This window comes from Pseudomonas sp. P4_C8, assembly GCF_056401975.1.
Genome location: NZ_JBFUIH010000021.1, coordinates 56,725 through 105,623, shown reverse-complemented (window position 1 = coordinate 105,623; position 48,899 = coordinate 56,725). Strand labels below are relative to the sequence as shown.

At 58.2% G+C, this 48,899-nt stretch carries 45 protein-coding genes (1 of these 45 running past the window's edge); 29 read left to right on the top strand and 16 right to left on the bottom strand.

Going from position 1 to position 48,899, the window contains the following annotated elements; translation table 11 throughout:
- Nucleotides 1-255: 255 nt before the first annotated feature.
- The 3 genes from AC1DWM_RS15215 to aspA form a co-directional block, all read right to left on the bottom strand.
- The gene (locus AC1DWM_RS15215) at nt 256-1,260 is read right to left on the bottom strand and encodes an asparaginase (protein WP_223521258.1); all 1,005 of its coding nucleotides are present in this window, start codon (nt 1,258-1,260) and stop codon (nt 256-258) included.
- A 142-nt stretch (nt 1,261-1,402) separates the two neighbouring features.
- A complete protein-coding gene (locus AC1DWM_RS15210; protein WP_477795544.1) occupies nt 1,403-2,854 on the bottom strand; it encodes an alanine/glycine:cation symporter family protein in 1,452 nt (483 codons plus the stop codon).
- Nucleotides 2,855-3,330: 476 nt separating this feature from the next.
- Nucleotides 3,331-4,755, bottom strand: a complete 1,425-nt coding sequence (gene aspA, locus AC1DWM_RS15205) for an aspartate ammonia-lyase (RefSeq protein ID WP_027926288.1) — start codon at nt 4,753-4,755, stop codon at nt 3,331-3,333.
- 180 nt (nt 4,756-4,935) lie between these two features.
- Between aspA and AC1DWM_RS15200 the strand changes: the two genes are divergently transcribed.
- From AC1DWM_RS15200 to AC1DWM_RS15180, 5 genes are all read left to right on the top strand, one after another.
- Nucleotides 4,936-5,850 (top strand): LysR substrate-binding domain-containing protein, encoded by a 915-nt coding sequence (locus AC1DWM_RS15200; RefSeq protein ID WP_223521254.1) that lies wholly within the window; start codon nt 4,936-4,938, stop codon nt 5,848-5,850.
- A gap of 307 nt (nt 5,851-6,157) precedes the next feature.
- A complete protein-coding gene (gene purE, locus AC1DWM_RS15195) occupies nt 6,158-6,649 on the top strand; it encodes a 5-(carboxyamino)imidazole ribonucleotide mutase (RefSeq protein ID WP_175375591.1) in 492 nt (163 codons plus the stop codon).
- A gap of 11 nt (nt 6,650-6,660) precedes the next feature.
- A complete protein-coding gene (locus tag AC1DWM_RS15190) occupies nt 6,661-7,743 on the top strand; it encodes a 5-(carboxyamino)imidazole ribonucleotide synthase (protein WP_452628709.1) in 1,083 nt (360 codons plus the stop codon).
- A gap of 111 nt (nt 7,744-7,854) precedes the next feature.
- Nucleotides 7,855-8,100, top strand: coding sequence for a GlsB/YeaQ/YmgE family stress response membrane protein (locus AC1DWM_RS15185; RefSeq protein WP_008030708.1), 246 nt, complete (start codon nt 7,855-7,857; stop codon nt 8,098-8,100).
- A gap of 88 nt (nt 8,101-8,188) precedes the next feature.
- Complete coding sequence (locus AC1DWM_RS15180) at nt 8,189-8,725, top strand: DUF3299 domain-containing protein (protein ID WP_223521250.1); 537 nt, start codon at nt 8,189-8,191, stop codon at nt 8,723-8,725.
- Nucleotides 8,726-8,842: 117 nt separating this feature from the next.
- Here the strand turns inward: AC1DWM_RS15180 and AC1DWM_RS15175 are convergent, their stop codons facing one another.
- Together AC1DWM_RS15175 and AC1DWM_RS15170 are read right to left on the bottom strand one after the other, a co-directional pair.
- Nucleotides 8,843-9,742 carry a D-hexose-6-phosphate mutarotase gene (locus tag AC1DWM_RS15175; RefSeq protein WP_223521248.1) on the bottom strand — a complete coding sequence of 300 codons (900 nt, stop codon included), beginning with the start codon at nt 9,740-9,742 and terminating at the stop codon, nt 8,843-8,845.
- Between the two features lie 57 nt (nt 9,743-9,799).
- Complete coding sequence (locus AC1DWM_RS15170) at nt 9,800-10,204, bottom strand: acyl-CoA thioesterase (RefSeq protein ID WP_007942704.1); 405 nt, start codon at nt 10,202-10,204, stop codon at nt 9,800-9,802.
- Nucleotides 10,205-10,568: 364 nt separating this feature from the next.
- On the opposite strand from AC1DWM_RS15170, the gene AC1DWM_RS15165 reads away from it, so the two are divergent.
- The 9 genes from AC1DWM_RS15165 to AC1DWM_RS15125 all read left to right on the top strand — a co-directional run bounded on the left by AC1DWM_RS15165 (nt 10,569) and on the right by AC1DWM_RS15125 (nt 22,651).
- A complete protein-coding gene (locus tag AC1DWM_RS15165; RefSeq protein WP_223521246.1) occupies nt 10,569-11,867 on the top strand; it encodes an MFS transporter in 1,299 nt (432 codons plus the stop codon).
- A 258-nt stretch (nt 11,868-12,125) separates the two neighbouring features.
- Nucleotides 12,126-13,127 (top strand): phosphate ABC transporter substrate-binding protein PstS, encoded by a 1,002-nt coding sequence (locus AC1DWM_RS15160; RefSeq protein WP_477795543.1) that lies wholly within the window; start codon nt 12,126-12,128, stop codon nt 13,125-13,127.
- Between the two features lie 224 nt (nt 13,128-13,351).
- Complete coding sequence (locus tag AC1DWM_RS15155; protein ID WP_477795542.1) at nt 13,352-15,634, top strand: ABC transporter permease subunit; 2,283 nt, start codon at nt 13,352-13,354, stop codon at nt 15,632-15,634.
- Nucleotides 15,635-15,649: 15 nt separating this feature from the next.
- Complete coding sequence (pstA, locus tag AC1DWM_RS15150) at nt 15,650-17,320, top strand: phosphate ABC transporter permease PstA (RefSeq protein WP_477795541.1); 1,671 nt, start codon at nt 15,650-15,652, stop codon at nt 17,318-17,320.
- A 184-nt stretch (nt 17,321-17,504) separates the two neighbouring features.
- Nucleotides 17,505-18,338, top strand: a complete 834-nt coding sequence (pstB, locus tag AC1DWM_RS15145; RefSeq protein WP_033059285.1) for a phosphate ABC transporter ATP-binding protein PstB — start codon at nt 17,505-17,507, stop codon at nt 18,336-18,338.
- Nucleotides 18,339-18,410: 72 nt separating this feature from the next.
- Nucleotides 18,411-19,172, top strand: coding sequence for a phosphate signaling complex protein PhoU (gene phoU, locus AC1DWM_RS15140; protein WP_008150055.1), 762 nt, complete (start codon nt 18,411-18,413; stop codon nt 19,170-19,172).
- Nucleotides 19,173-19,350: 178 nt separating this feature from the next.
- Nucleotides 19,351-20,250: a response regulator gene (locus AC1DWM_RS15135; RefSeq protein WP_477795540.1), complete on the top strand. Its 900-nt coding sequence runs from the start codon at nt 19,351-19,353 to the stop codon at nt 20,248-20,250.
- A 267-nt stretch (nt 20,251-20,517) separates the two neighbouring features.
- Nucleotides 20,518-21,585, top strand: coding sequence for a hypothetical protein (locus tag AC1DWM_RS15130; RefSeq protein WP_477795539.1), 1,068 nt, complete (start codon nt 20,518-20,520; stop codon nt 21,583-21,585).
- A 169-nt stretch (nt 21,586-21,754) separates the two neighbouring features.
- Nucleotides 21,755-22,651: a peptidoglycan DD-metalloendopeptidase family protein gene (locus AC1DWM_RS15125; RefSeq protein ID WP_223521238.1), complete on the top strand. Its 897-nt coding sequence runs from the start codon at nt 21,755-21,757 to the stop codon at nt 22,649-22,651.
- A gap of 114 nt (nt 22,652-22,765) precedes the next feature.
- Here AC1DWM_RS15125 and AC1DWM_RS15120 read toward each other — a convergent pair whose 3' ends face one another.
- The 3 genes from AC1DWM_RS15120 to phoB form a co-directional block, all read right to left on the bottom strand.
- On the bottom strand, nt 22,766-24,106 hold the full coding sequence (locus AC1DWM_RS15120; protein WP_223521237.1) for a hemolysin family protein: 1,341 nt from the start codon (nt 24,104-24,106) through the stop codon (nt 22,766-22,768).
- A gap of 124 nt (nt 24,107-24,230) precedes the next feature.
- On the bottom strand, nt 24,231-25,517 hold the full coding sequence (phoR, locus tag AC1DWM_RS15115; protein ID WP_477795548.1) for a phosphate regulon sensor histidine kinase PhoR: 1,287 nt from the start codon (nt 25,515-25,517) through the stop codon (nt 24,231-24,233).
- 89 nt (nt 25,518-25,606) lie between these two features.
- A complete protein-coding gene (gene phoB / locus AC1DWM_RS15110) occupies nt 25,607-26,296 on the bottom strand; it encodes a phosphate regulon transcriptional regulator PhoB (protein ID WP_007896474.1) in 690 nt (229 codons plus the stop codon).
- A 152-nt stretch (nt 26,297-26,448) separates the two neighbouring features.
- Here phoB and AC1DWM_RS15105 point away from each other — a divergent pair, with 152 nt between their 5' ends.
- Nucleotides 26,449-26,832 (top strand): COG4315 family predicted lipoprotein, encoded by a 384-nt coding sequence (locus AC1DWM_RS15105; protein ID WP_223521235.1) that lies wholly within the window; start codon nt 26,449-26,451, stop codon nt 26,830-26,832.
- Between the two features lie 167 nt (nt 26,833-26,999).
- Here the strand turns inward: AC1DWM_RS15105 and ubiA are convergent, their stop codons facing one another.
- Together ubiA and AC1DWM_RS15095 are read right to left on the bottom strand one after the other, a co-directional pair.
- Nucleotides 27,000-27,890 (bottom strand): 4-hydroxybenzoate octaprenyltransferase, encoded by an 891-nt coding sequence (gene ubiA, locus AC1DWM_RS15100; protein ID WP_477795538.1) that lies wholly within the window; start codon nt 27,888-27,890, stop codon nt 27,000-27,002.
- Nucleotides 27,890-28,441, bottom strand: a complete 552-nt coding sequence (locus tag AC1DWM_RS15095) for a chorismate--pyruvate lyase family protein (protein WP_477795537.1) — start codon at nt 28,439-28,441, stop codon at nt 27,890-27,892. Before AC1DWM_RS15095 ends, ubiA begins: the two co-directional genes overlap by 1 nt.
- 200 nt (nt 28,442-28,641) lie before the next feature.
- Between AC1DWM_RS15095 and AC1DWM_RS15090 the strand changes: the two genes are divergently transcribed.
- The 3 genes from AC1DWM_RS15090 (at nt 28,642) to AC1DWM_RS15080 (ending at nt 30,450) form a co-directional block, all read left to right on the top strand.
- Entirely contained in the window at nt 28,642-28,812 is a 171-nt protein-coding gene (locus tag AC1DWM_RS15090; protein WP_007942683.1) for a rubredoxin, read from the top strand.
- A gap of 20 nt (nt 28,813-28,832) precedes the next feature.
- Complete coding sequence (locus tag AC1DWM_RS15085; protein WP_477795536.1) at nt 28,833-29,981, top strand: NAD(P)/FAD-dependent oxidoreductase; 1,149 nt, start codon at nt 28,833-28,835, stop codon at nt 29,979-29,981.
- 193 nt (nt 29,982-30,174) lie between these two features.
- Entirely contained in the window at nt 30,175-30,450 is a 276-nt protein-coding gene (locus tag AC1DWM_RS15080) for an HU family DNA-binding protein (protein WP_003213368.1), read from the top strand.
- A 75-nt stretch (nt 30,451-30,525) separates the two neighbouring features.
- Here AC1DWM_RS15080 and AC1DWM_RS15075 read toward each other — a convergent pair whose 3' ends face one another.
- From AC1DWM_RS15075 to tssI, 6 genes are all read right to left on the bottom strand, one after another.
- On the bottom strand, nt 30,526-30,894 hold the full coding sequence (locus AC1DWM_RS15075; RefSeq protein WP_477795535.1) for a DUF2388 domain-containing protein: 369 nt from the start codon (nt 30,892-30,894) through the stop codon (nt 30,526-30,528).
- Nucleotides 30,895-31,217: 323 nt separating this feature from the next.
- On the bottom strand, nt 31,218-31,610 hold the full coding sequence (locus AC1DWM_RS15070; RefSeq protein ID WP_477795534.1) for a DUF6124 family protein: 393 nt from the start codon (nt 31,608-31,610) through the stop codon (nt 31,218-31,220).
- Between the two features lie 385 nt (nt 31,611-31,995).
- Nucleotides 31,996-32,724, bottom strand: a complete 729-nt coding sequence (locus AC1DWM_RS15065) for a DUF2931 family protein (protein WP_477795533.1) — start codon at nt 32,722-32,724, stop codon at nt 31,996-31,998.
- Nucleotides 32,725-32,727: 3 nt separating this feature from the next.
- Entirely contained in the window at nt 32,728-33,456 is a 729-nt protein-coding gene (locus AC1DWM_RS15060) for a DUF2931 family protein (RefSeq protein ID WP_477795532.1), read from the bottom strand.
- 3 nt (nt 33,457-33,459) lie between these two features.
- Nucleotides 33,460-34,146, bottom strand: a complete 687-nt coding sequence (locus tag AC1DWM_RS15055; RefSeq protein WP_477795531.1) for a DUF2931 family protein — start codon at nt 34,144-34,146, stop codon at nt 33,460-33,462.
- The gene (tssI, locus tag AC1DWM_RS15050) at nt 34,139-37,567 is read right to left on the bottom strand and encodes a type VI secretion system tip protein TssI/VgrG (RefSeq protein ID WP_477795530.1); all 3,429 of its coding nucleotides are present in this window, start codon (nt 37,565-37,567) and stop codon (nt 34,139-34,141) included. The genes AC1DWM_RS15055 and tssI overlap by 8 nt, the downstream gene beginning before the upstream one ends.
- 234 nt (nt 37,568-37,801) lie before the next feature.
- On the opposite strand from tssI, the gene AC1DWM_RS15045 reads away from it, so the two are divergent.
- The 11 genes from AC1DWM_RS15045 to tssH all read left to right on the top strand — a co-directional run.
- Nucleotides 37,802-38,029 carry a hypothetical protein gene (locus AC1DWM_RS15045; protein ID WP_452628696.1) on the top strand — a complete coding sequence of 76 codons (228 nt, stop codon included), beginning with the start codon at nt 37,802-37,804 and terminating at the stop codon, nt 38,027-38,029.
- Nucleotides 38,030-39,473: 1,444 nt separating this feature from the next.
- Nucleotides 39,474-41,030, top strand: a complete 1,557-nt coding sequence (tssA, locus tag AC1DWM_RS15040) for a type VI secretion system protein TssA (protein ID WP_477795529.1) — start codon at nt 39,474-39,476, stop codon at nt 41,028-41,030.
- 32 nt (nt 41,031-41,062) lie between these two features.
- Nucleotides 41,063-41,566 (top strand): type VI secretion system contractile sheath small subunit, encoded by a 504-nt coding sequence (tssB, locus tag AC1DWM_RS15035; RefSeq protein ID WP_452628694.1) that lies wholly within the window; start codon nt 41,063-41,065, stop codon nt 41,564-41,566.
- A gap of 26 nt (nt 41,567-41,592) precedes the next feature.
- Complete coding sequence (tssC, locus tag AC1DWM_RS15030) at nt 41,593-43,068, top strand: type VI secretion system contractile sheath large subunit (RefSeq protein WP_452628693.1); 1,476 nt, start codon at nt 41,593-41,595, stop codon at nt 43,066-43,068.
- 13 nt (nt 43,069-43,081) lie between these two features.
- Nucleotides 43,082-43,489, top strand: coding sequence for a type VI secretion system baseplate subunit TssE (tssE, locus tag AC1DWM_RS15025; RefSeq protein ID WP_452628692.1), 408 nt, complete (start codon nt 43,082-43,084; stop codon nt 43,487-43,489).
- 10 nt (nt 43,490-43,499) lie between these two features.
- A complete protein-coding gene (locus tag AC1DWM_RS15020; RefSeq protein WP_477795528.1) occupies nt 43,500-44,006 on the top strand; it encodes a PAAR domain-containing protein in 507 nt (168 codons plus the stop codon).
- Between the two features lie 5 nt (nt 44,007-44,011).
- Nucleotides 44,012-44,764, top strand: coding sequence for an alpha/beta hydrolase family protein (locus tag AC1DWM_RS15015; protein WP_477795527.1), 753 nt, complete (start codon nt 44,012-44,014; stop codon nt 44,762-44,764).
- Nucleotides 44,764-45,069, top strand: a complete 306-nt coding sequence (locus tag AC1DWM_RS15010) for a hypothetical protein (protein WP_452628687.1) — start codon at nt 44,764-44,766, stop codon at nt 45,067-45,069. Before AC1DWM_RS15015 ends, AC1DWM_RS15010 begins: the two co-directional genes overlap by 1 nt.
- 110 nt (nt 45,070-45,179) lie before the next feature.
- A complete protein-coding gene (gene tssF / locus AC1DWM_RS15005) occupies nt 45,180-46,967 on the top strand; it encodes a type VI secretion system baseplate subunit TssF (protein ID WP_452628686.1) in 1,788 nt (595 codons plus the stop codon).
- Nucleotides 46,931-47,938, top strand: a complete 1,008-nt coding sequence (gene tssG / locus AC1DWM_RS15000) for a type VI secretion system baseplate subunit TssG (protein WP_477795526.1) — start codon at nt 46,931-46,933, stop codon at nt 47,936-47,938. The genes tssF and tssG overlap by 37 nt, the downstream gene beginning before the upstream one ends.
- A gap of 13 nt (nt 47,939-47,951) precedes the next feature.
- A protein-coding gene (gene tssH / locus AC1DWM_RS14995; protein WP_477795525.1) for a type VI secretion system ATPase TssH crosses the window boundary here: on the top strand, nt 47,952-48,899 show its beginning. It continues 1,701 nt past the right edge of the window; 948 of the gene's 2,649 nt are visible here — the first part of the coding sequence; the start codon lies at nt 47,952-47,954; its stop codon lies off the right edge, out of view.

Below are 48,899 nucleotides of genomic sequence, written 5' to 3'. Positions count from 1 at the left end.
GGCCTTCGAGGCCTGAATGTAATCGGCATACCGTGAGCTCAACCAATGTTGGCCAGAAGCCAAAGATGGCTTCCTCGAATAGGCCTTATACATAGATGCAACCGGGTAGCAGTGTTTGAAAAGCAGGTAGACAGTGGGGGCGAGTCCATACATAGGAGTGAGCCTGCTCGCGATGGCGGTGTATCAGTCAGCACCCATGTTGGATGGGCGACCGCTATCGCGAGCAGGCTCACTCCTACAGGGGGTTGTAATGTGTCAGCTAAGTTCGCCGCAGAGGTCGAGTTCTACAAGGCGCCGCACTTCAGCGGTGTCGAGCCCGGCACCCAGTAAGCCATGCAACTTGCCGAACGCCGCTTCACGGGTCATGCCGCCACCTGAAAGCACACCCACACCACGCAACCGACTGCCAGCCTCGTAAACATCCAGCTCGACGCCACCTTCATGGCATTGGGTGACGGCTACAACCACAACACCCTTGTCCCGCGCCTGTTCCAGGCTGGCGAGGAACTCTGGATTGTCGCTCGGCCCGGTGCCGCTGCCGTAGCACTCCAGCACCAGACCTTGAATGCCGCTGTCGAGCAGGCCGTCCAAAATGTCGGCGCTGATGCCAGGAAACAGCGGCAGCACCGCAACCTTCGCCAGTTGCTTCGGTTGGTTGTAATTCAACGCTGCCGGCAGCGAAGCGGCTTTCACACCGCCACCCTGACGCTCGAGCCGCTTGAACGGATGACGCCCGAAACTGCGTACCTTCGCGCAACGCGTCGGGTCCAGCAGTTCGCCGTGGAAGTACAGATGAACGCCCGGTGCCAGGCCATGGCCGAGGGCAACCAGCGCACCGCTGAGGTTTTCCCAGGCATCGCTGTCCGTCACGCCGGCCGGCAGCATCGAGCCGGTAAAACACACGCGGGCGTGCAGGCCGAGTAACTGAAAACTCATGGCCGCTGCGCTGTAGGCCAGGGTATCCGTGCCGTGCAGGATCAGCACGCTGTCGCAGCCCTGCACATCTACAGCGTCGACCACGGCTTCGCGCAGTTGCTGCCAATACGCCGGGGACATGTTGGCGCTGTCGATCAGTGGCGACATCTCGCGAAAACGCCACTGCGGCACCACCAGCTCAGGCTGGCTGTGCAGGTATTCACGCATCCGCGCTTCGAAGCCGGACGCCGGGGCCAGGCCGTGGGCGCTGGCTTGCATGCCGATGGTGCCACCGGTGTAGAGCACCATCACGTGTTGGGCGGCAGGAAAGGAATTGGGAACCATGGGGAAGTCTCCGCAAGAGATGACATGTGGGAGCGAGACCGGCTTGCCGGCGATAGCGGTATGTTAGACACTAATGTGTCACTGACAGTCCGTCATCGCCAGCAGGCTGGCTCCCACAGGTTGTGTACCCGTCGTTTACCGGTCAGCGTTGCGCTGCGGGTACGCCTTGCGGCTCGGTTGTTGCTGTCGGGGCAGGTGCTGGCGGGTTGGCTGGCCAGGCCTTCAGGTCGAGGTCCAAATCGGCGAATTTGCTCGAATCAAACACCGGCGTCTTGATTCCGGCCGCACGCTGGTCATCGTAGTCACGCAGGATGCGCATGCCGACCTTGAACAACAGGAACAGCGCGATCAGGTTCACGAACGCGAGCATCGTCATGGTGATGTCGGCGAAGGCGAACACAGTGCCCAGGTTTTCGATGGCGCCCCAGAAGATCAACACCAGCACCAGCGCACGATAACCCATCAGCGCCTTGCGGTTTTCACCGATCAAAAAGCGCAGGTTGCTCTCGCCCAGGTAGTAGTTGTAGAGAATCGAGGTGAACACGAACAACGACAGGGCCACGGAGATGAATATCCGGCCCCAGTCACCGACCACGGCGGCCAGCGAGTTCTGGGTCAAGGCAATGCCATCGCCTTCGAAGCCGGGGGTGTAGAAACCCGAGAGCAGGATCAGCAGCGCGGTACAGGTGCAGATCACGAAAGTGTCGAGGAACACGCTGAACGCCTGAACCACGCCTTGTGCCACCGGGTGCTCGACCGAAGCCACGGCGGCCACGTTTGGCGCGCTGCCCAGGCCCGCTTCGTTGGCGAACACGCCGCGTTTCACGCCCATGACAATGGCGCTGCCGATCAGGCCGCCAAATGCCTGGTCGAGACCGAAAGCGCTTTTGACGATGGTCATCAACATGCCGGGTACTTGATCGAATTGCAGCACGATCACATAGATGGTCACGCCGATGTACACCAGAGTTTTCACTGGCACCAGCAGGTCGGCGACTTTGGCAATACGTTTGATCCCGCCGATGAACACCATACCCAGCAACACCGCCAGTGCGATGCCGGTATAGGTGGTGTCGAAGCCGAATGCGTTGTTCAGCGAGTGCGTCACGGCATGGGCTTGCAGGCCGTTGAAGGCGAAACCGAAGGTCACCAGCAACAGGAACGCCATGACCATACCCAACCAGCGCTTCTGCAGACCGTGCTGGATGTAGTAGGACGGACCGCCACGGTAGGTGCCGTCGGAATCGGTGCGCTTGTACAGCTGACCGAGAGAGCACTCGAAGAAGCTGCTGGACATGCCGACCAGCGCGGTCACCCACATCCAGAACACTGCACCCGGGCCACCCAGGGTCACGGCGATGCCGACACCGGCGATGTTACCTGCGCCAACGCGACCGGCGAGGCTGAGCATCAGGGCCTGGAACGAACTGAGTTGCCCGGCGCTGCTTTTGAGGCTGTCGCGGAACACCGCGAACATATGGAAAAAGTGGCGCAATTGAACGAAACGCGAGCGGATCGTGAAGTAGCTTCCGAGCCCGACAATGAGCACGATCAGTACTTTCCCTGAGAGGAAGTCGTTGATGACTTCGAGCATGGATTATTCCTCGCTGTTTTTTGTTTAGGCAAATGCGGGGCAGGTAGAAATATCGCGTTACACCGAAGTGCGCGTGGCACAACAGATGAGGCGCGTGTTCGTCCCGGTCCCATTTCGCAGGTTTGTTATTAGTTCGGGTTTCGCATGGGTTTGGGCCTCGTTACCGACGACCGCTCACGCGAAGAGGGGCGGCACTATACCGATGAGTGTGCCGTCCGTCTGCCCGATTATGGTGCAAGCGGTAAAACGAGGTGGCTTTCCTGTAGGAGCACGGCTTGCCGGCGATGGCGATAGTGAGGGCGCCATCGCCGGCAAGCCGTGCTCCTACAGAAGTGACGCATCCGCAAAAAATCAAAAAAAAGGGCCTGGGGATTAAATCCCCAAGCCCTCAAAAGGTGAGAGGTGTCTAGTCCCTCGACCTGGTGAGCGTGGCCCTTGCTCTTCGTTAAAAGAGCAAGGGCCGCTGTTGCGTTCGGTTAAGCCTTCAGAGGCACCAGACGCGGAGCAATCATGTTTTCCGGGCGCAGGATGTCGGCGAGCATGGCGTCGTCGAGCAGGCCTTCTTCGCGCACCAGTTCCAGCACGCCACGGCCGCTTTCGAGGGCGATACGGGCGATGCGGGTGGCGTTTTCATAGCCGATGTACGGGTTCAGTGCGGTGACCAGGCCGATCGAGTGTTCGACCAGTTCGCGGCAGCGCTCTTCGTTGGCAGTAATGCCGGTGATGCAGTGCTCGCGCAGCATGTCCATGGCGCGTTGCAGCAGACGGATCGAGTCGAAGATCTTGAACGCGATCAGCGGCTCCATCACGTTCAGTTGCAGCTGGCCGCCTTCGGCCGCGATGGTCAGGGCCAGGTCGTTACCGATGATCTGGAACGCAACCTGGTTTACGGCTTCCGGAATAACCGGGTTGACCTTGCCTGGCATGATCGAGCTGCCTGGCTGACGCGCCGGCAGGTTGATTTCGTTGATGCCGGTGCGTGGGCCGCTGGACAGCAGACGCAGGTCGTTGCAGATCTTCGACAGTTTGACCGCGGTACGCTTGAGCATGCCGGAGAACAATACGAAGGCGCCCATGTCGGACGTGGCTTCAATCAGGTCGGCAGCCGGAACCAGCGGTTGGCCGCTGATCAATGCCAGACGCTGAACGGCCAGGTGTTGGTAACGCGGGTCGGCGTTGATGCCGGTACCGATCGCAGTACCGCCCAGGTTCACTTCGGTCAGCAGTTCAGGTGCCAGTGTTTTCAGACGCGCCAGGTCTTCGCCCAGGGTCGTGGCGAATGCACGGAATTCCTGGCCCAGGGTCATCGGCACAGCGTCTTGCAGCTGGGTACGACCCATCTTCAGAACGTGGCTGAATTCTTCACCTTTGGCAGCAAACGACTGGATCAGGCTGTCGAGACTGGCCAGCAGTGCGTCGTGACCCAACAGCAGACCCAGGCGGATCGCGGTCGGATAGGCGTCGTTGGTCGACTGCGCCATGTTCACGTCGTTGTTCGGGTGCAGGTATTGGTATTCGCCTTTCTGGTGACCCATGGCCTCCAGCGCGATGTTGGCAATGACTTCGTTGGCATTCATGTTGGTTGAAGTGCCAGCGCCGCCTTGAATCATGTCCACCACGAATTCTTCGTGGAAATCGCCGCGGATCAGACGTGCACAAGCTTCGCTGATGGCAGCGTGCTTGGCTTCGCTCAGGTGACCCAGTTCGCGGTTGGCGTCAGCGGCGGCCTGTTTGACCATCGCCAAACCGACAACCAGCTTAGGGTAATGCGAAATCGGAACGCCCGAGAGGCGGAAGTTGTTCACCGCTCGCAGGGTCTGGATGCCGTAATACGCTTGTGCAGGTACTTCGAGTACGCCAAGCAGGTCTTTTTCTGTGCGGAAAGATGCAGCGGAGGACATGATAGAAATCATCTCGATATGGACCCGGTCTGTGCCGGAACACTGCAAATGCTAGGCTTGTGGAGAAATTTCGGCCAATGCTGTTAAACACTGGCCTATGCACATTCGGCATAATGTCGGTGTGACGCCGTGTGTGCGGCGAGCGTGTGACCTAAATTGGTGCGTGTCCGGGAGGACGTGATGAATCTGGAAAGTAAATGGCTTGAGGACTTCAGCGCCCTGGCCGCCACCCGCAGCTTCTCCCAGGCTGCGGAACGACGCTTCGTGACACAACCGGCCTTCAGCCGGCGGATCCGCAGCCTTGAAGCCGCGCTGGGGCTGCAACTGGTCAATCGCTCGCGCACGCCCGTCGAGCTGACGGCGGCGGGGCAATTGTTTCTGGTGACGGCGCGGACGGTGGTCGAACAGTTGGGTGAAGTGCTGCGTCATCTTCATCACCTGGAAGGCGGGCAGGGCGAAGTGATGCAAGTCGCTGCCGCTCACTCATTGGCGCTGGGTTTCTTTCCCCGCTGGATCGCGCAGTTGCGCAATGAAGGCCTGAATATCGCGACGCGTTTGGTGGCAACCAACGTCGGTGACGCGGTGCATGCCTTGCGCGAGGGCGGTTGCGATTTGATGTTGGCGTTTTACGATCCCGATGCAGCGTTGCAGATGGACCCGGAAATCTTTCCGTCTCTGCACCTTGGCCACACTGAGATGCTGCCGGTTTGCGCGGCGGATGCCGAGGGTAAGCCGCTGTTTGATCTGGAAGGCGAAGCCAGCGTGCCTTTGCTCGCCTACAGCGCCGGCGCGTTTCTCGGACGTTCGGTGAACATGCTGTTGCGCCAGCGTGCGCTGCGCTTTACCACCATTTACGAAACCGCCATGGCCGACAGCCTGAAAAGCATGGCACTGGAAGGGTTGGGCATTGCCTGGGTGCCGCAACTGAGCGTGCGTGCCGAACTGGCTCGCGGCGAACTGGTGGTCTGTGGCGGCCCGCAATGGCATGTGCCGCTGGAGATTCGCCTGTATCGCTGCGCCCTGGTGCGCAAGGCCAACGTGCGGCTGCTGTGGCGCAAGCTTGAAGGCGGTGCAGCCCAAGGGACAACCAACTAACGATGCCTTTGTAGGAGCACAGCTTGCTGGCGATTGCGTTCTGGAAGTCGCCATCGCCAGCAAGCTGTGCTCCTACAGGGGCGGGTTTTATGGCACGTATGTCTGCTGACCTGCGAGTCAATAAAACCGGCACTTTGCGCCGTATGACAGATGGTCGCAACGGGGGCTGTTTATCTGTGTCATTACGGTATACTGCGCGGCCTTCGGCCGGTTCGCCCGGCCATAATTCGTACAACAAGCCACGCATTTTGCGTGGCTTGTTGTTTTTTGACGCGCCTGCGGGCGCCCAGAGAGAAGAGGCACGACGATGAGTGCACTGGTTGGCGTGATCATGGGCTCCAAGTCCGATTGGTCCACCCTTAGCCACACCGCCGATATGCTGGAAAAGCTCGGCATCCCTTACGAGGTGAAAGTGGTCTCTGCCCACCGCACCCCGGACCTGCTGTTCCAGTACGCCGAAGAGGCTGAGGCCCGTGGTATCGAGGTGATTATCGCCGGTGCCGGTGGCGCGGCCCACTTGCCTGGCATGTGTGCGGCCAAGACCCACCTGCCGGTGCTGGGCGTGCCGGTGCAGTCGGCGATGCTGTCCGGCGTCGATTCGTTGCTTTCCATCGTGCAGATGCCGGCTGGCATCCCGGTTGCGACCCTGGCCATCGGCAAGGCTGGCGCGATCAATGCTGCGCTGCTGTCGGCGAGCATCCTGGGCGCCAAGCACCCGCAGTTCCACGACGTGCTGAAAACGTTCCGCGCTGAACAGACAGACAGCGTCCTGGAAAATCCAGACCCACGCATCGCCTGAGGTTGTTGACGATGAAGATCGGTGTAATCGGTGGCGGCCAGTTGGGTCGCATGTTGGCGCTGGCGGGCACCCCGCTGGGTATGAGTTTCGCTTTCCTGGACCCCGCGCCGGATGCTTGCGCAGCCGCGTTGGGCGAACACCTGCGGGCCGATTACGGCGATCAGGACCACCTGCGTCAACTGGCCGATGAAGTCGATCTGGTGACCTTCGAGTTCGAAAGCGTCCCGGCCGAAACCGTGGCGTTTCTGTCGCAATTCGTTCCGGTTTACCCGAGCGCCGAAGCCCTGCGCATAGCTCGTGATCGCTGGTTCGAGAAGAGCATGTTCAAGGACCTGGGGATCCCGACCCCGGCGTTCGCCGACATTCAGTCGCAAGCCGATCTGGACGCCGCAGTGGCCTCCATCGGTCTGCCGGCCGTGTTGAAAACCCGCACCCTGGGTTATGACGGCAAGGGCCAGAAAGTCCTGCGCAAACCGGAAGACGTGGTCGGCACCTTCGCCGAACTGGGCAGTGTTGCTTGCCTGCTGGAAGGCTTCGTGCCGTTCACTGGTGAAGTGTCGCTGATCGCCGTGCGTGCTCGCGATGGTGAAACCAAGTTCTATCCACTGGTCCACAATACCCACGACAGCGGCATCCTCAAGCTGTCCGTGGCTAGTACCGATCACCCGCTGCAAGCCTTGGCGCAAGACTATTCCAGCCGCGTGCTCAAGCAGCTGAATTATGTCGGCGTGATGGCGTTCGAGTTCTTTGAAGTCGACGGTGGCCTCAAGGCCAACGAAATCGCCCCGCGCGTGCACAACTCCGGTCACTGGACCACCGAAGGCGCCGAGTGCAGCCAGTTCGAAAACCATCTGCGGGCCGTTGCCGGTTTGCCGCTGGGTTCGACGGCCAAGGTCGGCGAAAGCGCGATGCTCAACTTCATCGGTGTTGTACCGCCGGTTGAGAAAGTGATCGCGATTGCCGATTGCCATCTGCACCACTACGGCAAGGCGTTCAAGGCCGGTCGCAAGGTCGGTCACGCCAACCTGCGCTGCGCTGACCGCGAGACGCTGGCGGCACAGATCCTCAAGGTCGAAGCGCTCATCGCCGAATAAATAGTTTCATGTGGCAGCGGCGGAACCATTCAGGGGCCGTCGTTCTCTCATGGCAGGATGCCAAAGTCTGACTAGGCTTTCGCGTAGCCACTTCAACCAGAGGGAAATGCCATGGGAATTATTGGAACCATCTTTATCGGCTTGATCGTCGGCCTGCTGGCTCGGTTCCTGAAACCGGGCGATGACAGCATGGGCTGGATCATGACCATCCTGCTCGGTATCGGCGGTTCGCTGGCGGCCACTTACGGCGGCCAGGCTCTGGGCATTTACCAGGCCGGCCAAGGCGCAGGTTTCATCGGTGCGCTGGTCGGTGCCGTGGTATTGCTGGTGATCTACGGTCTGATCAAAAAGAACTGATCCAAAGCGACAAAGCCCCCTCTGCGCCGCACGCAGAGAGGGCTAGAATGCTCGGCGATTTATCGCCCTTCCTTTTCCGAGCACCTCAATGCGCCGTCTTCTGTTGACTATCCTTTTACTGGGCAGTGGTTTGGCCCATGCCGGCGAACTGCCGGAAACCGACTGGCTCGAACTGATGCCCAAGTCGGACCAAAAAGCCCTCGAAGCCATGCCCGAAATCGACCACAACACGCCCGAAGGCGATGGCACCTTTACCGCAAAGGGTGGCATGAAGCAGAGCAAGGGCTTGCCGGCGGTGATGTACTCGACCAAAACCGTGCCGTCGATGAACGACAAGAACATCCGCATCGGTGGTTACCCGGTGCCGCTGGAGTCCGACGCCAAGGGCCGCAGTACGCTGTTCTTCCTTGTGCCGTATCCCGGCGCGTGCATCCACGTGCCGCCACCGCCGCCCAATCAGTTGGTGCTGGTGCGCTATCCGAAGGGGTTGAAGCTGGATGATATCTACACGCCGCTGTGGGTGACCGGCACGCTGAAGGTCGAGACGGTCAATAACGACCTGGCCGATGCGGCGTACGCGCTGGATGCGGCGAAAGTGCGGGTGGTGCAGGAATCGGATTTATAGGTATTCAAATGTGGGAGCGAGCCTGCTCGCGAAGAGGGAGTGTCAGTCGGTTAATCCGTAAACTGATACACCGCATTCGCGAGCAGGCTCGCTCCCACCCTTGCGGTCTGGTGTGGCTTAGAGGGGATTGCTGCTAATGCTGACACCGAGGGTGTGGCTGGCCCCCGGAATCAATGTCACCACATCATCCATCACATTCGCCGTCTCAATGCACAGCATCCGCTGCCAGCCATCGTCCGCCATGTCGCTGAACGCCGCTGCACGCTCGATCCACGGGTTCCAGATCACCGCCGCGCGCGATCCACTGCTGGTCAGCTCAATGCGCCGCTCCCACGCCGGATCGACTATGCTCAGCGTCGTCGGGGTATTGAGGTAGATGCGGTCGGTCTCGCCGGTAAACTGCAGATCACCGGTCTGAGTGACGGTTTTCCACTCATCCAGCGTCTCGATGTAGCTGAAGCCATCCAGCCCTTCAACGTGCACATTGCGCACATCGCTGACCGCAAAATAGCTGTGCAGCGCCTGGCTGAGGGTGACGGTGTCTGTGCCTTGGTTATGGCTGGTCAGGCTGATATGCAGTTGCTCATCCAGACGAATGCTCAGCTTCAAATCCACCTGATGCGGCCAACCCGGAAAACCACCTACGGGGTAGGGCAGGATGAACTCCACCTTCAGGCTTTCGCCCTCGGCTTCGATGCCGCCCAGCTCCCAATCCATCGCCCGGACAAAACCGTGGGCACTTGGCGCTTCGTCGCTGACACGCATCGCCTGAACGCTCTGCGGATTGCGTGCAAGGTTGCCGAACCACGGCCAGCACACCGGCACGCCGGCGCGGATACTCTTGCCGGCCTTGAACACCGCCTCGTCGTTGAGCCAGATCAGCGGCGGTTGGCCGGCCAATTGATAACTGAGAATGTGCGCGCCTTGCTGGGCGACCAGCAATTCGGCCTGACCATGGCGGATGCGCCAGCAGTTCAGTTCATCCAGTTTCACGGCTTCAACGTTGGGCGTGTTCATGGGACAACTCTCGATCGGGAACAATGACTGCAATGGACCGTAAAACGCCCGCAGCGTTTAACGCGCGCGCGGCGGAACCGAGCGAGTACGGCCGCTGCCGTCGATGGCGACGAACACAAACACGGCTTCAGTCACTTTACGCCACTCGCTGGACAGCGGATCGTCGCTCCAGACCTCAACCATCATCTTGATTGAGCTGCGGCCGATTTCCAGCGCTTGGGTATAAAAGGAGAGCTGTGCGCCTACCGCGACAGGAACCAGGAACGCCATACGGTCGATCGCAACGGTGGCAACGCGCCCGCCAGCGACTTTGCTGGCCATGGCGGTGCCCGCCAAATCCATCTGCGCCACCAGCCAGCCGCCGAAAATATCGCCAAAGCCGTTGGTTTCGCGAGGGAGCGCGGTGATTTGCAGGGCCAGGTCGCCTTGCGGGATTGGATCTTCTTGTTCGAGCTCTATCATGCCGGGGGTGCCTCTGACCCGTGACTCTTCATTTGTACTTCAGGTGAATAGCCGCTTTCAAGAAAAACGATTCAGCCCCGAACATACTACGTTCGTCACGTTTCTCGTAAGGCGCCTAAAGGGAAACTCTGCGAAATCGACTGGTAGAGCCAGCAGCGTCTTCGCACAGCAATCCTTTCAAAGTGTTGCAAGATTGCGAGTATATCGGTCGGTAGACTCCGAGACGACCGTCCGGTTCTCATTTTGACCGTCAAAAACCGACCTCTATGTGCTTTTTCGAACAATTTGCTATCGTGCCGGACCTGCCCAAGCCTCCGTCAGCGTTATTGGGGCTGCAGAACCGACTATAAGAGAAGCCCTTGCCATGACCACAGCGCCCTCGAGCATCGCGCAGCCGAACCAACCCGCACGTCCGTTGACCCGTAACGATTACAAGACTTTATCGCTGTCTGCCTTGGGCGGTGCACTGGAGTTTTACGACTTCATCATCTTTGTGTTCTTTGCCACGGTGGTTGGCAAGCTGTTCTTCCCGGCGGATATGCCTGAGTGGCTGCGCCTGATGCAGACCTTCGGCATTTTCGCTGCTGGCTACCTGGCGCGGCCGTTGGGCGGCATCGTCATGGCGCACTTCGGTGATCTGTTGGGGCGCAAGAAAATGTTCACCCTGAGCATTTTCATGATGGCGGTGCCGACCCTGATCATGGGTTTGCTGCCGACTTACGCGCAGATCGGCATGTGGGCACCGATTCTGTTGCTGCTGATGCGGGTGATTCAGGGCGCGGCGATTGGGGGTGAAGTGCCGGGCGCGTGGGTATTCGTTTCCGAACACGTTCCGCAACGGTATATCGGCTACGCCTGCGGCACACTGACCAGCGGACTGACAGCGGGCATTCTACTGGGCTCATTGGTGGCCACGGCGATCAACAGTATTTATACCCCGGTGGAAGTGTCCGATTACGCCTGGCGGATCCCGTTCCTGCTGGGTGGTGTGTTTGGCCTGTTCTCGGTGTACCTGCGCCGCTGGCTGCACGAAACCCCGGTGTTCGCCGAGCTGCAACTGCGCAAAGCCCTGGCCGAAGAAGTGCCGCTGCGTGCTGTATTGCGTGACCATCGCGGGGCGATCCTGATTTCCATGCTGCTGACCTGGCTGCTGTCAGCCGGCATCATCGTGGTCATCCTGATGACCCCGACCGTGTTGCAGACGGTTTACCACTTCGCGCCGACCACCGCGTTGCAGGCCAATAGCGTGGCGATTGTATTCCTGAGCCTTGGGTGCGTGGCGTCCGGCGCTTTGGCTGACCGTTTTGGTGCGGGTCGAGTGTTTGTGTTTGGCAGTGCCGCGTTGCTGCTGAGTTCCTGGACGTTCTATCACAGCCTGTTCAATCACCCGGACTGGCTGTTTCCGATGTACGCCTTGACCGGTTTGCTGGTGGGCACTATCGGCGCGGTGCCGTACGTGATGGTCAAAGCCTTCCCAGCAGTGGTGCGCTTTAGCGGGCTGTCGTTCTCGTACAACCTGGCCTATGCGATTTTCGGTGGTTTGACGCCGATGGTGGTGACGCTTCTGCTGAAGGAGAGCCCGATGGGGCCTGCCTACTATGTGGCGATCATTTGCGGGGTCGGGATTGTGGTGGGTGGGTATCTCTGGAAGAAGGGGCGTTAAGCCGGCTCTTTGTATTGGCTGCACTGACGCTTTCGCCGGCAAGCCGGCTCCTACAATGGTTCTGTGCTCACCGCAGAGCCTTTGTGGGAGCGACGGTGCGACGATTCGACCTGCTCGCGAATGGAGCGACGCGAATCATCCTGTAAAAACCCGAATACTGGCCTTTCATCCAATTGTCATATTTCAGCCATAGAGTGTTCACACGGCCTGCTGATACTTGGCCCCGACTTAACACACCCTATCTGCTAGGAGTAAGGCATGAAACTGAAGCGTTTGATGGCGGCAATGACTTTTGTCGCTGCTGGCGTTGCGACTGCCAACGCGTTCGCCGCTGTTGACCCTGCTATCCCGAGCTACACCAAGACCACTGGTGTGTCGGGCAACCTGTCCAGCGTCGGCTCCGATACTCTGGCCAACCTCATGACCCTTTGGGCTGAGAACTACAAAAAAGAATACCCGAACGTAAACATCCAGATTCAGGCCGCTGGCTCCGCCACTGCGCCACCTGCGCTGACTGAAGGCACCTCTAACCTGGGCCCGATGAGCCGCAAGATGAAGGACACCGAACTGGCTGCCTTCGAGCAGAAGTACGGCTACAAGCCAACCGCTATCCCGGTTGCCGTGGACGCCCTGGCTGTGTTCGTGCACAAAGACAACCCGATCCAGCACCTGACCATGGAACAAGTCGACGCGATCTTCTCGTCCACTCGTCTGTGCGGCGCTAAAACCGACGTTAAAACCTGGGGTGACCTGGGCGTGACCGGTGACCTGGCCAACAAGCCGGTTCAACTGTTCGGCCGTAACTCGGTATCCGGCACCTACGGCTACTTCAAAGAAGAAGCCCTGTGCAAAGGCGACTACAAGCCAAACGTCAACGAACAACCAGGTTCGGCTTCGGTCGTGCAGTCGATCAGCTCCTCGCTGAACGGCATCGGTTACTCGGGCATCGGCTACAAAACCGCTAGCGTGAAGACTGTGGCTCTGGCCAAGAAAGGCAGCACTGACTTCATCGAAGACACCGAAGAAAACGCCCTGAACGGCAAATACCCGCTGTCGCGTTTCCTCTACGTCTACGTCAACAAAGCCCCGAACAAGCCTCTGGCCCCGCTGGAAGCCGAGTTCGTGAAACTGGTTCTGTCCAAACAGGGCCAGGAAGTTGTGGTGAAAGACGGTTACATCCCACTGCCGGCCAAAGTTGCTGCCAAAGCACTGGCTGACCTGGGTCTGGCGGAAGGCGGCGCTGAAGTCGCAAAAAAGTAACACCGTAGGAGCCGAGCTTGCTCGCGATGGGGGCGCCGCGTTTCACCTTTGAAACCTTGGCGCTACCATCGCGGGCAAGCCTTGCTCCTACAAGGCTCAGGGTTACCACGCAGGTGACCCGGCCTCCCCAAATTTCCGGTCTGCTGCCAGTCCCCGTTGGCGGCGGATTTGTTGCGTCACTGCATTGTCATCTTTCTGTCATACAGGATCGCTAGGGTGTGCGCATGAATGATCTGGCCAATTCCACCATGACTACGAATCCCCCCAAGCGAATTGATTTCAATACGCCTGAACTGCAACGCAAGCGGCGCATTCGCGCGCTCAAAGATCGCCTGACTCGCTGGTACGTCCTCGTGGGCGGCCTCGCCGTTCTCGGCGCGATCACGTTGATCTTCTTCTTCCTCGCTTACGTCGTTGCGCCACTGTTCCAGGGTGCCGACCTGACTGCCAAGGACGCCATCACGCCAGCCTGGATGCAAGACGCCGGCAAGCCGTTGATGATTTCCCTCGAAGAACAGAACCAGGTCGCCATGCGGGTTTCCGACAAGGGCCAGGCGCTGTTCTTTGATATCGACAGTGGCGCTGAACTCAAGCGCGTCGACCTGCCTGTTCCGGCCGGCACTCACGTGACCTCCATCGGCGAAGACCAACCGGGTCATCCATTGGTGGCGGTCGGCTTGTCCAACGGTCAGGCCCTGGTGTTCCGTCACACGTATAAAGTCAGCTACCCGGACGGCAAGAAAACCATCTCGCCGGCCATCGAGTACCCGTACGGCGAAACCCCGATCGTGCTGAACGAGGCGGGCGGTGCGCTGGAGCATGTCAGTCTCAACGCTAACGATTCGACCCTGATGCTGGTCGGCGCCACGGGTGCGCAACTCAATGTTTTGTCGCTGACCAGCGAAGAAAACATGATGACCGGTGAAGTCACCAATGAGCAGAAGCGTATCGATCTGCCGCAGATGACCGAGCCAGTGAAGAACATCTTCGTCGACCCGCGTCAGCAGTGGCTGTACGTGATTAACGGTCGTGCCCAGGCCGATGTGTTCAGCCTGCGCGACAAGAGCCTCAACGGTCGCTACAAACTGCTCGAAGACGGTGAAGCGCAAATCACCGCCAGCACCCAACTGGTGGGCGGTATCTCGCTGATCCTCGGCGACTCCAAAGGTGGTCTGGCCCAGTGGTTCATGGCGCGCGACCCCGATGGTGAGCAGCGTCTGAAGCAGATTCGTACCTTCCAGATGGGCACCACGCCGATTGTTGAAATCAGCGCTGAAGAACGTCGCAAAGGCTTCGTCGCCCTCGACGCCTCCGGCAAACTCGGCGTGTTCCACAGTACCGCTCACCGCACCTTGCTGGTGGATCAGGTCGTGGAAGGCCAAGGCCTTTTCGGCATGTCGCCACGCGCCAACCGCATCATCGTCGAAGCGGGCGGCAAGATTCAGCCGCTGCTGCTGGACAACCCGCACCCGGAAGTGTCGTGGAGCGCGTTGTGGAGCAAGGTCTGGTACGAGAACTACGACGAGCCTAAATACGTCTGGCAATCGACCGCTGCCAACACTGACTTCGAACCGAAGATGAGCTTGTCTCCGCTGACCTTCGGCACCTTGAAGGCCGCGTTCTACGCCATGCTGTTGGCTGCACCGCTGGCCGTCGCTGCTGCGATTTACACCGCGTACTTCATGGCCCCGAGCTTGCGCCGCAAGGTCAAGCCGGTGATCGAGCTGATGGAAGCGATGCCGACGGTGATCCTCGGTTTCTTCGCCGGCCTGTTCCTTGCGCCGTATGTGGAAGGGCATTTGCCGGGCATCTTCAGCCTGCTGATGCTTCTGCCGATCGGCATTCTGGTGGCCGGTTTCGTCTTCAGTCGCCTGCCTGAGTCGATCCGCCTGAAAGTGCCGGACGGCTGGGAAAGCGCGATCCTGATTCCAGTGATTCTGTTTGTGGGCTGGCTCTCGCTGTACATGAGCCCGTACATGGAAACCTGGTTCTTCGGCGGTGACATGCGCATGTGGATCTCCCACGACCTGGGCATCACCTACGACCAGCGCAACGCACTGGTGGTTGGTTTGGCCATGGGCTTCGCGGTTATCCCGAACATCTACTCCATCGCCGAAGACGCCGTATTCAGCGTTCCGCGCGGTTTGACCCTCGGTTCCCTGGCCCTTGGCGCTACGCCGTGGCAGACCATGACGCGGGTGGTGATCCTCACCGCCAGCCCGGGCATTTTCTCGGCGCTGATGATCGGCATGGGCCGTGCGGTCGGTGAAACCATGATCGTGTTGATGGCCACCGGTAACACCCCAGTCATGGAAATGAACCTGTTCGAAGGCCTGCGCACACTGGCTGCCAACGTCGCGGTGGAAATGCCCGAGTCGGAAGTCGGCGGCAGCCACTACCGCGTGCTGTTCCTCTCGGCGCTGGTGCTGCTGCTGTTCACCTTCGTCATGAACACCCTCGCAGAACTGATTCGTCAGCGTCTGCGCAAGAAATACTCGTCGCTTTAAGAAAGGTAGAAGTCTGTGAAACAGAACTCCCTGAAAGGATGGTTCAAGAGCGGCGCCCCCGGCGTCTGGATCAGCGGTGGCGCGGTGTCCATCGCGGTCATCATGACCATTGGCCTGCTGGCGGTGATTGCCGTGCGCGGTCTGGGTCACTTCTGGCCGGCGGATTTGATTCACGCCAGCTATGACGTGCCGGGTCAGGCCAATCACCTGGTCATTGGTGAAGTGGTACAGAAGGAAGAAGTGCCGCGTGAGCGCCTGAAAAGCGCTGGTCTGCCGGTGCCCGATCAGGGCCCGGAGTTCATGACGCGTGAGCTGATCAAGGTCGGCAACCGTGACTTGAACGGCAATGACTTCACCTGGATCGTCGGCGAGTGGCTGACCAACCAAAAGACGCCACCTGAGCTGATGACCATCGAGCGTCGCGAATGGGGCAACTTCTACGGTTACCTGGTCAACGTCAAACAGGACGGCAAAGTCATCGCTGAAGGCGAAGCGGCCTGGCCGGAACTGCAGGCGCGTGTTGATCGTGTGAACAAGCTCGCGGCACAGCTCAAGACCCTGGAAAAGGTCGACATCGGCGCGATCAACGCGGGTCTGGAACGCATTCGTCTGCACGGCCGCAAACTGGAACTGGCCGGCCACCTCGACGCCGCTGCGCAAGCAGACATGGATGCCGAACGCGCTGAGCTGAATGCACGTTATCAAGATATCGAAGCCCGTCTGAATGACTTGCACGCCCAGTTCAACCGCGACAGCCTCACGGCCCGCGATGCGAACGGCAAAGAAGTCGAAATCAGCATCGGCAAAGTGGTTCACGCCTACCAGCCGAACGCCATGGGCACGATGACCAAGATCGGCTTCTACTTCAGCAAGGTCTGGGAATTCCTGTCCGACGACCCGCGTGAAGCGAACACTGAAGGCGGGATCTTCCCGGCGATTTTCGGCACCGTGATGATGACGTTGATCATGGCGATGATCGTGACGCCATTTGGCGTGCTGGCGGCGGTTTACCTGCGTGAGTACGCCAAGCAGAACGCGCTGACTCGAATTATCCGCATCGCGGTGAACAACCTGGCCGGCGTTCCGGCCATCGTTTACGGCGTGTTCGGTCTGGGCTTCTTTGTCTATGTACTCGGCGGCTCGGTTGACCGCTTGTTCTTCCCTGAAGCGTTGCCGGCGCCGACCTTCGGTACGCCGGGTCTGCTTTGGGCTTCCCTGACGCTGGCATTGCTGGCAGTACCGGTGGTGATCGTGGCCACCGAAGAAGGTCTGGCGCGGATTCCTCGCACCGTGCGTGAAGGCTCTTTGGCCCTCGGCGCCACCAAGGCTGAAACCTTGTGGAAGATCGTGCTGCCGATGGCCAGCCCGGCGATGATGACCGGCATGATCCTCGCCGTGGCACGCGCCGCCGGTGAAGTAGCGCCGTTGATGCTGGTGGGTGTGGTGAAACTGGCGCCGTCGCTGCCGCTGGATGGTAACTACCCGTACCTTCACCTCGATCAGAAGATCATGCACCTGGGCTTCCACATTTATGACGTCGGCTTCCAGAGCCCGAACGTCGAAGCCGCACGGCCGCTGGTGTACGCCACGGCGCTGTTGCTGGTGCTGGTGATCGCCACGCTCAACCTGTCGGCCGTATACATTCGAAACCACCTGCGCGAAAAATACAAAGCGCTGGATAGCTAATCGCCGCCGACCCTGTGTAGGAGCTGGCTTGCCAGCGAAGGCGTACTCACTGACGCCAAAAGCTTCGCTGGCAAGCCAGCTCCTACAGGGAAACGGCGTCAGACAAAGATTTTGAGTAAGCCCCTGGCCTGAGTATCAGGCCAGGGGTTAAACGAACCGAATTTGTTAGCACAGGGAGCCTCCCATGCAGCACGAAGCACATACCCACGGCATCAACATGTCGGCATTGGGTCGCGACAAACAGAGCCTGAGTCTTGAGCAGGAAACCGTGGCCATTGAAGTGCCGGGACTGAGCTTGTTCTACGGCGACAAACAAGCGCTGTACGACGTCAGCATGAACATCCCGAAACAGCGCGTGACCGCCTTCATCGGCCCGTCCGGCTGCGGTAAATCCACGCTGCTGCGCACCTTCAACCGCATGAACGACCTGGTTGACGGCTGCCGTGTCGAAGGCGAGATCAACCTCTACGGCAACAACATCTACCGTAAAGGCGAAGACGTGGCCGAGCTGCGTCGTCGCGTCGGCATGGTGTTCCAGAAGCCCAACCCGTTCCCGAAAACCATCTATGAAAACGTGGTGTACGGCCTGCGCATCCAGGGCATCAACAAGAAGCGCATTCTCGACGAAGCCGTCGAGTGGGCGTTGAAAGGCGCGGCGCTGTGGGACGAAGTCAAAGACCGTCTGCATGAGTCGGCACTGGGTCTGTCCGGTGGTCAGCAGCAACGTCTGGTGATCGCGCGCACCATCGCCGTAGAACCGGAAGTGCTGCTGCTCGACGAACCGTGCTCGGCACTCGACCCGATTTCGACGTTGAAAGTCGAAGAGCTGATCTACGAACTTAAATCGAAGTTCACCATCGTCATCGTGACCCACAACATGCAACAGGCCGCGCGGGTTTCCGACTACACGGCGTTCATGTACATGGGCAAACTGGTGGAATTCGGCGACACCGACACCCTGTTCACCAATCCGGCGAAGAAGCAGACCGAAGACTACATCACCGGTCGTTACGGCTAGGAAGCCTGTGGTTGCTCACTGAACTGACGCTGCGGCCCACCGCACCTTACCGGACGCTCCAAGGACGCCAACATGATTAGTAAAGAAGGCCTTACCCACCATATTTCCGCGCAGTTCAACGCCGAACTGGAGGAAGTGCGCAGCCACCTCCTGGCCATGGGCGGGCTGGTGGAAAAGCAGGTCAACGACGCGGTGACCGCGCTGATCGAAGCCGACTCCGGTCTGGCCCAGCAGGTTCGCGAGATCGACGACCAGATCAACCAGATGGAACGCAACATCGACGAAGAGTGCCTGCGCATTCTGGCTCGTCGTCAGCCGGCGGCGTCTGACTTGCGTCTGATCATCAGCATCTCCAAGTCGGTGATCGACCTTGAGCGCATCGGTGACGAAGCGACCAAAATCGCCCGCCGCGCCATTCAGCTGTGCGAAGAAGGCGAAGCGCCGCGCGGTTACGTCGAAGTTCGTCACATCGGCGACCAGGTGCGCAACATGGTGCGTGACGCACTGGATGCATTTGCCCGCTTCGACGCCGACCTGGCGCTGTCGGTGGCGCAGTACGACAAGATCATCGACCGCGAATACAAGACCGCCCTGCGTGAGCTGGCGACCTACATGATGGAAGACCCACGCTCTATCTCGCGGGTCTTGAGCATTATCTGGGTTTTGCGTTCGCTGGAACGGATCGGCGACCACGCGCGCAATATCTCGGAACTGGTGATTTACCTGGTGCGCGGCACCGACGTGCGTCACCTGGGCCTCAAACGCATGAAAGAAGAAGTTGAAGGAACAAGCGGCGAAACCGCTAATGTTCCGGGCAAAGCTGACGATAAGTAAGACTGCCCAAGAAAAACGCCCGGTCCTTTGGCCGGGCGTTTTTGTGTGTGGCTTTTGACGTTGGAAGCAGCACCCGCGAACGAAAAGTCCCGGCGTGACTGAAGATGTGACTGAAGATTTTTGGCAATGTGCCATCAGCAAAACGGTAGGCTTGCCGGGTTTTTTCGAGGGATAGTGGATGAGCAAGATCAGCGTGTTGGTGGTGGACGATGCAGCGTTCATTCGTGACCTGGTAAAAAAATGCCTGCGTAACGTCTTTCCGGGCATCCGCACGGAAGATGCCATCAACGGCAGGAAGGCTCAGGCCCTGCTGGCCAAGGAAACGTTCGACCTGGTCCTGTGCGACTGGGAAATGCCGGAGATGTCTGGCCTGGAACTGCTCACCTGGTGCCGCGAGCAAGACCACCTCAAAACCATGCCTTTCGTGATGGTGACCAGCCGTGGCGACAAAGAGAACGTGGTGCAGGCGATTCAGGCCGGCGTTTCCGGCTACGTCAGCAAGCCGTTCACCAACGAACAACTGCTGACCAAGGTCAAGCAGGCGCTGAACAAGGTCGGCAAACTGGACGCCCTGATGAGCAGTACGCCGCCCAAAATGAACTCGGCCTTCGGCGGTGATACCCTGAGTGCATTGACCGGTGGCAAACCTGCCGTGGTCGCACCTGCTCCAACTGCGGCACCGTCTCGTGGCTTGCTCAACAGCCCGCCGGTCAAGGCCGCGGCCGCCGCATCGCCTGCCAGCGGGCGCGGCCAAGGCCAGCTGCGTTTGCCAAGTGGCATCCAGCAATGCGTGATCAAGGCCTTGAGCATCAAGGAAGCGCTGCTGGTGGTTAAGCGCACCGACACGCTGCCACAGATCCTCGACAGCGCCGTGCTCGACCTGGAGCAGGGCGAGAACGCTGAAGTCGCCCGCCTCAACGGCTATCTGCACGCGGTCGTCGCCCACGAGCCGAAACCCGACAGCGACTGGTTGCAATTGACCTTCCGCTTTGTGGATCAGGACGCACAGAAACTCGACTACATCTCGCGCCTGATTGCCCGTGGTACTGCGCAGAAGCATTTCATACCGGGGGCGTAAGCTTCTTCCTGTATGAAAGATCGCCCCCCGACGCTGTTCTCGAACAACGCGGGTGGTGGATGCCTTTTTCCGTATCGGATTCCCAATCCGCTCCTTGATTTCCTTCTCTTCCGCCCAACCGTTGGTCTCACTTGATTCCCGCATGAAAATGCGTGGGGAGCCGTTTGTCGCAACTGGTATTTCTTACAGGTTAAGGATTCGCAGTGTCTCTGTAGCGTAGGCCGGGATCACCACAAATCGTGGCGACGCTATGGAGCGGAGTTGGATATGACCAAGCAAGTCATGTTGCAAGAGCGGAACAGGATCGTTGAGGCTTTTGGAGAGCGACGGGAGCCTCTGCGTCCGGCTTCAATCGACGAAGCAGTGGATGGAAAAATCAGTTATTCCAGTCTTGAAAATGGCCTGACCCTTCGCTTTCCGTTTGTTGAGGGCATGGAAGTGGGGGGCGAATATATCTTCCTTTCTTCTTCGGATGAGGGTGTCGGTCATAATTTGCGGGGAACTATCCAAGCAGAGAATCAAGATATCGTTGCTGCCCTTCCGCCTGACCAAGCGTTGGGGTTTAGTGGAAAACTAGATCTGCAGTATAGGTATTTGGGATTCCCGCCCGAGCACAGCTTTTCACCCCCCACCTATTATTCGGTGGAGGGGTGGTTGTATAGGCCGCTAGTCGATGAAGCCGTAGATGGGGTTATTCCAGTTTCGGCAGTATCGCGAGGCGTAAACCTGCGAATAAAAGCGGCATTGTCATTGGAGAAAAACGCAGCCGTTTCCGTTTACTGGGTCGGCTCCAACAGTGACGCCTGCTTCGTGGAATACCGGATTCTTCAGGCAGATCACAGCAAAGAAGATATTGTCATTCCGGTCGGCTCGGCGTTTCTGGTACCGAACAAGAACGGTCATGTTCATTTTATTTACACCGTGCATTCTAATCGGGGCACCTGGACATCAAAGCTCGTAAGGCTTGAAGTAGAAGGCGAATTGGGAATGCCTACGGCAAAGTATTGGCTGCCGGAGGAATTAATTTTAGCCAAACCCGCGCGGCTGGTGAAAACTGATGAAGGCGGCAAAATCCCGATGCAGGTTCCAACACAAGGTTGCAGTGAAGGTGATGTCGCCACTTTCATTTTTGTTAGCGATCATTTTCGGGGTGAATTTATCTTTCGCCTTCCGGTAACAAGCGGAGATATTGCCCAAGGGTATAAACCGTTCAATTTGCCGATCCCGTTTACGCTGTTGGCGGGAAGCAACGTAACATTTATGGCTGTTGTTGAGCGACAGACGGGCGGCACCGTCGGCTCGCCAGTAAACAAATTGTACGTGGAGGCGGACTAATCATCCTGGCGTTTTTGCGGTCAGTGTCCCGGCGATTTGCCTGTCGCAGGGACACTCGCGAACTTCCAATAGGAGCGTGGCGCTGCCTGATTTGAAACATCTGCCGACTACCCGGGTCCATTGCAGCTGCTAGGCTCAATCCAAGGCCTTACTCGACAGAATCCTGCCCATGTTCACGCGACTGCTGTTTTTTTGTGGGCTGTTCATGGCCGCCACCTCGGCGATGGCCATGACGGTCTACAAGTCCACCAACGCCTATGGCGTGGTCTCCTACAGTGACCGCCCCACCAAAGGCGCAAAGGTGTTCGTCTTTCGGGATCGCATGGACGAGCACCTTGAGCGTCAGGTGTACCTCGTGTTCATGAAGAAGGACGGCGTGCACAGCGTGTACGTGCGCAATAACCTGTATGCACCGGTAGAGATCGGGTTGGATTTCACCGGGTTGAAGAACGTCAGCGGCGCACCGGGTCGACCTATTCGCAAGGTCTTGCCGGCGCGCAGCAGCATTCGTGTAGCGCAGCTCACAGCGAAGCAGGCTGGCAGGCCGTTGGTGTACACCCCAAGGTTCAAGTATTCCTTGGGCGACCCCTCAGGGGCCGCCGTGGGCTATCGATACCCGCTGCCCTGGCGGGGCGGTCCGTTTCGCGTGAGCCAGGGCGCCAATGGTCAATACAGTCACTTCGGGCCGAAGAATCGCTACGCCATGGACATCGTCATGCCGGAGGGCACGCCGATCATCGCGGCGCGTGGCGGGGTGGTAGTGAAAACGGAGAGTGGGCAGAGCGGGCGCGGCACTAATCCGTCGGGCAATTTTGTACGGGTACTGCACAACGACGGGACCATGGGCGTGTATTTGCACCTCAAGCGAGGTTCGGTCTGTGTGCGCGAGGGGCAGCAGGTGACGGTGGGCAGTGCATTGGGGTTGTCGGGCAATACCGGCAACAGCACCGGGCCACACCTGCATTTCGTGGTGCAACGCAATACGGGACTGGGGCTGGTGTCGATTCCGTACCAGTTCAAACAACCGGTAGGGGTCTTGCCCAACTTTGTGTTGGGCAAGCAGTGATGTGTTGCCTGTTCTGACGCTATCGCGAGCAGGCTCGCTCCCACATTTGAAAAGCATTCCCCTGTGGGAGCGAGCCTGCTCGCGATGGAATCGACGCGGATCCAGATCAGTAGATCAATCCAGCATCAACACTTTGGCCAATATGATCTTCGGCCCTTTCATTTTCTTGATGATGATCCGCAGACCTTCGACTTCCAGCACTTCTTCCTCTTCCGGCACGCGCTTCAGGCTTTCGTAGACCAGCCCGGCGAGGGTTTCGGCTTCGACGTGATCCAGATCGATGCCCAGCAGGCGTTCGACCTTGAACAGCGGCGTATCACCGCGCACCAGCAGTTTGCCCGGCTGGTACGCGAGGATCCCGCGCTCGGCCTTGCGATGTTCGTCCTGAATGTCGCCGACCAGCACTTCCAGTACGTCTTCCATGGTCAGGTAGCCGATGATGTTGCCATCGGCCTCTTCCACCACGGCGAAGTGCGAACCGCCCTTGCGGAACTGTTCCAGCAATTGCGACAGCGGCAGGTGCCGCGATACTCGCTCCAGCGGACGGGTCAGTTCAGCCAGGTTGAACGATTCCGGGATGTGGTCCAGCGCCGCCAGCTCCAGCAGCAGGTCCTTGATGTGCAGCAGGCCGACGAACTCCTGACGTTCGCTGTCGTACACCGGGTAGCGGCTGAACTTGTGGCGACGGAACATCGCCAGGATTTCCTTGAGCGGCGCGTTGAACTCCAGCGTCACCAGGTCTTCCCGGGAGTTGGCCCAGTCGACCACTTCCAGCTCGCCCATTTCCACGGCCGAGGCCAATACACGCATGCCTTGGTCGCTTGGGTCCTGGCCACGGCTGGAGTGCAGGATCAGTTTCAGTTCTTCACGGCTGTAATGGTGCTCGTGATGAGGGCCGGGTTCACCTTGGCCGGCGATGCGCAGGATGGTGTTGGCGCTGGCGTTCAGTAAGTAGATCGCCGGGTACATGGCCCAGTAGAACAGGTACAGCGGCACGGCGGTCCACAGCGACAGCAGCTCGGGTTTGCGGATGGCCCAGGATTTCGGGGCCAACTCGCCGACGACGATGTGCAGGTACGAAATGACAAAGAACGCGGCGAAGAACGATACGCCTTTGATCACTTCGGCCGACTGCACGCCGACCGCTTCAAGTATCGGTTCGAGGATGTGCGCGAACGCTGGTTCACCGACCCAGCCAAGGCCGAGGGAGGCGAGGGTGATACCCAGCTGGCACGCCGACAGGTAGGCATCGAGCTGACTGTGAACGGTGCGCAGGATATGCCCGCGCCAGCCGTTTTTGTCAGCGATGGCCTCAACCCGGGTCGAGCGCAGTTTGACCATGGCAAATTCGGCCGCAACGAAAAATCCGTTGAGCAAAACCAGGATCAGAGCAAAAAGAATCATGCCGAAATCGGCGAATATTGTTGCGAGGGTCAAGCCAGGGGAAGGGTCCATGATGGAGTTTTGCGGGTTCCGTATATTTATAAAAGGGGATAAATGCGGTGCCTGAAGGGCAGGCACAAGTCAGCCAATGTAGCGGCTGACTCGGCGATTGCCTAGTGGCCTGTGCTGGCCGGTATCAGTCGGCGGTCTTGAGGACCTGCAATTTGGTCACCTGCGCCGGCGCAAAGTGGCAGGTAAACGTACTGCCATGCCCCGGCACACTGCTGATTTCCATCCGCGCTCGGTGGCGCAGCAACACGTGTTTGACGATGGCCAGGCCCAGGCCGGTGCCGCCGGTGTTGGAATTGCGGCTGGAGTCGACCCGGTAGAAACGTTCGGTCAGGCGCGGCAGGTGTTTGCTGTCGATGCCGATCCCGGAGTCCTGCACGCTCAGATGTGCGCCTTTCTCGTCGGCCCACCAGCGAATGCGGATATTGCCTTCGGCCGGGGTGTATTTCACCGCGTTGAACACCAGGTTGGAAAACGCACTGCGCAGTTCGGCTTCGCTGCCCTTGAGCAAAATCCTCGGGTCGGCTTCAAGCGTGATGTGTTGGTTTTTCTGGGCAGACAACTGCTGGGCGTCGCTCTTGATTGACTGCAACAAGCCGTCAATCACCACAGGCTGGTTGTCCGACGGGTAATCGGTGGCTTCCAGCTTGGCCAGCAACAGCAAGTCATTGAGCAGCGTCTGCATGCGCCCGCCTTGTTGCTGCATTTGCTGCAAGGCGCGGGTCCAGCGCGGATTCACCTCCTCGGCGTTGTCGAGCAAGGTTTCCAGGTAGCCGCAGATCACCGTCAGCGGCGTGCGCAACTCATGGGAGACGTTGGCGATGAAGTCTTTGCGCATTTGTTCCAGCTGATGAATGCGCGTGACGTCGCGCACCAGCATCAAGTGTTCATTGTTGCCGTAGCGCGTGATGTACAGCTGAATGCGCACGCGATCATTGGTCGGCGACGGGATTTCCAGCGGTTCGGCGTAGCTGTCCTGCTCGAAATATTCCTTGAAGCGCGGATGGCGCACCAGGTTGGTCACCGGCTGACCGCTGTCTTGCGGGGTCTTGAGGCCGAGCAGGGTTTCGGCGGCGCGGTTCCACCATTCCAGGTTGCCGTCGCTGTCGAGCATGATCACCGCGTCTTTCAGCGCGGCGGTGGACTCCTGGACCCGGTCGATCACCGCTTGCAGACGCCCACGTACCCGTTGGTCGCGGCGTTGCAGGTGATAGATGCTGTCGAACACCTCGCCCCACAGGCCATAGCCATCGGGCGGTGCTTCATCGGGAGTGTGCAGGCGCAACCATTCGTGCAAACGCAGCAGTTGCTTGAGGGTCCAGCCCAGGTAAAGGCCCAGCCCTGCGGCGAGGCTCCAGCCGTAGTAGCCGGTAATCAGGCCGATCACCAGGCAACCGGTGACCAGTAACAGCATGTGGCGAATCAGGGTGCCATGCCAGTTTTGGTTCACGGAAACATGCGTCCTTGTCGGCTTGTCGGCTTGTCGGGCGGGTAAGGGCAGTATCAGGCCTTGGTGGAAAACCGGTAGCCTGTACCGCGCACGGTTTGTACCAGATTTTCATAAGCATCGCCGAGGGCTTTGCGCAGACGGCGGATATGCACGTCGACGGTGCGCTCTTCGACATACACATTGCCGCCCCAGACCTGATCCAGCAACTGGCCACGTGTATAGGCACGTTCCTGGTGGGTCATGAAAAATTGCAGCAGGCGGTATTCGGTCGGGCCCATTTCGGCCGGTTTGCCGTCGATGGTCACGCGGTGGCTGATCGGGTCCAGCAGCAAGCCGCCGACTTCAATCGGCGCTTCGCCATCGGTTGGGCCGGCACGGCGCAATACGGCTTTGAGGCGTGCCACCAGCTCACGCGGTGAAAACGGTTTGGTGATGTAGTCGTCAGCGCCGACTTCCAGGCCCTGGATCTTGTTGTCCTCTTCGCCCTTGGCGGTGAGCATGATGATCGGGATGTCCCCGGTCAGCTCATCGCGCTTGAGACGACGTGCCAACTCGATACCGGAGGTGCCGGGCAGCATCCAGTCGAGCAGGATCAAGTCCGGCTTGCGATCAACGATGATGGCATGGGCCTGCTGAGAGTTCTCGGCCTCCAGGCAGTCATAGCCGGCCATTTCCAACGCAACGGCGATCATTTCGCGAATGGGCGCTTCGTCGTCGACGATCAGAATGCTCCTGCCAACCATGCCTTAGTCCTCTTGTCATTTAACTGTCTTGCGCCGCATTAGATAACGGAATTATTGCAGTCGTGTGACAGTATTTTAGTTGGCCGGCGATTGTCATGATCCTGAACTAAGCTCTAATTCCGAATCCTGACAACCACAAGAGGAAGGTTTCCATGAAACAATACTCGCATTCCATTAAAGCCCTGCTGTTGGCTGCGGCGTTTTCCTTGCCGACCATGGCATTCGCGGCCGAGCCGGCGATGATGAAAGACGGCATGATGGTCGATCACAAGGGCATGACTGTGTACACGTACGACAAGGACGCGGGCGGCAAGTCGATGTGCAACGGCGAGTGCGCCGAATACTGGCCGCCAATGATGGCGCCGGCGGGTGCCAAGGCTGAAGGTAAATGGACAGTCATCAAGCGTGACGATGGCAAGATGCAGTGGGCCTACGATGGCAAGCCGCTTTACTACTTCCAGAAGGACAAGGCACCGGGAGAAATGAAGGGTGACAAGATGAAAGATGTTTGGCACGCCGTCCGCGAGCATATGTAACGGATGTTGCGAACCTCAAGGGATTGCAACCCCGTAGCAGCTGGCGCAGCCTGCGTCCGGCTGCGCAGCAGTCGTGAATCTTGCCTGCGCGGTACATCTGAATCACCGCGTGAGCAGGCTTTACGACTGCTGCGCAGCCGGACGCAGGCTGCGCCAGCTGCTACAAATCAACGCAGTGCGTAATCCAGGACAATCCCGATAAAGATCGCCAATCCGGCCCAGTGATTGTGCAAAAACGCCTTGAAACAACGCATCCGGTCCCGGTCGCGGGTGTACCAGAATTCCCACGCGAAACAGCCCGCCGCTGCCAACAAGCCGAGGTGAAACCAGCCACCGAGCTCGAACTTCGACCCGGCCAGCAACAAGCAGCCCAGCGCCAAGCCTTGCAAGGTCAGGATGATCACCCGGTCTGCATCGCCAAACAGAATCGCCGTGGACTTCACGCCGATCCTCAGGTCGTCATCGCGGTCAGTCATCGCGTAATACGTGTCGTAACCCACGGTCCACAACAGGTTGGCAATCCACAGCAGCCACGCAACGGCCGGCAGTTCACCGGTTTCGGCGGTGAACGCCATCGGCATCCCCCAGGAAAACGCGGCGCCCAGCACCACTTGCGGGTAGTAGGTGTAGCGCTTCATGAACGGATAGGTGAACGCCAGCGCCAACCCGCCCAGCGACAGCCAGATCGTCGGCGCGTTGGTGCACAGCACCAGCAGGAAACTCACGCCCATCAACAGCGCAAAGAATACCAACGCTTCTTTCGAACTGATCTTGCCGCTAGCCAGGGGCCGTTGCGCGGTGCGTTTGACATGTCCGTCGACCTTGCGATCCGCCCAGTCATTGATCACGCAGCCACCGGCGCGGGTCAGAATCACGCCCAAAACGAAAATCACAACGTTGGCCAGCGACGGCGAGCCTTTCCCTGCAATCCATAGCGCCCAGAGTGTCGGCCACAGCAGCAGATAAATGCCGATCGGCTTGTCCATGCGCGTCAGCTGAATGAAATCCCAGGCCCGTGGATTCAAGCGGTTCAAGGACTTCAGCAGGCTCTGGTACATCAGCAGTTCTCCGGATGGGCGCGGGTGGCGTTCCACAAGGTCGGCAGGAAGATTTCGGCCACCAGTACGCTCAAGGCGCCACGGTCGAAACGCGAGCGCCGGCCCCACAGCTCAGGTGCCCGGCACTCCTGCGGCAGCCATGCCTGAGGATAGTGACAAACCTCGATAGCGCGGCGCTGGAACGCGTGATCGCAAAACAGCAATTCCCCCAGCGAGCGGCTGCCCAATTCGTCCATGTGCAACCCATCGCCCTGTAACGCACTGCGTGCCGCCACGCTGCGGGCAAACACCCACGCCTCGCCGTGGCCGCGCAAATACACCTCGCGCACCCAGCCCTCGCTGCCTTCGGCCAGATCCAATGCAACACATTCATCGGCGCGCAGCGGTTGCCAGCCTTCAAACAGCGGCGTGACGCTGAAACGGTCATTCGACAAACGGATAAACCGTCGGGTCAGGGAGCCTTCGTCGAACAGCCAGTCGAGGGTAGACGCGTCGGGGAGGGGCGTGAGTTGGCTTTGGGTGAGCCACAGCGAGGATATTGAGTGCGGCACAGTGAGTCATTATTGGCAGCAAATGAGGCGGCGAGCTTACCATGTCAGCCAGCGAATTTGATTGACCGGGGTCGCCATTGCGCCGAACAGGCTTGCATCTGCCGGGCACGATCAGTACAAAACGCCCTGAGCCGGACGGCAGCGCTGCAACCATCGACCGTTCGCGCCGGCAATACGCCTGAATCCTGAGGATGAACCCAATGAAAAAGTGGCAATGTGTGGTCTGTGGCCTGATCTATAACGAAGCCGACGGCTGGCCGGACGACGGCATTGCGCCGGGCACACTGTGGCAAGACGTGCCGGAAGACTGGCTGTGCCCGGACTGCGGCGTGGGCAAGATGGATTTCGAAATGATCGAAATCGCTGCTTAAAACAATTAGAGGAGTAAGGAATGAACGCACCTGTCGTGATCGTCGGTACCGGGCTGGCCGGTTACAACCTGGCCCGTGAGTTTCGCAAGCTCGATAGCGAAACCCCGTTGCTCCTGATTACCGCCGATGACGGGCGCTCCTACTCCAAGCCGATGCTTTCCACCGGCTTCGGCAAAAACAAAGACGCCGACGGCCTGAGCATGGCCGAACCCGGCGCCATGGCCGAAACGTTGAAAGCCGAAGTGCGCACGCACACGCGCATCAGTGGCATCGATCCGGGCCACAAGCGCTTGTGGATCGGTGAGGAAGCGGTGTTTTACCGTGACCTGATTCTGGCCTGGGGCGCGGAAACCGTGCGGGTGCCAATCGAAGGCGACGCGTCGGATTGCGTGTTCCCGATCAACGATCTGGAAGACTACGCGCGCTTTCGCGCAGCGGCGGCCGGTAAGCGTCGGGTTTTACTGCTCGGGGCCGGCCTGATTGGCTGCGAGTTCGCCAATGACCTGAGCCTGGGCGGCTACGAGGTGCAACTGGTTGCACCGTGCGAGCAGGTCATGCCGACCCTGTTGCACCCGGCAGCGGCGGCTGCCGTCCAGGCCGGGCTGGAAAGCCTCGGTGCCCGATTCCACCTCGGGCCGGTGCTCAATCGCTTGCAGCGCGTGGCGGATGGCCTGGAAGCGCATCTGTCCGACGGACAGGTAATCCCTTGCGACGTCGTGGTCTCGGCCATTGGCCTGCGCCCGCGTATCGATCTGGCGGCCGCGGCCGGTGTGCAAGTCAATCGTGGCGTGGTGGTCGACCGTCACTTGAAAACCTCCCATGACAATATCTACGCGCTGGGCGATTGCGCCGAGGTCGATGGACTGAATTTGCTGTACGTCATGCCACTGATGAGCTGCGCAAGAGCGCTGGCCCAGACTCTGGCTGGAAACGCTACGCCAGTGAACTACGGCCCGATGCCAATCACCGTGAAAACCCCGGTGTGTCCGTTGGTGGTATCACCGCCACCACGGGGCAGCGAGGGCGTCTGGACGGTCGAAGGGCAGGGCGCCGACATCAAAGTGTTATGCCGCGATGCCAGCGGAAAACTGCTCGGTTATGCCCTGACAGGCACGGCCGTCATGGAAAAACTGGCCCTCAACAAAGAGCTTCCGGCACTGCTGGCGTAAATAGCGGTCGTTCTGTCGGAATCACCCCGCTTTTGTCCCTACAAAGCACGCGCCGATACTGGCGCGGCTCTTCCGTGCGTGCCATCCTCATTCCCGTCTGCCGCAGAGTAGAGCATCTGCGGCACCTTGGGCGCTGTTCCAACGAGAACAGCACGGACATAACAACAAAAAACCGTCAAAGGGGCTTCACTAAATGCGTAAACCAGAACTCGCCGCTGCAATTGCTGAAAAAGCAGACCTCACCAAAGAGCAGGCCAACCGCGTTCTCAACGCCGTTCTCGAAGAAATCACCGGCGCTCTGCATCGCAAGGACAGCGTCACGCTGGTGGGCTTCGGTACCTTCCTGCAACGCCATCGCGGTGCCCGCACCGGCAAAAACCCGCAAACCGGTGAGCCCGTCAAAATCAAGGCCAGCAACACTGTTGCCTTCAAGCCAGGCAAATCGTTGAAAGACAGCGTTAATCCGTAACACGCGCCGACTGCCCGCCTAGCGGGTAAGCGGGATAAAAAATGGGCACGCCAACGAGGTTGGGTGCCCATTTTTTTATGGGTGGTTAGGAGGCTTTGAATTGATCGCGCTGTGAGTCAGTACCATATGGGCAAAATTCTTCTTGCTTACTTGACTTTTAGGGTGCTGCTTCAAGTACGTGCGCCATGCAGCTTCAAGCATGGGCCCATCTACATCGCCGTCGGTAGCGACATAAGCTGCGGCATCGTCTTTCACGGCCTGGGTGTAGTGTTGTGAAGAGCTATCTTCAGAGGCGTCGGCCGTCGAAAAAAGCGGCCCGACCGTTGTGAAGATCAACCAAAATCCAGTTATTGCCGAGTACTCAAGGGGGCCACTAGCTAATTTGCAGTTAGGACCGCTGCACATTTCAGCCCGAACAGTGGCGCTGGCTACGAGCGTGAACATGGCAACCCAATAGCACCCAAAGGACACGGTCCATTTTTTATTGTATCGAGTAGACATGATCTGATTGAACTCCCTGTTTATTGGCGCGCTTCCATGCACGATGTACCGCACCGGCTCAACATTGAGTGTGCTTGTGCAAAGTACCGAGGTAGAGGGGTACTACAAACCCAAGGACACCAAACCGGACGCATCCTACATGCGTCCCGGAAACAGGGAAGATAACTGTGTTGGTTTTGTGCTTCCAGCTGTGTGCTGGGCACCCTCACGAGAAAAACTCCGACCGGTTGGGAGAGCCCCATCGGGGTTGCTTATTACTTGGTGAGTTAGCTGACTTTGCTCTGTTTCCTGGCAAGAATCGCCGCCATTTCCGGCTCGTCGAGGTCATCCAGCGCTCGTTCTACCAACAAATGCACCCCGTCGGCCATGCGGCTGAGCGCCAAGGCTACGGAGCGTTGTGGGCCCTCCACATCGTCGGCGAGTTCGGCGGCGATGGCGCTGATGGACCGAGAGTCTTCCGAGGCATTGGCGAGCAGCGCATCAGTGTTGATGTCCGGGCAAACGCTGAAGAGTTGGCCTTTGCGTTTTGGCGGTTTCGGCTTGGCTGGCGGGAAGTGGTGGTCGAGGGTGCGCTCGGCGGCGTCGTTGAGTTTGTTTGAATCGGGGCTGTAGGGGGAGACCGGATCGGTGTCCGGTGGGTTGGGTGTGACCTTGAACATGATCTTCAATTCCTTGAGTGATGCTGACACTACTTCGCCGACTAAACGAAGGGGTGGCAGCTGTACGCAGGTTAGTCGGACCGGGGAATTGAAGAAGCCGGCGCACCCGAAGGTGCCCTGCGCACAGCCACCATCAAATGCAGGTAAGAGATACCTGTCTGACGGAAGCTTGTGCAACTTCAATTACCAGCGGGCGACTAAACCCGATCACTGATGGGCAGTGACGGGAACCAAGTTACCGACCGGCCCCAAGGCGCACAAGCCGGCGGATTCTGGCGTAGCCGTAGGCAACGGCGCAAGGTGTTGTAGCTTGCAGGACGTAACCTTGAGGCGTTTTAAACGGGCGCTGTCGGGCGGTGTTTAACCATCGGAAATGTTGGCATTCCTACCAACTGCCATAGGGAATGCCGAATTTGTCGATATAGGCTTTGGACTCCTCCAAAAGGGGGTAATAGGCACCGCCTGACTGTCCCCTGTATGGGCCTTCCGGGCTGATCGTGCCTTGGACACGGGTGACCTCGATCGCCGTCAGACAGGATCCTTCTATCCAGACTTTGGCAATACCTCCAGGGGCCAAGCCCACCACCAGCAGTTCTCGATAGTCCGTTATGACCTTGCCGTCAAATGCGCAAAATACGTCCTCGCGTTTACGCATTAACTGTCTGACTGATTCAGTAATCTCGATGTAGGCTTCATAGGTTTGTGGTTCGGCCAAAGACTGCCAGCGTACGTACACCAGACGGGGCAGATCAGCGCCCGTTACATGCCGACCCTTTCCTCCTGGATTTTCTCGCCACCCCGCTGGTTTACCTCTGAACTCAGACGGTACGCCTTTGCTCAGCGCGCGTGGATACCCCATAGCGGGTATGCCGCTGCCCGCACCCCGGAACAGCCGCTCATTGATATCAACGACATCCGCAGTTTCGATCCAGGCTTCCATATAGTCGGGCGTAAAAAAATTCAGGCTCCAAGCGTCGTAAGGTAACGATCTGTGATGGTCTTTGGCGCATCCGCCCAAAATGAGCACAAACGCTATTGCACAGCCTGCTTTAAACAGAGATACGGACTTATGGATGGAAAGTCCCTTCGGTCGAAGTTTTTGGTGATAGTTCATGGGTTACCAGGAGCCATAGGGAATGCCGAACTTGTCGATGTAGGCTTTGGACTCTTCTGAGAGGGGCCTATGTTTTCCGTTGGACGTGCCCCCGTAGGGGCCTTTGGGATTTATCGTGCCTTGGACGCGGATGACCTCAGTCGACAATAAGCATTGGCCGCCCAGCCAAACCTTGGCGACTCCTCCAGGCGCCAAGCCTACTATCAGCATGTCTCGGTAATCCGTTATCCATTTGCCGTCTGCGCGGCAGAAGGTTTTTTCACCCTCAAGCATGGTGTTTCGCGCCGATTCGGGGATCTCGATGTACGCCTCATAAGTCTGCGGTTCGGCCATGGACTGCCAGCGTACGTAGACTAAACGTGGCAGATCGGCTCCCCTTACAAATCGACCTTTTCCTTTCGGATGCTCATACCACCCCGTCGCATCGCCCTTGAAGTGAGCCGGTATGCCTTTGCTAAGCCCTCGGGGATAGCCAGTCGAAGGGATTCCGCGACCGGCACCCCGGAACACATGGTCATTGATGTCCACGACGTCAGCGGTTTCAATCCAGACCTCCATATAGTCGGGGTTAAAAAAATTAAGACTCCAATCGTCATACGGTAATGATCTGCGATGGTCTTTGGCGCATCCGCCTAAAAAGAGCACCAGCGCTACTGCACAGCCTGCTTTAAACAGAGATGCGGACTTATGGATGGAAAGTCCCTCCGGTCGATGTTTCTGGTGATAGTTCATGGGTTACCAGGAGCCATAGGGAATGCCGAATTTATCGATGTAGGCTTTGGACTCTTCTTCAAGCGGGCGATGTTTCCCGTTGGACGTGCCCCCGTAGGGGCCTTTGGGATGGATCTTGCCTTGGACTCGGGTGACTTCGGTCGATTTAAGACAAGCCCCACCCAACCACACTTTGGCGATTCCTCCTGGCGCCAAACCGATAGTCAAAAATTTTCGGTAATCGGTTTTCCATTTGCCTACCGCACCGCAATAAGCGTTTTCAGCCTTGAGCATGGTGTCCCGCGCAGATTCGGGGATCTCGATGTAGACCCAGTAGGTCTGCGGTTCGGCCATGGACTGCCAGCGCACATAGACCAAACGAGGCAGGTCAGCCCCCGTTACATATCGCCCCTTTCCTGTTGGATCTTCAAACCACCCCTTTGCATCGCCCTTGAAGACAGCTGGAATGCCTTTACTTAGCCCCCGGGGATAGCCAGTCGAGGGGATTCCGCTACCGGCACCCCGGAACACATGGTCATTGATGTCCAAGACGTCAGCGGTTTCAATCCAGACCTCCATATAGTCGGGGTTAAAAAAATCAAGGCTCCACGCGTCATAAGGTAGTGATCTGCTCTCGACAGACGCACATCCTCCCAACAACACAAATAGCAACGCAAAGCCGGACTTAAGCAAGGGTGAGCTCCTATGCATCGGGATGCACCACGCGTTTATAGTTTTCGGCAGGTCGATCAATAAACACGATGTTCAGATCGCTGTTGTTCCAGCCTTTGGCGGCATTCCAGTTGGCAGACAGATGGATGTAGCGGCGGTAGAGCAACTCCTCTTCGTCGAGGCTCAGGCTCATTTGGCGAGTGGCGCCTAACGCGTAAGCCATGAGTTTTTCGGCAATTGATTTCAGCTCTGTCGGTAGTGCGTATGTTTGATCCTCTTCGTCAATAACCTTGAACGGGACGTCGTGCCTGGCCCCCAACTCGCGCATGATTCGCAGGTAAACCAACGCCAGATCATTGCGCACAGTTCGCTGGCTGCGCACGGCTGCATACACATTTTTCGACTTGGACCTGTCGCCTTTTGCGTTGTTGGTTACCTCCACGGTCCAGGTTTGCACCTCCAGTGGAAGCCCATACAGGTTAAGTTGATCCTGAAGGCGACCTAGCTCCTGATCAGCCGAACGATAGGCGGGTGACGCTGTGGAAGGCACGTGAAGGTCCATATCGCGGCTGCAGCGCGGCTTGCTAAGCAGAACTCGTTCAATGAGGTTCGGCAGATACCCACCACCCAGGTCGGAGTGGGCGCCGGGCAGCTTGATATCAGCAGCGCCGGCGCTGTTGAGTGAGAAGTTATGACGGCGCTCGTCCCCCGCCACCAAATGCACGACCTTTTTCGCCACATCGGGCGCTAGACACAAGTTGACACCGGGATTGTTGGCGTCGTGGGCGCTAAAGTCACCTTCAGCCATGTTGGCTACAGCGGCAACGGAGTCGAAGATGCCGATAAAGTTGATGGAGACATCGGTGTTGGTGCGCCAGGAAAAGTCCTCGGTAAACAACGTCGCGTCGGCTGGTAGCAGCGCTGCCAATGGATTCTTTTCTCCTTTCTGTACTTCATTGGCAAAATGCCTTGCAGCTGCGGCACCGCGACTGAAACCGAAGATGTCGAACTCGACACGTTCAACCTTTCGATCAGGATTAGATCGCTTGAACTGCTCGGCCCTTTCAAGAATAAGCGCTGGACTCTGCGCAACCCGCGCCAATACGCCGTGTGCACCGACGCCGGTTGCTAGTGAAAAACGTGAATCCCCTTCACCACTGCTAGTACCAATGCCTTCTAAATAAACCGGAATGTAGCCAATGGTTTCCTCTGCAGCCAATTGCCGATATCGGTCATCGGCGTAGAGGTCATACAGCTTCGCCACATTGCTGATGTCATTCCCATAACTATCATCCGGCGTGTTCCCCAAACCGTCATACCCATGCGCCTGACAAAACCGCTGAATATCCTCAGCTTCCTCCACCAGATTCACATCCCGCGCATAACATCCAGCCGCCATTTCACTGTTGGATCGGTTATTCCCGGTCCCATCAAAAAACACCCCGATCCGCAAAGTAATCCCTTCTTCCTCGACTTCTTCCTCCTCTTCCTCCAACTCATCCGTTTCATTTTCTTCTGATGGCGGCGGCTCAGGTGCGACAGATACCAACAACCCCGCCGCTGCCCCCTGCAGTAACGTATGTGCCGCCGAACCCGGCTTTGGAGAGCCGCCGACCTCAATCGCGCTACTACTGAAAATACCGTCGGCGTTGAGCACGATGTGCTGACCGCCGACCTTTATGGAAAGGCTCTCACCCGCATCTATCACAAGGTGTGTGCCTGCTTTGATGTGCACGTGCTCACCGGCTTCGACAACCAGCGTTTCATCGGCTCTTGTGTGGCTGTCGCCAGAGACATGCAGGTAGTCGTTGCTGCTGACCTGGATTTTTCGATCCGACGTCACAGTGAGGTGCTCTTCAGCCCCCAGCACCGTAATACGGTCACCCTTGATGGTGACGCGACGCTCATGGCCTACCTCCAGCCGACTGTCATTTACGACCTTCTGCTCCATATCCCGCTGCGCCCGCAGGTAAATCAACTCCTGCCCGGCGCGGTCTTCAATCGACAGTTCGTTGTAACCGCCTGTGCTGGGGGAGCTTTGGCTGCGCAGCACAGTTTTGGTTTTGTTCTCGGGCAAGGGGTAGGGCGCGGGCATGACCTTGTTGATCAGGCAGCCGGTTATCAGCGGATTATCGGGATTGCCTTCGAGGTAGGTGACGAGGACTTCCATGCCAATACGCGGAATGGTCACCGTGCCAAAATTGTCCCCCGCCCAGCCGGACGCCACCCGCACCCAGCAACTGCTTTTTTCGCTGTTGTACTCAGCTCTGTCCCAATGGTGTTCGATTTTGACGCGACCGTATTCATCGCAGTAGATCTCTTCACCGACAGGTCCGGTGACGCGAGCGGTCTGGCAGTTCAGCATCGGCCTCGGTGCCGGCATTGGTGGCTGATAAAACACGTCCCACGGAATCGCGCTAAAGCTGTTCTGGTAGCCCTGGGTAAAACCGTCCTCGGGTTCGGTGGAGTTTGTGACTGACTCTTCGAGCACCGAAGGCTGCTTTCCAGAATGGGTAACACTGAGCAGCAGCCATAGATCGTTGTACGTTTCGTGTGGGTGTTCCCTCAGCCCGAAAAAGTGGCCACTGCGCAGAGTTGGCTGGTCGCTTTCACCTTCCGCCAACTGATAATCGACTCGGTGCCGTTCCAGTGCCTGTCGGGCCAGTTGTTTACCGAGTTTTTCACTTTCCAAATAGAGCGGGTAACCATAGTCTTCAAGCTCGGGACTGAACTCAGCGGTAAAGCGAGTTTCCAGCAACCGACTGGGGCGGTTCAGGTCGTAGTCGCGGCGGGTGACTATGCTGGGGCGGGTGCTGAAACCCAGGGATAACTGACTGACCACCGGATGCTCCGCCACCATGCCGGAGTCTTGCCGATACGGCGTTTCGCCCAGCTTGGGAAAGCAGGTCTGGTCGTCGGTGAACACCAGAAAATGGCCTTCCCGAGAATGCTGGTGATGCCACGCGATGCCGTCCTCGGCGCACAGGCGCCGGACGAACTCGAAATCATTTTCGCGGTATTGCGTGCAGTATTCGCGCTTGGGACCTGTCTTGACGTGGAAGGTAAACGCATCGGCCTGGATGCCATGCCCCTCGAGTACCTGAGCGATGATTTGCGGCACCGTCTGGCCCTGGAAAATCCGCTGATCGTGGCTGAACTGCAAGCAGTACAGCGCCGGTGCCAGGCTCACGCTATAGCGGGTCAGGCGCTTGCCAGGATCGCCCACGGACACCTCTACGATGTGGCCATGAATGCCTTCGCCGTTAAGGCCGAATTGCAAAAATGCAGGTTGGTTGAGCAGGCTCTCCAGATCGATATCCGGGTCCTCGCTGACCAGATCGACCTTAATGGAATACAAGGCGCTGATGGTTTCAGTGCCTTCAAATGCCAGCACTTTGAAATCGTTGCGAACCGTTGGGATCACAAGGGTGAATTGAGGGGTATTAGCGGGTGCGAACATGCGCTTATCCTTTTGCTTTGTTAGCTCATCCTTGAGCTGAAAGAAAAAACATTGCGACACCCGACCGAGCCTGGTCCGAGCGATTCGCAGGAGCCAGGAACGCTAACAACGCGCGGATGGAAATGATGTAAGAAGAGTCCCGAAGCCGTGTGCGTAACTTCCCGTATTGCCAAATGTTGCTTCAACGAGCGAAGCAGCGGAACACTAAACGTCCTACCAGACCGGCTGACTGAAATGTCGCTCGTTCTACCTGCCCAATTCCGTCGGCAGATCAGCCAGGCGTTCCGCATCAGTGCAATCACGAGTGCCAGTCACAGCCAGCAATTGCCCTCTTCGACGCGCAATGTCCTGCAGCTGTTGAACTCGACGACTACGCTGCCAGGTAATCCACTGGATCAACTCTGCGTGCCCTTGCTGATCCATCATCCGCATAAAACGCAGTTGCCATTGCGCGCAGACTGATGTGTAAAACCCTGTGCGACGCTGCAAATCGGGCGCACTTTCGCCATTGATCATCCCTTGAGCAAAATCCAGGCAGTGTTCCGTAGGACCCATTCGTGACAGTTCCGTGGCCTGTGACAGGCTCAACGTACTTGAGCAGCCATAGCAGTAAAAGCCAAGGCGCGGCTGATCGACACGCTGCATATGGAGTGAGTCACACCGCGAGCAAACCGCTTGTTGTGTCGTCAGTAAATGCTTCAGGACACTCAGGAATGTCTGGGCCTGGGCTGCGATATGCGGCGGCGGTGTGAGGTCGGTTCGATCCTGTCGCGCAGACCACCAGTGGTACAACGTCGGGAACTCTTCGGCCATGACTGCACGACAAGGTTTAATCCAGCGCCAAGTGGTGGCGTAGGAAATGGCCAGCGCTTTCGCAGCACTGGGCGAAGTCCAGCCCGCCAAGAGGTACTGACCGAAATCGGACCACAAATGCGTATGCCCGCAACTCGGAAAGGGGGTTTTTGACCGACAGTAAAAGCTTTTTCTGCAGACTGCACAGCGACAAGAAGGGCGTTGCGGGTTCGTAAGGGCCTCCGTTAGGGAATGCTGATGACCACAATGCGGGCATTCGACCGTCGACTTATCGGGTAGCTCGCGCAAGTAGCGGATAAAGGCGTCCGCTTGCCCGTGCAGCTCGGCAGGCAGGTATCTGTGGTAGTCGGGAGGGGCGTGATCATCAGCCATTAATGGAGGGAGCATTCGCTTATCCTTTTGCTTTTTTAGCTCGTCCTTGAGCTGAGAGGGCATACGTCACGTTGCCAGAGCCTTGCCCGGCCTGAGCAAGCGTCAATGTTTAGCACGCTAACAACGCATTAAACGGGGTGATGTAGGACGCGGCCGGAAGTGCCGTCTGAAACTTCCGTATTTCAGAATATTGCATTGCAATTACAAGCGAAGTTCCTGCCATTACACGGTGTAGTGAACAATTTGAGCATCTACTCAAACAAAAAGTGCCATCAATTCGATGGCACTTTTTTGCGCCTCTATTGTTTAGCCTCGTTCTTTGAAAAATATCGGAAACATTTCGGAATGCTCCTACATTAATCCTTGCTAATTGTTGGCATGCTGTTCGCCTGCCACGGAAGCTCGCAGCCAAAAGATTGCGTCAGGTTTGGCGGGCCGCTCTAAATCAGGTGTTTCAGAGGTGTCAGATGATGGGTTAAATATTAAATCGACATCAGGGGATACCCTGACACCTATAGGGAAATCTCCTGTGGCAATAAACATCACTTCGTCTTGTTGTTTAATCGGGTGCTTGCTAGTGGCCATCATCGTGAGTACGATGCGCCAACTTTGTAAGAGCACGATCTCAATTGGATGAGACTTTTCGTAGCTCTTTGATACTGTCCCGCGCCGCTGAAATATTCATTGGGCGTATGACCGTAATCCTGAATAAAGGCCATGGATGTCCTACTCAAGCAAACTTTCCGCGCATTACCTTGAACTCGCAAAAGTCTCTGTTTCCAAAGAGAATTTCGCGGGCGAGGACGTTCGTTTTTCGAGCGAATACGAGGCCCTGGAAAGCGAGCTGGCGAAAGCCTCGTCCATGCACGAAAGCGGTCAGATCGACTGGCTGAAAATCCGTGAAAACAGCGAAAACCTGCTGCGCACCCAGTCCAAGGATTTGCGGGTCGGCGCGTGGTTGACTTGGGCCCTGTACCAACGTGAATCCTTTCAGGGACTGCTGGCCGGCCTCGGTCTGCTGCACCATTTGGTAGAAAATCACTGGGCCGAGATTCACCCGAGCAAGGCCCGCACGCGCTCCGCCGCCATCAGTTGGCTGGTGCCGCGTCTTGAGCAGGTGCTCACCGAAAACGTCGCGATCAAAGAGCAGTTGCCGATGTTCCGGCGGCTGGTCGAACACCTTGAAGGCCTCGATACCGCCTGCACCGCGCACTTGGGCGACGATGCGCCGCTGTTGCTGCCGATCTCCCGCCGCCTGAAAAACATGGTGCAACGCGCCGCCGACAATCAGCCGGAGCCCGGCGTAGTAGGCGCTGCAGTGGCTCAGGTGAAACAAGCCGCCACGCAGCTGTTAACCCCCGGCGCACCGATCGACAACGAAAAAGAAGCCCACAAGGCCCTGCGCGCCCAGCAGGAAAGCGCGCGTCCATTGTGTGCCTGGTGGCTCAAGCAGAAGGCCACTGACCTGCGCGCCTTGCGCCTTAATCGCACGCTGCTGTGGTTGCCCATCGACGCTGTTCCCGAGCGTAATGCCGAGCAAATCACCGCGTTGCGCGGCTTGCCAGCGGACAAGCTCAAGGCCTATCAAGACCGTTACGATCAGGCCAAATACGCCGACCTGCTGGTGGAACTGGAGGCAAGTCTCGCGAAGGCGCCGTTCTGGTTCGACGGCCAACGAATGGTCTGGGAATGCCTTCAGGGCCTGAATGCCGAGATGGCCATGCGCGAGGTGGAAATCCATTTCGCGCTGTTGATTCAGCGCCTGCCCGGCATCATCGAATTGTGTTACCACGATGGCGCGCCGTTCGCCGATCCGGCCACCCGCGCCTGGATCAGCGCCAACGTCATGCCGCACCTGCAAACCGCCAGCGCGCCGCGCAAGGTCGAAGTCGCGGACACCCAGCCGGCCTGGGAACTGGCCCTGGAAGAAGTCCTGCCGGTTCTGCGCAAGGACGGCCTCAAGGCTGCCGTGCAGATTCTCAAGCAAGGCCTGCAAAGCGCCCAGGGCGGGCGCGTCCGTTTCTTTTGGCAGTTCGCCCTCGCGCGGCTGTGCTTCATGGCCAAGAAATACGAACTGGCCAAGACCCAACTCGAAACCCTCGACCAAACATTACAGGACTCAGGCCTGCACGCCTGGGAGCCCGATCTTGCGCTGGAAGTGCTGCATTTACTGCATAGCTGCTGCGAGTTGTTACCGCAGAACCATGCCGTACGTGAACGCAAGGAAGAGATTTATCGCAGGCTGTGCCACCTCGATCTTGAAGTGGTACTCGAATAGGCCCCAGGGCCACAACCGCAAGGAGAAAAGCCATGGCCAAAGAAGGCTCGGTAGCCCCCAAGGAACGCATCAACGTCACGTTCAAACCTGCCACCGGTGGTGCACAGGAAGAGATCGAACTGCCGTTGAAACTACTGGCAATCGGTGACTACACCCACCGCAAGGACGAACGCAAAGTCGAAGATCGCAAGCCGATCAGTATCGACAGGACGACCTTTGACGAAGTGCTGGCCAAGCAAGAGCTGAGCCTGACGCTGAGCGTACCGAACCGTCTTCAGGAAGAAAGCGACACTGAAGAACTGGCCGTGCAACTGCGCGTCAACTCGATGAAGGACTTCAACCCGGCCAGTCTGGTCGAGCAAGTGCCTGAGCTGAAAAAACTGATGGAACTGCGCGACGCGCTGGTGGCCCTCAAAGGCCCGCTGGGTAATGCGCCTGCGTTCCGCAAAGCCATCGAAGGCGTGCTCGCCGACGACGAATCCCGCGGTCGCGTATTGGGTGAGCTGGGCTTGAACGCCGCGCCCCAAGACGTCTGAGCCCCCATCAGCCAAGGAAGCCAACAATGAGCACTAGCGCAGCACAGCAAAAGAGCAACGAGAACGGCGAATACAGCATTCTCGACAGCATCATCGCCGAAACCCGCCTGACCCCGGACGACGAAGCCTACGACATCGCCAAACGCGGTGTGTCGGCCTTCATCGAAGAGCTGCTCAAGCCGCAGAACAACGGCGAGCCGGTCAAGAAAGCCATGGTTGACCGCATGATCGCCGAGATCGATGCCAAGCTCAGCCGCCAGATGGACGAAATCCTCCACCACCCTGATTTCCAGTCTCTGGAATCGTCGTGGCGTGGTCTGCAGTTGCTGGTCGACCGCAGCGACTTCCGCGAAAACATCAAGATCGAAATCCTCAACGTCTCCAAAGACGACTTGCTGGACGACTTCGAAGATTCGCCGGAAGTGATGCAGTCGGGCCTGTACAAGCACATCTACACCGCTGAATACGGTCAGTTCGGTGGTCAGCCGGTGGGCGCGATCATCGCTAACTACTTCATGTCCCCAAGCTCGCCGGACGTGAAACTGATGCAGTACGTGTCCAGCGTTGCCTGCATGTCCCACGCGCCGTTCATCGCTGCAGCCGGCCCGAAATTTTTCGGCCTGGAAAGCTTCACCGGTCTGCCGGACCTGAAGGATCTGAAAGATCACTTCGAAGGCCCGCAATTCGCCAAATGGCAGAGCTTCCGCCAGTCGGAAGACTCCCGTTACGTTGGCCTGACCGTGCCGCGTTTCCTGCTGCGTAACCCGTACGATCCGGAAGACAACCCGGTCAAATCGTTCGTGTACAAAGAGACCGTCGCCAACAGCCACGAGCACTACCTGTGGGGCAACACTGCCTACGCGTTCGGTACCAAGCTGACCGACAGCTTCGCCAAATTCCGCTGGTGCCCGAACATCATCGGCCCGCAAAGCGGTGGCGCGGTGGAAGACCTGCCGTTGCACCACTTCGAAAGCATGGGCGAAATCGAAACCAAGATTCCTACCGAAGTATTGGTTAGCGACCGTCGTGAATACGAACTGGCCGAGGAAGGTTTCATCTCCCTGACCATGCGTAAAGGCTCCGACAACGCGGCGTTCTTCTCCGCAAGCTCAGTGCAGAAGCCGAAGTCCTTCGGCGTCAGCGCAGAAGGCAAGGCCGCAGAGCTGAACTACAAGCTCGGTACTCAACTGCCGTACATGATGATCGTCAACCGCCTGGCTCACTACTTGAAAGTGCTGCAGCGCGAGCAACTCGGTTCGTGGAAAGAACGTACCGACCTCGAGCTGGAACTCAACAAGTGGATCCGCCAATACGTGGCCGACCAGGAAAACCCGAGCGCCGAAGTCCGTGGCCGTCGTCCATTGCGCGCTGCCCAGATCATCGTCAGCGATGTTGAAGGCGAGCCTGGCTGGTACCGCGTCAGCCTGAACGTGCGCCCTCACTTCAAGTACATGGGTGCCGATTTCACCCTGTCGCTGGTTGGCAAGCTGGACAAAGAGTAAGCGGAGCTAATTCATGACTGGATACGGCAGCCTTTTCGAACGCCTGGGTGGCGACGCGGACAAACGCGTCGGCTGGAGCCGCGAGGTCTCCGCCATGGCGTCCGTGGCTGCCCATCTGGCCAAGATGCTCAGCACCCGTGCGGGCAGCGTGCAAACGCTGTCCGACTACGGACTACCCGATCTCAATGACATGCGTCTGAGCCTGCACGACTCCCTGAGTCAGGCCCGTCTGGCCATCGAAAATTTCATCGAAGCCTACGAGCCACGCCTGAGCAACGTGCGTGTCATCTCCCTGCCGCGTGACCACGATCAGCTTCGCCTGTCCTTCAGCATCGAAGGCCTGCTGGAAGTTGAGGGTTTCAAGCGTCAGGTCAGTTTCGCCGCGCGCCTGGATGGCAGCGGTCAAGTGAAGGTCAACTAAGGAGATTCGTATGTCCGGCAAACCCGCAGCACGTGTCACCGACCCCACCGCTTGCCCGCTCCTCGGCCACGGCACCAACCCGATCGCAGCCGGTTCCGGCGACGTGTTCTTCGACGGCCTCGCGGCCGCCCGCCAAGGCGATGCCTCGGCGTGTGGTGGTGCGTTGGTTGGTGACCTTGCGACTACGGTTTTGATTAACGGGAAACCGGCAGCCACCGTGGGGTCGGTGGGGAGTCATGGCAACAAGGTCACTGCCGGTTCCGGGACGGTGATTATTGGGAACTCGCATTCGGCGGTGCCGTTTGTTCCGCCGTTGCCTTTGATTCTTCCTGGGTTTGATGAGCAGTTTGTCCTGACGGACAAAAGCGGAGCGCCTATGGCAAACCGTCGATATCTCTTGATCCGAGAAAATGGTCTTCAAGAGGAAGGCGTTACCAGTGATACAGGCCTGACTCATCGAGTGGCGCGGCACAGTAGTGCGGAAAAAGTCGACATCTACGTTGCGTCAGAGGATTGATGCAAATGACGACTGACGTATTGGAAACATCAACAGGGATATTTAAAAAGGTTGCTTCAACTAGCAGTACTGCTACTGCGGATAGGACGCCGAAAAATATCGTGGTGGAAGAAGGTCTGACTATTTATCTCGGTGGTGCCGGGATGACCGGTGGATATATTGATGATCAAGTTAAATCACTGCGTATTGTTGGTATCAGTGGCGCGGTGGTGGGACGTAATACTGAAGGGCAAAATACTGATGCGATTGCTGGAGTTAACAAGCACCGCTATCGACTCAAGAAAATAAACGGCATATCTGATGCAGGACCGTACAGTATCGATGCAGATTGGAGTTTGAAGGCGTTGGGAGCCAGTCGCACTGTTCCGGCTGGCGGACAGTTCAATCTAATAGGTTACTCATTTGGCTCTTTGGTAGCTGCTCAATCGGCTCTTTATTATGCAGACAAGGGGCAAGTGGTTGACTATTTGGTTTTGATAGGTTCGCCAATTTCAGAAGAAATGCTAGCAGATGTAAAACAGCACGCGTTTATAAAAAACGTTGTCGTCCTTGACCTGAAACCCCATGGTGACCCGATTCATGCGGGAATGTCGTTTGCCGAACTGGCTGCACACGCCCCTTTGCTTTTTATGCAGATGAATGAGTCCGGTAGCCGCGGAGAAGGTGTTGGGCATTTTTACTATGGTATTGATGGGGTTTCAGGTGAACAACGTCGGCTCGAATTAGCAAAGTCACTTTATGCCGGTGGTTTGCGTTGATGAACAGTGCGAAAAAAGTTAAGGCAATGATCGTTCTTGCGCTTTTGCTGATTTTACCCTTTGCATTGCTTGAAGCTTATGTGGTTATCCGTTTTGGTTTTTCTGAACCTTATAGCTATTGGTTTTCCGTTCCTATGGGGATTGTTTCATTCTTGCTGTTGCAGTTCGCTATTGGTTATGGGGTAGTTAAAGGATGGGCTATCTGCAAAATGTCGAATAACTATTATTTTCTGGGGCTGTGGGTGGTCAGTGTGTTGGTGTTGTTTTTACTGCCGAAATTTTTTTCAAATGGGCCGATGTCGTAATTATGTTTTGCGAAAAAGGCGTGTTCTAAAAGTTCTACGTGATTTTCGGGCTGACAGTCGCGCTCTACAGGACAAATTTTTCATGAGTTCCACTACCACGCAGGTACCCCGTGTCCTTTAACCACTACTACCAAAGCGAACTCACCGCACTTCGCCAGTTAGGTCGTCGATTCGCCGAGCGTAGCCCGGCGTTGGCGCCTTTCCTCGGCCAGGCCGGGCGGGATCCGGACGTGGAGCGGTTGCTGGAAGGTTTTGCATTCCTGACCGGGCGCCTGCGCCAAAAGCTGGATGACGAACTGCCAGAACTCAGCCACTCGCTGATGCAGCTGCTGTGGCCCAACTACATGCGGCCACTGCCAGCGTTCAGCATTTTGCAGTTCGACCCGCTCAAGCGTTCCGGCCCGGCGCTGAAGGTCGAGCGTGATACGCCGATTGAAAGCGTGCCCATCGAAGACGTGCATTGCCGTTTCCGCACCTGCTACCCGACGGAAGTCCAGGCACTGGATCTGGCCGCGCTGACGTATTCGGTGAAAGGCGACGGTTCGCTGTTGAGCCTGCGCCTGGAGATGAGCGCCGACGGTCATCTCGGTGAGCTGGAATTGAGTCGCTTGCGTCTGCACTTCGCTGGCGAGCGCTACATCAGCCAGATGCTGTACCTCAGTCTGTTGCGCAATCTGGAAGGCATCGAGCTGATCCCGCTGGATGGCGCCGGCAAACCCATCAACGGTGTCAGCGGTAAACCGATGGCGTTCAAGCTGCCCGGCGACCGTGTGCAGCCGGTGGGGTTTGCCGAAGAAGAAGCGTTGATCCCGTACCCGCTGAACACCTTCCGCGGCTATCGCTACCTGCAAGAATATTTCGCCTTCCAGGACAAGTTCCTGTTCGTCGACGTCAACGGTCTGGACATTCTCAAGGCGCTGCCGGAAGACACCCTCAAGCAGATGCGCGGCCTGGAGTTGCGCTTCGATATTCGCAAGAGCGGCATCCTGCGCATGCGTCCGACCCTGGACAACGTGAAGCTGTATTGCACGCCCATCGTCAACCTGTTCAAGCACGATGCGCTGCCGATTCGCCTCGACGGCAAACAGGACGAATACCTGCTGCTGCCCGCCGAATACGACCTGGAAAATTGCGGTGTGTTTTCGGTGGAAAGCGTCACGGGATGGAAGCCCGGCGGCCTCGGTTATCAGGAGTACGTGCCGTTCGAATCCTTCGAGCACGACCCGAGTTTCGACGTGCCCAACAGCCGCCCGCATTACAGCATTCGCCAGCGCTCGTCGCTGTTGCACGACGGCCTCGACACCTACCTGAGCTTCGGCATTCGTCACACCGAAGCCCACGAAACCCTGTCGATCGAACTGATGTGCACCAATCAGAACCTGCCGCGCAAGCTCAAGCTCGGCGACATCAGTCGGGCCTGCGAAGAGACTCCGGAGTTCCTCACTTTTCGCAACATCACCCCGGCCACCCCCAGCTATGCGCCACCGCTGAACAACGACTTCCTGTGGAAGCTGATCAGCAACATGTCGCTTAACTACCTGTCTCTGGCCGACGTCAATGCGTTGAAGGTGATTCTCGAAACCTACGACCTGCCGCGCTACTACGACCAGCATGCGGCGAAGGTCAGCAAACGCCTGCTCGGCGGGCTCAAATCGATCAAACACCAACACGTCGACCGCTTGCATCGCGGCTTGCCGGTGCGCGGGTTGCGCACCGAGCTGACCATCGACCCGCAAGGCTACATCGGCGAGGGCGACCTGTTCGTGTTCGCTTCGGTTCTTAACGAGTTTTTCGCGCTTTACGCCAGTCTCAATTCGTACCACGAGCTGCGGGTAAAAAGCACACAGGGAGAGGTGTACCAATGGACACCACGTATGGGCCTTCAGCCGCTGCTTTAAGCGGTCTGACCCGGGGAATACGCGAGTACTCGCTGTTTCAGGCCGTGCTGCTGGTGGTTGACCGGCTGCGCGAGGCCCACCCGCACCTGAGTCAGGACGATCTGTACGACCAGCTGGAATTCCAGGCCAACCCGAGCCTGGGTTTCCCTGGCAGCGATGTCGATCGCGTGGAGTTTTTCCACGAGCACGGGCAGATGCGCGCCCGCCTGCGTTTCAACCTGATCGGCCTGGTCGGTTCCGGTTCGCCGCTGCCGGCGTTCTATGGTGAACAGGCCCTGGGCGACAGCGAAGACGGCAACCCGACCCGCAACTTCCTCGACCTGTTTCACCATCGCCTGCAACGGCTGATGCTGCCGATCTGGCGCAAATACCGCTACCGCGCGAGCTTCGAGAGCGGCGCGCTCGACCCGTTCTCTTCGCAACTGTTCGCGTTGATTGGCCTGGGCGGCGAAGAGATCCGCAAGGCCGGGGAGCTGAACTGGAAACGCCTTCTGCCATACCTCGGCTTGCTCAGCTTGCGGGCGCACTCGGCGGCCCTGATCGAAGCCGTGCTGCGTTACTACTTCAAGCACGCCGAACTGACTATCGAGCAATGCATCGAGCGCCGTGTGGAAATCCTCGACGAGCAGCGCAATCGTTTGGGCCGCGCCAACAGCCTGCTCGGCGATGACCTGGTGCTGGGCGAACACGTGCGCGACCGCAGCGGCAAATTCCGCATTCACATCCGCGAACTCGACTGGCAACGCTTTCACGAATTCCTGCCGATCGGTTTCGGCTACCAGCCGTTGTGCGCGCTGGTGCGCTTCACCCTGCGTGACCCGCTCGATTACGACATTCGCCTGGTGTTGCGCCACGAAGAAATCCGCGAACTGCGCATCGGTGAGCAGAACGCCTGTCGGCTGGGGTGGACCAGTTGGCTGGGCCGCGAAAAAGCGGACGGCGTGGTAACCCTGGGCAGCAAAATTCATTAAGGACAGATGACCAATGATCAACGTAGACCTGCAACAGCTTATCCAGGCGCTGGACGCCGAAACCCGTCGTGACCTGGAAAGTTCTGCCGAACGCTGCGTCGCCCGTGGCGGCAGCAAGATCCTCGTCGAAGACTTGCTGCTGGGCCTGCTGGAGCGCCCGCAAGGCCTGCTCGCACGCGCGCTGCAAGATGCCGAAGTGGATGCCGGTGAGCTGAGCGCCGCCCTGCAATCGCGGGTCGAGCACAGCGCCTCGCGCAATCCGGTGTTTGCCCCGGAGCTGGTGCAGTGGCTGCAAGATGCCTTGCTGGTGGCCAACCTCGAACTGGGCCAGACTCAGGTCGAACAGGCCGCGCTGATCCTCGCCCTGCTGCGCAACCCGATGCGCTACGCCGGTAGCCGCTACCAGTCGTTGCTGGCCAAGTTGAACATTGATCGCCTGAAAGAGTTCGCCCTGTCGCAGAAAGAACAACCGGCCACCGGTAAACCCGCCGTGCCGGGAGAATCGCTGTTGCAGCGCTTCACCCACAACCTGACCCAACAGGCCCGCGACGGCAAACTCGACCCGGTACTGTGCCGCGATGGCGCGGTCCGGCAGATGGTCGACATCCTCGCCCGTCGCCGCAAGAACAACCCGATTGTGGTCGGTGAGGCCGGCGTCGGTAAAACCGCGATCGTCGAAGGCCTGGCCTCGCGCATTGCTGCCGGTGAAGTGCCGCAAGTGTTGAAAGGCGTCGAGTTGCTGTCGCTGGACATGGGCTTGTTGCAGGCCGGCGCCAGCGTCAAAGGTGAGTTTGAACGTCGCCTCAAAGGCGTGATCGACGAAGTCAAAGCCTCGCCGAAACCGATCATCCTGTTCATCGACGAAGCCCACACCCTGATCGGCGCGGGCGGTAATGCCGGCGGTTCCGACGCGGCCAACCTGCTGAAACCGGCGCTGGCTCGCGGCGAGTTGCGCACCATC

Bases quoted from the DNA above. Each gene is read 5' to 3' on its own strand.
- AC1DWM_RS15215 (WP_223521258.1), bottom strand. From the start codon at position 1,260: ATGGTTCCCAATTCCTTTCCTGCCGCCCAACACGTGATGGTGCTCTAC.
- AC1DWM_RS15210 (WP_477795544.1), bottom strand. From the start codon at position 2,854: ATGCTCGAAGTCATCAACGACTTCCTCTCAGGGAAAGTACTGATCGTG.
- aspA (WP_027926288.1), bottom strand. From the start codon at position 4,755: ATGTCCTCCGCTGCATCTTTCCGCACAGAAAAAGACCTGCTTGGCGTA.
- AC1DWM_RS15200 (WP_223521254.1), top strand. From the start codon at position 4,936: ATGAATCTGGAAAGTAAATGGCTTGAGGACTTCAGCGCCCTGGCCGCC.
- purE (WP_175375591.1), top strand. From the start codon at position 6,158: ATGAGTGCACTGGTTGGCGTGATCATGGGCTCCAAGTCCGATTGGTCC.
- AC1DWM_RS15190 (WP_452628709.1), top strand. From the start codon at position 6,661: ATGAAGATCGGTGTAATCGGTGGCGGCCAGTTGGGTCGCATGTTGGCG.
- AC1DWM_RS15185 (WP_008030708.1), top strand. From the start codon at position 7,855: ATGGGAATTATTGGAACCATCTTTATCGGCTTGATCGTCGGCCTGCTG.
- AC1DWM_RS15180 (WP_223521250.1), top strand. From the start codon at position 8,189: ATGCGCCGTCTTCTGTTGACTATCCTTTTACTGGGCAGTGGTTTGGCC.
- AC1DWM_RS15175 (WP_223521248.1), bottom strand. From the start codon at position 9,742: ATGAACACGCCCAACGTTGAAGCCGTGAAACTGGATGAACTGAACTGC.
- AC1DWM_RS15170 (WP_007942704.1), bottom strand. From the start codon at position 10,204: ATGATAGAGCTCGAACAAGAAGATCCAATCCCGCAAGGCGACCTGGCC.
- AC1DWM_RS15165 (WP_223521246.1), top strand. From the start codon at position 10,569: ATGACCACAGCGCCCTCGAGCATCGCGCAGCCGAACCAACCCGCACGT.
- AC1DWM_RS15160 (WP_477795543.1), top strand. From the start codon at position 12,126: ATGAAACTGAAGCGTTTGATGGCGGCAATGACTTTTGTCGCTGCTGGC.
- AC1DWM_RS15155 (WP_477795542.1), top strand. From the start codon at position 13,352: ATGAATGATCTGGCCAATTCCACCATGACTACGAATCCCCCCAAGCGA.
- pstB (WP_033059285.1), top strand. From the start codon at position 17,505: ATGCAGCACGAAGCACATACCCACGGCATCAACATGTCGGCATTGGGT.
- phoU (WP_008150055.1), top strand. From the start codon at position 18,411: ATGATTAGTAAAGAAGGCCTTACCCACCATATTTCCGCGCAGTTCAAC.
- AC1DWM_RS15135 (WP_477795540.1), top strand. From the start codon at position 19,351: ATGAGCAAGATCAGCGTGTTGGTGGTGGACGATGCAGCGTTCATTCGT.
- AC1DWM_RS15130 (WP_477795539.1), top strand. From the start codon at position 20,518: ATGACCAAGCAAGTCATGTTGCAAGAGCGGAACAGGATCGTTGAGGCT.
- AC1DWM_RS15125 (WP_223521238.1), top strand. From the start codon at position 21,755: ATGTTCACGCGACTGCTGTTTTTTTGTGGGCTGTTCATGGCCGCCACC.
- AC1DWM_RS15120 (WP_223521237.1), bottom strand. From the start codon at position 24,106: ATGGACCCTTCCCCTGGCTTGACCCTCGCAACAATATTCGCCGATTTC.
- phoR (WP_477795548.1), bottom strand. From the start codon at position 25,517: ATGCTGTTACTGGTCACCGGTTGCCTGGTGATCGGCCTGATTACCGGC.
- phoB (WP_007896474.1), bottom strand. From the start codon at position 26,296: ATGGTTGGCAGGAGCATTCTGATCGTCGACGACGAAGCGCCCATTCGC.
- AC1DWM_RS15105 (WP_223521235.1), top strand. From the start codon at position 26,449: ATGAAACAATACTCGCATTCCATTAAAGCCCTGCTGTTGGCTGCGGCG.
- ubiA (WP_477795538.1), bottom strand. From the start codon at position 27,890: ATGTACCAGAGCCTGCTGAAGTCCTTGAACCGCTTGAATCCACGGGCC.
- AC1DWM_RS15090 (WP_007942683.1), top strand. From the start codon at position 28,642: ATGAAAAAGTGGCAATGTGTGGTCTGTGGCCTGATCTATAACGAAGCC.
- AC1DWM_RS15085 (WP_477795536.1), top strand. From the start codon at position 28,833: ATGAACGCACCTGTCGTGATCGTCGGTACCGGGCTGGCCGGTTACAAC.
- AC1DWM_RS15080 (WP_003213368.1), top strand. From the start codon at position 30,175: ATGCGTAAACCAGAACTCGCCGCTGCAATTGCTGAAAAAGCAGACCTC.
- AC1DWM_RS15075 (WP_477795535.1), bottom strand. From the start codon at position 30,894: ATGTTCACGCTCGTAGCCAGCGCCACTGTTCGGGCTGAAATGTGCAGC.
- AC1DWM_RS15070 (WP_477795534.1), bottom strand. From the start codon at position 31,610: ATGTTCAAGGTCACACCCAACCCACCGGACACCGATCCGGTCTCCCCC.
- AC1DWM_RS15065 (WP_477795533.1), bottom strand. From the start codon at position 32,724: ATGAACTATCACCAAAAACTTCGACCGAAGGGACTTTCCATCCATAAG.
- AC1DWM_RS15060 (WP_477795532.1), bottom strand. From the start codon at position 33,456: ATGAACTATCACCAGAAACATCGACCGGAGGGACTTTCCATCCATAAG.
- AC1DWM_RS15055 (WP_477795531.1), bottom strand. From the start codon at position 34,146: ATGCATAGGAGCTCACCCTTGCTTAAGTCCGGCTTTGCGTTGCTATTT.
- tssI (WP_477795530.1), bottom strand. From the start codon at position 37,567: ATGTTCGCACCCGCTAATACCCCTCAATTCACCCTTGTGATCCCAACG.
- AC1DWM_RS15045 (WP_452628696.1), top strand. From the start codon at position 37,802: ATGTCGCTCGTTCTACCTGCCCAATTCCGTCGGCAGATCAGCCAGGCG.
- tssA (WP_477795529.1), top strand. From the start codon at position 39,474: ATGTCCTACTCAAGCAAACTTTCCGCGCATTACCTTGAACTCGCAAAA.
- tssB (WP_452628694.1), top strand. From the start codon at position 41,063: ATGGCCAAAGAAGGCTCGGTAGCCCCCAAGGAACGCATCAACGTCACG.
- tssC (WP_452628693.1), top strand. From the start codon at position 41,593: ATGAGCACTAGCGCAGCACAGCAAAAGAGCAACGAGAACGGCGAATAC.
- tssE (WP_452628692.1), top strand. From the start codon at position 43,082: ATGACTGGATACGGCAGCCTTTTCGAACGCCTGGGTGGCGACGCGGAC.
- AC1DWM_RS15020 (WP_477795528.1), top strand. From the start codon at position 43,500: ATGTCCGGCAAACCCGCAGCACGTGTCACCGACCCCACCGCTTGCCCG.
- AC1DWM_RS15015 (WP_477795527.1), top strand. From the start codon at position 44,012: ATGACGACTGACGTATTGGAAACATCAACAGGGATATTTAAAAAGGTT.
- AC1DWM_RS15010 (WP_452628687.1), top strand. From the start codon at position 44,764: ATGAACAGTGCGAAAAAAGTTAAGGCAATGATCGTTCTTGCGCTTTTG.
- tssG (WP_477795526.1), top strand. From the start codon at position 46,931: ATGGACACCACGTATGGGCCTTCAGCCGCTGCTTTAAGCGGTCTGACC.